Origin of the sequence: Nocardia sp., assembly GCF_025465275.1 — a bacterium.
GTDB lineage: Bacteria > Actinomycetota > Actinomycetes > Mycobacteriales > Mycobacteriaceae > Nocardia.
The window spans coordinates 1-41,626 of sequence record NZ_JAODNK010000069.1 but is presented as its reverse complement, the minus strand read 5'-3'; the positions used below and the strand labels follow the sequence as shown (position 1 = coordinate 41,626).

The 41,626-nt window shown below is 65.1% G+C and carries 43 protein-coding genes; 21 read left to right on the top strand and 22 right to left on the bottom strand.

What is annotated here, in order from left to right:
* Positions 1-144: 144 nt before the first annotated feature.
* The 3 genes from JWN03_RS15370 to JWN03_RS15360 form a co-directional block, all read right to left on the bottom strand.
* Complete coding sequence (locus JWN03_RS15370) at positions 145-405, bottom strand: hypothetical protein (protein WP_297614970.1); 261 nt, start codon at positions 403-405, stop codon at positions 145-147.
* Positions 406-545: 140 nt separating this feature from the next.
* Entirely contained in the window at positions 546-773 is a 228-nt protein-coding gene (locus JWN03_RS15365) for a hypothetical protein (protein WP_297614968.1), read from the bottom strand.
* Positions 774-819: 46 nt separating this feature from the next.
* Positions 820-975 carry a hypothetical protein gene (locus JWN03_RS15360; protein WP_297614966.1) on the bottom strand — a complete coding sequence of 52 codons (156 nt, stop codon included), beginning with the start codon at positions 973-975 and terminating at the stop codon, positions 820-822.
* Positions 976-1,119: 144 nt separating this feature from the next.
* Here JWN03_RS15360 and JWN03_RS15355 point away from each other — a divergent pair, with 144 nt between their 5' ends.
* Together JWN03_RS15355 and JWN03_RS15350 are read left to right on the top strand one after the other, a co-directional pair.
* Positions 1,120-1,344, top strand: a complete 225-nt coding sequence (locus JWN03_RS15355; RefSeq protein ID WP_297614964.1) for a hypothetical protein — start codon at positions 1,120-1,122, stop codon at positions 1,342-1,344.
* A 25-nt stretch (positions 1,345-1,369) separates the two neighbouring features.
* Complete coding sequence (locus JWN03_RS15350) at positions 1,370-1,849, top strand: hypothetical protein (protein WP_297614963.1); 480 nt, start codon at positions 1,370-1,372, stop codon at positions 1,847-1,849.
* A gap of 230 nt (positions 1,850-2,079) precedes the next feature.
* Here the strand turns inward: JWN03_RS15350 and JWN03_RS15345 are convergent, their stop codons facing one another.
* A complete protein-coding gene (locus JWN03_RS15345; protein ID WP_297614961.1) occupies positions 2,080-2,289 on the bottom strand; it encodes a TOBE domain-containing protein in 210 nt (69 codons plus the stop codon).
* A 47-nt stretch (positions 2,290-2,336) separates the two neighbouring features.
* On the opposite strand from JWN03_RS15345, the gene JWN03_RS15340 reads away from it, so the two are divergent.
* The 6 genes from JWN03_RS15340 to JWN03_RS15315 all read left to right on the top strand — a co-directional run bounded on the left by JWN03_RS15340 (position 2,337) and on the right by JWN03_RS15315 (position 7,400).
* Positions 2,337-2,576 carry a pyridoxine 5'-phosphate oxidase C-terminal domain-containing protein gene (locus tag JWN03_RS15340; protein WP_297614959.1) on the top strand — a complete coding sequence of 80 codons (240 nt, stop codon included), beginning with the start codon at positions 2,337-2,339 and terminating at the stop codon, positions 2,574-2,576.
* Between the two features lie 125 nt (positions 2,577-2,701).
* The gene (locus tag JWN03_RS15335; protein ID WP_297614957.1) at positions 2,702-3,634 is read left to right on the top strand and encodes a TauD/TfdA dioxygenase family protein; all 933 of its coding nucleotides are present in this window, start codon (positions 2,702-2,704) and stop codon (positions 3,632-3,634) included.
* 109 nt (positions 3,635-3,743) lie between these two features.
* On the top strand, positions 3,744-4,400 hold the full coding sequence (locus JWN03_RS15330) for an ABC transporter permease (protein WP_297614955.1): 657 nt from the start codon (positions 3,744-3,746) through the stop codon (positions 4,398-4,400).
* The gene (locus tag JWN03_RS15325) at positions 4,397-5,689 is read left to right on the top strand and encodes an ATP-binding cassette domain-containing protein (protein ID WP_297614953.1); all 1,293 of its coding nucleotides are present in this window, start codon (positions 4,397-4,399) and stop codon (positions 5,687-5,689) included. Before JWN03_RS15330 ends, JWN03_RS15325 begins: the two co-directional genes overlap by 4 nt.
* Complete coding sequence (locus JWN03_RS15320; RefSeq protein WP_297614951.1) at positions 5,686-6,423, top strand: ABC transporter permease; 738 nt, start codon at positions 5,686-5,688, stop codon at positions 6,421-6,423. The genes JWN03_RS15325 and JWN03_RS15320 overlap by 4 nt, the downstream gene beginning before the upstream one ends.
* Entirely contained in the window at positions 6,420-7,400 is a 981-nt protein-coding gene (locus JWN03_RS15315; RefSeq protein WP_297614949.1) for a glycine betaine ABC transporter substrate-binding protein, read from the top strand. Before JWN03_RS15320 ends, JWN03_RS15315 begins: the two co-directional genes overlap by 4 nt.
* 25 nt (positions 7,401-7,425) lie before the next feature.
* Here JWN03_RS15315 and JWN03_RS15310 read toward each other — a convergent pair whose 3' ends face one another.
* Complete coding sequence (locus JWN03_RS15310; RefSeq protein ID WP_297614948.1) at positions 7,426-8,046, bottom strand: class I SAM-dependent methyltransferase; 621 nt, start codon at positions 8,044-8,046, stop codon at positions 7,426-7,428.
* Positions 8,047-8,186: 140 nt separating this feature from the next.
* On the opposite strand from JWN03_RS15310, the gene JWN03_RS15305 reads away from it, so the two are divergent.
* A complete protein-coding gene (locus tag JWN03_RS15305) occupies positions 8,187-9,785 on the top strand; it encodes an FMN-binding glutamate synthase family protein (protein WP_297614946.1) in 1,599 nt (532 codons plus the stop codon).
* Positions 9,786-9,788: 3 nt separating this feature from the next.
* On the opposite strand, the gene JWN03_RS15300 is transcribed toward JWN03_RS15305, so the two are convergent.
* The 5 genes from JWN03_RS15300 to JWN03_RS15280 form a co-directional block, all read right to left on the bottom strand.
* Positions 9,789-10,418 (bottom strand): NAD-dependent epimerase/dehydratase family protein, encoded by a 630-nt coding sequence (locus JWN03_RS15300; protein WP_297614944.1) that lies wholly within the window; start codon positions 10,416-10,418, stop codon positions 9,789-9,791.
* Positions 10,419-10,606: 188 nt separating this feature from the next.
* On the bottom strand, positions 10,607-11,023 hold the full coding sequence (locus tag JWN03_RS15295; RefSeq protein ID WP_297614942.1) for a peptidase inhibitor family I36 protein: 417 nt from the start codon (positions 11,021-11,023) through the stop codon (positions 10,607-10,609).
* A gap of 112 nt (positions 11,024-11,135) precedes the next feature.
* Complete coding sequence (locus tag JWN03_RS15290; RefSeq protein WP_297614940.1) at positions 11,136-12,350, bottom strand: hypothetical protein; 1,215 nt, start codon at positions 12,348-12,350, stop codon at positions 11,136-11,138.
* 323 nt (positions 12,351-12,673) lie between these two features.
* Positions 12,674-13,483 carry a class I SAM-dependent methyltransferase gene (locus tag JWN03_RS15285; protein WP_297614938.1) on the bottom strand — a complete coding sequence of 270 codons (810 nt, stop codon included), beginning with the start codon at positions 13,481-13,483 and terminating at the stop codon, positions 12,674-12,676.
* A 60-nt stretch (positions 13,484-13,543) separates the two neighbouring features.
* Entirely contained in the window at positions 13,544-14,797 is a 1,254-nt protein-coding gene (locus tag JWN03_RS15280; RefSeq protein ID WP_297614936.1) for a nitric oxide synthase oxygenase, read from the bottom strand.
* A 312-nt stretch (positions 14,798-15,109) separates the two neighbouring features.
* Here JWN03_RS15280 and JWN03_RS15275 point away from each other — a divergent pair, with 312 nt between their 5' ends.
* From JWN03_RS15275 to JWN03_RS15260, 4 genes are read left to right on the top strand one after another with little or no spacing between them, the layout of a single operon-like run.
* The gene (locus JWN03_RS15275) at positions 15,110-15,508 is read left to right on the top strand and encodes a TOBE domain-containing protein (protein WP_297614934.1); all 399 of its coding nucleotides are present in this window, start codon (positions 15,110-15,112) and stop codon (positions 15,506-15,508) included.
* Positions 15,509-15,513: 5 nt separating this feature from the next.
* Positions 15,514-16,299 carry a molybdate ABC transporter substrate-binding protein gene (gene modA / locus JWN03_RS15270; protein ID WP_297614932.1) on the top strand — a complete coding sequence of 262 codons (786 nt, stop codon included), beginning with the start codon at positions 15,514-15,516 and terminating at the stop codon, positions 16,297-16,299.
* Positions 16,300-16,327: 28 nt separating this feature from the next.
* Positions 16,328-17,143, top strand: coding sequence for a molybdate ABC transporter permease subunit (gene modB, locus JWN03_RS15265; protein ID WP_297614930.1), 816 nt, complete (start codon positions 16,328-16,330; stop codon positions 17,141-17,143).
* Positions 17,140-18,189, top strand: coding sequence for an ABC transporter ATP-binding protein (locus JWN03_RS15260; protein WP_297614928.1), 1,050 nt, complete (start codon positions 17,140-17,142; stop codon positions 18,187-18,189). Before modB ends, JWN03_RS15260 begins: the two co-directional genes overlap by 4 nt.
* Here the strand turns inward: JWN03_RS15260 and JWN03_RS15255 are convergent.
* Positions 18,177-18,980: an MmyB family transcriptional regulator gene (locus JWN03_RS15255; protein WP_297614926.1), complete on the bottom strand. Its 804-nt coding sequence runs from the start codon at positions 18,978-18,980 to the stop codon at positions 18,177-18,179. The genes JWN03_RS15260 and JWN03_RS15255 overlap by 13 nt on opposite strands.
* Positions 18,981-19,125: 145 nt before the next feature.
* Positions 19,126-21,750, bottom strand: coding sequence for a LuxR C-terminal-related transcriptional regulator (locus JWN03_RS15250; RefSeq protein ID WP_297614924.1), 2,625 nt, complete (start codon positions 21,748-21,750; stop codon positions 19,126-19,128).
* Positions 21,751-22,155: 405 nt separating this feature from the next.
* Between JWN03_RS15250 and JWN03_RS15245 the strand changes: the two genes are divergently transcribed.
* Complete coding sequence (locus tag JWN03_RS15245) at positions 22,156-23,973, top strand: alkyl/aryl-sulfatase (protein WP_297614922.1); 1,818 nt, start codon at positions 22,156-22,158, stop codon at positions 23,971-23,973.
* Positions 23,974-24,012: 39 nt separating this feature from the next.
* Here JWN03_RS15245 and JWN03_RS15240 read toward each other — a convergent pair whose 3' ends face one another.
* Positions 24,013-24,636, bottom strand: coding sequence for a TetR/AcrR family transcriptional regulator (locus JWN03_RS15240; RefSeq protein ID WP_297614920.1), 624 nt, complete (start codon positions 24,634-24,636; stop codon positions 24,013-24,015).
* 248 nt (positions 24,637-24,884) lie between these two features.
* Here JWN03_RS15240 and JWN03_RS15235 point away from each other — a divergent pair, with 248 nt between their 5' ends.
* From JWN03_RS15235 to JWN03_RS15215, 5 genes are all read left to right on the top strand, one after another.
* Complete coding sequence (locus tag JWN03_RS15235) at positions 24,885-25,889, top strand: DUF5995 family protein (RefSeq protein WP_297614972.1); 1,005 nt, start codon at positions 24,885-24,887, stop codon at positions 25,887-25,889.
* A 47-nt stretch (positions 25,890-25,936) separates the two neighbouring features.
* Positions 25,937-27,463, top strand: coding sequence for a sensor histidine kinase (locus JWN03_RS15230; RefSeq protein WP_297614918.1), 1,527 nt, complete (start codon positions 25,937-25,939; stop codon positions 27,461-27,463).
* 146 nt (positions 27,464-27,609) lie between these two features.
* On the top strand, positions 27,610-29,106 hold the full coding sequence (locus JWN03_RS15225; protein ID WP_297614916.1) for a sensor histidine kinase: 1,497 nt from the start codon (positions 27,610-27,612) through the stop codon (positions 29,104-29,106).
* Between the two features lie 39 nt (positions 29,107-29,145).
* Positions 29,146-29,868 (top strand): response regulator transcription factor, encoded by a 723-nt coding sequence (locus tag JWN03_RS15220; RefSeq protein WP_297614914.1) that lies wholly within the window; start codon positions 29,146-29,148, stop codon positions 29,866-29,868.
* A 108-nt stretch (positions 29,869-29,976) separates the two neighbouring features.
* Positions 29,977-31,494, top strand: coding sequence for an aldehyde dehydrogenase family protein (locus tag JWN03_RS15215; RefSeq protein WP_297614912.1), 1,518 nt, complete (start codon positions 29,977-29,979; stop codon positions 31,492-31,494).
* Between the two features lie 69 nt (positions 31,495-31,563).
* Here JWN03_RS15215 and JWN03_RS15210 read toward each other — a convergent pair whose 3' ends face one another.
* The 7 genes from JWN03_RS15210 to JWN03_RS15180 form a co-directional block, all read right to left on the bottom strand.
* Positions 31,564-32,697 (bottom strand): mandelate racemase/muconate lactonizing enzyme family protein, encoded by a 1,134-nt coding sequence (locus JWN03_RS15210; RefSeq protein ID WP_297614910.1) that lies wholly within the window; start codon positions 32,695-32,697, stop codon positions 31,564-31,566.
* A complete protein-coding gene (locus tag JWN03_RS15205; RefSeq protein WP_297614908.1) occupies positions 32,694-34,073 on the bottom strand; it encodes an aldehyde dehydrogenase family protein in 1,380 nt (459 codons plus the stop codon). Before JWN03_RS15205 ends, JWN03_RS15210 begins: the two co-directional genes overlap by 4 nt.
* Positions 34,070-34,666 (bottom strand): thiamine pyrophosphate-dependent enzyme, encoded by a 597-nt coding sequence (locus JWN03_RS15200; protein ID WP_297614906.1) that lies wholly within the window; start codon positions 34,664-34,666, stop codon positions 34,070-34,072. Before JWN03_RS15200 ends, JWN03_RS15205 begins: the two co-directional genes overlap by 4 nt.
* Before the next feature lie 2 nt (positions 34,667-34,668).
* The gene (locus JWN03_RS15195) at positions 34,669-35,211 is read right to left on the bottom strand and encodes a thiamine pyrophosphate-binding protein (protein ID WP_297614904.1); all 543 of its coding nucleotides are present in this window, start codon (positions 35,209-35,211) and stop codon (positions 34,669-34,671) included.
* A 137-nt stretch (positions 35,212-35,348) separates the two neighbouring features.
* Positions 35,349-36,059: a GntR family transcriptional regulator gene (locus tag JWN03_RS15190; protein ID WP_297614902.1), complete on the bottom strand. Its 711-nt coding sequence runs from the start codon at positions 36,057-36,059 to the stop codon at positions 35,349-35,351.
* A gap of 98 nt (positions 36,060-36,157) precedes the next feature.
* Positions 36,158-37,453, bottom strand: coding sequence for an MFS transporter (locus JWN03_RS15185; protein WP_297614900.1), 1,296 nt, complete (start codon positions 37,451-37,453; stop codon positions 36,158-36,160).
* Between the two features lie 174 nt (positions 37,454-37,627).
* Entirely contained in the window at positions 37,628-38,326 is a 699-nt protein-coding gene (locus JWN03_RS15180; RefSeq protein ID WP_297614898.1) for a class I SAM-dependent DNA methyltransferase, read from the bottom strand.
* A gap of 111 nt (positions 38,327-38,437) precedes the next feature.
* Here JWN03_RS15180 and JWN03_RS15175 point away from each other — a divergent pair, with 111 nt between their 5' ends.
* Both JWN03_RS15175 and JWN03_RS15170 read left to right on the top strand, forming a co-directional pair.
* Positions 38,438-39,016 (top strand): TetR/AcrR family transcriptional regulator, encoded by a 579-nt coding sequence (locus JWN03_RS15175; RefSeq protein WP_297614897.1) that lies wholly within the window; start codon positions 38,438-38,440, stop codon positions 39,014-39,016.
* Positions 39,013-40,218, top strand: a complete 1,206-nt coding sequence (locus JWN03_RS15170) for an NADH:flavin oxidoreductase (RefSeq protein WP_297614895.1) — start codon at positions 39,013-39,015, stop codon at positions 40,216-40,218. The genes JWN03_RS15175 and JWN03_RS15170 overlap by 4 nt, the downstream gene beginning before the upstream one ends.
* On the opposite strand, the gene JWN03_RS15165 is transcribed toward JWN03_RS15170, so the two are convergent.
* Entirely contained in the window at positions 40,212-40,955 is a 744-nt protein-coding gene (locus tag JWN03_RS15165; protein ID WP_297614893.1) for an anti-sigma factor, read from the bottom strand. The genes JWN03_RS15170 and JWN03_RS15165 overlap by 7 nt on opposite strands.
* On the bottom strand, positions 40,948-41,604 hold the full coding sequence (gene sigK / locus JWN03_RS15160) for an ECF RNA polymerase sigma factor SigK (protein ID WP_297614891.1): 657 nt from the start codon (positions 41,602-41,604) through the stop codon (positions 40,948-40,950). The genes JWN03_RS15165 and sigK overlap by 8 nt, the downstream gene beginning before the upstream one ends.
* Positions 41,605-41,626 lie beyond the last annotated feature (22 nt).

The following is a 41,626-nucleotide window of genomic DNA, read 5'->3' as shown; positions in this document are numbered from 1 at the left end:
CTCTTCAATGCGACTGATCCGAGTTGCTGAGGGATCGCCAAAGGCTCATTCGTGGGCGATCCTGTGCCAATTGGCAGTGGCATGGAGTTGCCCAGGAATCGGGCGACAGCCGTATCGGCGATTGCCGCGTGAATTGCGTGGCGGTCAGTTCAGTTCGAGCATGGGGGCCAGGCAGTGGCGTGCGAAGGTGCGCGCTTGTTCGGTGCTGTCGAGTTCGATGACGGTTTGCGGGGTCAGTAGCAAGGACAGGGTGATGCGGATGTGGAGTTCGGCGACGGTCCGCAGATGTTGTTCGGTCTCCTCTGAAAGGGTTGCGTCACTATAGAGTTCGCGTTTCCAGAGGGTGAGGCAGAACTCGCGGAAGGCTTCGAGCAGGACGCCTGCCTCTGTGGTGAGGGCGGGCACGATGGCTTCCGGTTCGGTGTCGAGTCGCGGAGAACCTTCGAGCCCACGAAATCGAGGGAAATCACTGGGTCATCGCCCAGCGCCCGAAGGTCATCGCCGAACGGTTCATCAAGTTTGCCGACGAACTCGAAGGATGAACCTCAGCGGTGGTCGTGATCGTTGTCGTGCTGGTGATCGTCGGGCCCGATCTGGTCGTGATCGTCGTTGAATTCGCTGCAGTACGGATTATTGACATCCGGGTAGGTGCAGAGTCCGGAGTCGGGGTCCGGGGTGGGACTGTCCGGGTCGGCGGCGGCTACTCCGGCGGTGAAGATCGATCCCACAATGCAGGCCGCGAATATTGCTGCGGCCGGGCGTTTGGTCCGCATGAATGCCTCCTCGATTCGATCCAGTTGGCTGGCATATCGGGCATCTCTATCCAACATAGCTGATCATTCGCTGACTGGCGGCCGGGTTGTCGGCGGCTTGTTCCAGGGCTGCGCCTGCTACGTCGAGGTCGGGGATATGGCGGGCGAACCAGGCCGGGTGGTACCACATGCGTTCACCGGCACAGGCCATGATCGCGGGCACCAGTGTCAGCCGGACGATGAACGCGTCGATCGCTACGCCGATGCTCCACCTTCTCGAGCGTTTCCGTACCGACCTTGTTCTCGGCCACCGAGAATTGCACGCTTGTCATCGCGAAAGAGCCTCTCTCGGAGAGGGATACGGACGGTGGAGTACCTGGCGTTCGCCGCCCGGCGGCTGGCCTCCAGCCCGATTGTGATGCTGCTCGCGCACCAGGATCCGATCGGTCGAATGCTTCGCGGATACGCGGAAAAACATCTGACCGAACTCGTCGAGCGTTCGGCACCCGCACCGGCCGAGCCGACCATCGCGGCGCGGGCGTACGAATACCCCTCGCCTGCAGCGCCTCGCGGCGACCGCCGATCGGCATGACCGGAAATGGTTGCTGATCAAGGGCATGGCTTCGATCATCTGCCGATCGCTCATCGGATCCGAGCGGAACCTGGTAGATGCCCCCGAAATCATCGGACCGGTAGAGCACCCCGTCCGTGAATCCGGTGTCGCCGTGGCCATAGGTGACCTGGGTGGTGGAGTACGCGTCATTGCGGAGGGCACAGAACTGCCCGTCGCGGACGCGCCAGATCTGTCCGGTCACATGGGTGGTGACGAGTGGATCACCGGCGCTGTCCAATTCGAGCCCGTCCGGCATGGCGAACGTGTCGATCAGGTCCGAGCGGATCCATTGCTCCGGGTGTTGCGGATCGGCGACCGGTATCCGGTAGAGCACGGGCTTCATCCAGGTTTCGATCGCGTAGACGTACCGTCCGTCGGCCGAAACCTGGATTCCGTTCGGCTTTTCCACAGTGGCTCACTCTGGATCGACCACGCCGTCCGGCGACACCGTCCGATCCCGGTGCCCATGTACTTCGTGGTGTAGACCGAGCCATCGGGTGCCAGCGTCAGGCCGTCGACTCCGGCCAGACCCTCCGCGTAGGTCGACACGGCACCGCTGTCCGGATCAACGAGGAATATCCGCCCGCCATCGCCGGGGTGTCGACGAAGGTCTGATCCGGACCCGCTTCGAAACAGGTTGGGGCCCAAGGAAAACTAACGGCAGGTCCCGGACATGGATCGACCCCAGCCATGCCTTGGCTGGGGTCGTGTGGGTTATTCGATGCCGAGGGTGACTTCGGTGGATTTGATGAGGACCTTGACGGGGGTGCCGTCGGCCAATCCGAGGTCATCAACGGCGTCGCGGGTGATGGAGGAGGTGATCTCGTCACCGCCATTGAGCCGGATCTTCACGACAGCCATTGCCTCGCCGCGAGTGATCGAGGTGACGGTGCCGTCGAGTTGGTTGCGGGTGCTCAGTCGCATGGGGGCGAGTTTACGCAGCGCGGTGTCCAATGTGTGGGATGCGCGAGATGGCTTTGACGCGTCGCCAGAGTGAAGAGTTCGCCGATGCCGCAGAGCTGGACGAGGCGCTCGACCGGGCTCGTGCCGAGTTGGCATCCGATCCGAATAGCGTTCCGCAGGAATGGATCTCGTACGCGGTGCACCCGGATGAGGTCGAGTTCTGGCAGGGCGATCCGCAACGTAGGCATCAGCGGCTGCACTACGAGGTAAGCGCAGGCGGATGGTCTCGAACTCGGCTGTGGCCCTGACGGGCGCAGTATCGCAATCGCTGAGCGGTTGCCTGTTTGGATCTGCGTGACTGTAATGCTCGCCGCGCCGCACGCGGGGTGGTTCGATCCGAACGATCGTCAGGATCGAGCGAAAGGCCCCCGATATGAGCATCGATTACGCAATTGACACCGAGACCGCCGTGCGGGTGGTCAAGCTCGGTGCCCATATCGGCGCACAGATCGACGGGGTCCGGCTGGGTGGTGACCTGGACGCGGAGACCGTGGCCACCCTCCGCGCGGCGCTCAACGAGCACAAGGTGATCTTCTTCCGTGGTCAGCACCACCTGACTGAGGACGGGCAGTACGAGTTCGCGCAGCTGCTCGGCAACCCGACCACCCCGCACCCGACCCTCAGCTCTGCGGGTGCGAAGAGCTTGGCCATCGATTCCCAGCACGGCCGCTCGAATACCTGGCACACCGATGTCACCTTCGTCGATCGGGTGCCGAAAGCATCGATCCTGCGCGCGGTCTCACTGCCCAGCTATGGCGGCTCGACCACCTGGGCCTCGACCGTCGCCGCCTACAACGCGCTACCGGAACCGCTCAAGCGGCTGGCCGAGAATCTGCGCGCGCGGCACACCAATCTGTACGACTACGCGGCCGAGGACCGCCCGGAGGAGAACTTCCGGGCCTACCGCCGCGAGTTCGAGTCCACGTATTTCGAGACCGAGCACCCCGTGGTGCATGTGCACCCGGAGACCGGTGAACGTGCGCTGCTGCTGGGCTGCTTCGTGAAAGAGATCGTCGGCGTCTCCAGAAGCGAGTCGCAGGCGCTGTTCCACCTGTTCCAGGATCGGGTGACGCGGCTGGAGCACACCGCCCGCTGGAACTGGTCGCTGGGCGATGTCGCGATCTGGGACAACCACGCCACCCAGCACTACGCCATCGACGACTACGACGGCGCCGAACACCGCAGGCTGACCCGCATCACGCTGGCCGGTGACATTCCCGTCGGCGTCGACGGCACGCCGAGCACCGTAATCGCAGGTAACGCCGAGTCCTACTCGTCGGTCGATCGACTGCCGGGAGCGGCATAACGCATCCCTTCTGCCGGATGCCCCGCGCGCCTTTCCGGAGCCGAGCGCACCGCAACGAATAGGCTTTTACGGCTCGCGCAGACAAGTACCGACCGGACTTCGGCTGACGATGGGAATCCCCGTGGACTTATGGAGCTATATCCGAGGGCGGGAAGGATTTCTGGCATTCCTCACCTATCAGCATGCGTCCCTGGCATTTCAGACGGTCTTGGTCGGGACTGTGGTCGCGATCCTCGTCGCAGTGGCGGTCTATCGGCTCCCGCTGTTATCCGCGCTCACGCTGACGTCGAGCCGGGTCGCGCTGACGATTCCCTCGCTGGCGCTGCTGGCATTGCTGCTGGTGCCCTTCGGACTGGGTGTGGTCCCGTCGTTCATCATGCTGGCCTTCTTCGCGGCTCTGCCGGTGATCGGTAATGCGATCGTGGGCTTGCGGTCGGTGCCGGCCTCGGTCATCGAATCCGCACAGGGCATCGGCTTTTCGCGCTCGCGCATTCTGCTGACCGTCGAATTGCCTATGGCCTGGCCGGTGATTCTCACCGGCATCAGGGTGTCCACGCAGATGATTGTCGGCGTTGCCGCCATTGTCGCCTATGTCCTCGGACCGGGTCTCGGATCGCTGATTTTCAACGGCCTGTCCCGGCTCGGCGGCGCGAACGCCCTCGAAATGGCGCTCACTGGCACCATTCTCATCGTCTTCATCGCGCTGGTGTTCGACGCGCTCCTCGTCCTGCTCGGCCGCCTCACAATCGCAAAGGGACTGTCATGACCGATGCCGTGACCAGCCGGACCACTCCGGAACGCAATGTGACCGGCGCGTCCATCAAGCTGGACTCGGTGGTCAAACGCTACCGGGGTCAGAACACGCCGGCGGTGGAGAGCCTGGACCTCGAGATCGAGGCAGGCCAGATCGTCGCGTTTGTCGGGCCGTCCGGCTGTGGCAAGACGACGACCCTCAAGATGATCAACCGGTTGATCGAGCCGACCGAAGGCCGAATCTTCATCGACGGTCGCGATGTCACCAGGGAGGATCCCGACAAGCTGCGGCAATCGATCGGCTATGTCATCCAGTCCGGTGGCCTGTTCCCGCACTGGTCGGTCGCGAAGAACATCGGCGCCATCCCGCGGGTGCTCGGCTGGGACAAGAAGCGGATTGCCGAGCGCACCGAATATCTGCTCGATCTGGTCGGTCTCGACCCTGGCACCTTCGCCGACCGGCTGCCGAAGGATATGTCCGGTGGACAGCAGCAGCGAGTCGGCGTGGCCCGCGCGCTCGCGGCCGACCCACCGGTCCTGCTCATGGACGAGCCGTTCGGCGCTGTCGATCCGATCACGCGGGTTCGCCTGCAGGACAGTCTGATTGCGATCCAGCACGAACTCGGCAAGACCGTCGTGATCGTCACGCACGATTTCGAGGAAGCCACCAAACTCGGCGACAAGGTCCTCATCCTGTCCGAAGGCGGTCACGTCGAGCAGTACGCGGCGCCGGAGGAAATTCTCACCGATCCGGCCACGCCGTTCGTGGAGGAGTTTGTCGGATCCGGCGCGAAGCTGGCGTATCTGACCGTGTCCCGGGTGCGGGATGTCGACTGCGACGCCGTGACCACCGCGCGAATCGGCGAGCCGTCGCAGAGCGTGATCGCACGCGCGAAGGCCGCCGGGCACACCTGGATCGTGGTCGTCGACGCGGCCGGGCGGCCGCGGTCGTGGCCGTCGCTCACCGAGGTCGCGAGCAAACCCGAGGTGTCCGACTACCTCGATCGGCGATTGCCGGTGGTCGCACGGTCGTCGACGCTCAATGACGCGCTCGATGCCATGCTTGCCGCCAGCCAGGGCGCCACGCTTGTCACCGACGGCCGCGGTGCGGTGGTCGGATCGCTCAATATCGGCTCGGTGACGGAGGTGATCCAGACCAAACTCGCCGAGGGGCGCGCCGCCGAGGAAGCCCTGTCGTACGCGACGTATGTCGATGGCACCGATCCCGCGCCGACCCCGGTGATCGCCGCCGCGGACGAACCCGGCGCCGACGACGAACTCGAATCGGCGGAGCAGTCATGAATCGCCTGCGCCGCACTCCGATCGACGTGTGGTTCGAGCCGATCATCATCCTGGTAATCGGCATCGGCTACTTCCTCTGGTACCGGTCGACGACGTTCACACCGACGGAGCAGGCCTCGCTCGGGTGGGCGAACCTGCAGCACACCATCTTCGAGCACATCAAGCTGACCGTGGTGGCCACGCTGATCGTGGTTGTCGTCGCGATTCCACTGGGCATCGTGCTGACTCGGCCCGCCTTGACGCGGCTCGAGCCCATTGCCGTCAATATCGCCAATATCGGCCAGGCGGCGCCCGCGGTCGGCTTGCTCGTCCTGTTCACCTTCTGGCTGGGCACCGGATTCCGCACCGCGGTCATCGGTCTCGTCATCTACGCGATCCTGCCGATTCTGCAGAACACGATCGTCGGGCTGCGGCAGGTGGATCAGCGCACAATCGAGGCGTCGCGCGGTATCGGCTTTTCGGCCGCCCGGACGCTGTTCCAGGTCGAGTTGCCGCTGGCGGTGCCGGTGATCCTGAACGGTGTGCGCACGGCGCTGGTCATTCTGGTCGGTACCGCGACGCTGAGTACCTTCATCGGCGCGACGAGTCTCGGCACGCTGATCACCACGGGCGTCACGCTCTTCCTGCCCAGGCTGCTCGTCTCCGGCGCGATCCTGGTCGGATTGCTGGCCTTGATCATCGACTGGCTCGGCAGAATCGTCGAAGTGGCAGCTACCCCAAGGGGTATCGCATGAGGCCGCCGCGGTCTCGGCTGGCCACTGTGGTTTCCGTGCTCGCCGTGACGATGCTCGCGGGATGCGGTCTGGTGAGCTCGTCCGGAACGTTCCATCATGCGCGGCTGCCCGGCGGTGAGCAGCCGCTGGACGGTGCGAAGCTGGTTGTCACCTCGAAGAGCTTTACCGAGGGTGTGCTGCTGGGCAAGATCACCGCGACGTACCTGTCCGCGGCCGGCGCCGACGTCAAGGATCTGACCGGGGCGCCCGGTTCGGCATCGTCTCGGCAGGCTCAACTCAACGGCGACGCCGACATTCTCTGGGAGTACACCGGCACCGGCTGGGTCAATTACCACAATGAGACCGAGACGATCGCGGACCCGAAGGAACTCTGGCAGCGTGTGCACGACATCGAGAAGAAAGACCACAATCTGGAGTGGCTGCCGCCGTCCAATTTCAATGACACCTATGCGTTCGCTGCCTCGACGCCGACCGCCGAACACTTGAAGGTGAAGTCTCTCTCCGATGTGGCTGCGCTTCCGGTCGCCGATCGGACCTTCTGCGTCGATGACGAATTCTTCAGTCGCTCGGACGGTTTCATTCCGATGCTGAAGAAGTACGGGATTCCCTACAACGATCCGAACGGGGTTCCGTCCGGCAATGTCACGCGTATGGACGCCGGCGTCATCTACCCGGCGACGGCCAAGAGCTCCCCGTGCAATTTCGGCATGGTCTACACCACCGACGGCCGGGTCAAGAATCTGAATCTGGCTGTCCTGGACGATGACAAGAAGTTCTTCCTGCCCTACAGCGGTACGGCGGTGGTGCGCGGCGCCGTTATCGACCGCTATCCGGAGCTTCGGACGCTGCTCGGGACGATCTCCGAGCGCCTCACCGATCAGCTGATGCGGGAACTCAACGGTCGTGTCGACATCGATGGACAGGATCCCTCCGATGTCGCCTATGACTGGCTGAAGAGCGAAAAGCTGGTCGAGTAAGCAGGATTCGCGATGGGCCGCACGGTCACAACCGAGTGATCGTGACCAGCCACGCCTGGATGGTGTTCGGCTCGATGAGGATGTCGATGACGGCCTCCGTGAACGAGTCGATGTGCCAGCCATCGGTGAAGGCGGATTCGATATCGGTGCGGCTGAGCCGATATGGGCCCCAGGTGCCCGGTTGGCGGTCGCTGAAACCGAGCAGGAAGTAGCGGCCGCCGGGACGGACGACGGAGGCGACGCTCTCGGCGAATGCGCCGCGAATCTCGGGGTCGAAGGTGTGGAACAACCCGCAGTCGAGCACCGTGTCGAAGGTTTCGCCGAGGTCGGCGAGCATCAGGGCGTCGTAGCAGAGGAAACGTACCTTCAGTCCGCGTTCGCGAGCCTTGCGTTCGGCGGTCTCGATCGCCAGCGGCGACTGATCGATTCCCACCGCGTCGAGGCCGACCCGTGCGGCCATCAGGGCGTGCTCGCCTGTGCCGCAACCGATATCGAGCACCCGCCCGTGCAGCCCGCCCTCCTCGGCGAGGGTGGCGAAGGCGGTTTGCGGTCGGCCGATATCCCACGGCGGCGTGGTCTCGTAGGAGTCGCCGAGGTGGACCGGTCGCCGGAATTCCGGTGGGGGTTCATTGCTGGGAGTGGACATCGTGATCTCCTCCTTCGGACGGTTCAACGTCGGCACCATTCTGCTCCTTGCCGGTCCAGCTCTCGTCGGCGTTGCGGATTCGAAGCGTGTCCACAGCCACTGATGAGCGTGAACCCATGCTGGTGAGGTAAGAACGGCACATGCTGCGGTTCTTCCTGATCGGTTTTCTGGCGACGGCCACCATTGCGGTGGGTGTGGCCGCGTCCATCGGCTCGTGGGCGTGGTGGGTGCTGGTGGTGTTGCTGGCGGCGCTGCTTGTTGTCGGCGTCTACGACGTCATTCAGACGCGGCACTCGATTCTTCGGAACTATCCGGTGCTCGGGCATATGCGGTTTCTGCTGGAGAGCCTGCGGCCGGAACTGCAGCAGTACTTCATCGAACGCAATTTCGACGGCCGGCCCTACGATCGCGATACCCGCACCATGATCTACGAGCGGGCCAAGGGAATTCACGGTGAACTGTCCTTCGGCACCGAACGCGATATCGAGGAGGTCGGCTACGAGTACCTGGTGCATTCGATCGCGCCGGTCCCGGAGCCTGCCGAGCCGCCGCGGGTGCTGATCGGCGGGCCGGACTGCACGCGGCCGTATTCCATATCGCTGCTCAATGTTTCGGCCATGAGCTTCGGTGCGCTGTCGGCCAATGCGCTGCGCGCGCTGAATCGGGGTGCGGCGCTGGGTGATTTCGCGCACGATACCGGTGAGGGCGGATTGACGCCCTATCACCTCGAGGGCGGCGGAGATCTGGTGTGGGAGATCGGATCCGGCTATTTCGGCACCCGAACCAGCGAGGGGCGATTCGATCCGGTGCGCTTCACCGAGCAGGTCGCGCACGAGCAGATCAAGGCGGTGTCGATCAAGCTCAGCCAGGGTGCGAAGCCCGGTATCGGCGGAGTTCTGCCCGCGGCGAAGGTCAGTGCGGAGATCGCGGAGTTCAGAGGCGTTCCGGCACACGAGAAATGCATCAGCCCGTCCGCGCACTCCGCGTTCTCGACACCGCGTGAGCTCATTCGATTCGTTGCTCAGCTGCGGGAGCTCTCGGGCGGTAAGCCGATCGGCTTCAAGCTGTGTGTCGGCTCGCGGATCGAGGTGCTGGCGATCTGCAAGGCCATGATCACCGAGGGCACCGCGCCCGACTTCATTATTGTCGACGGAGCCGAAGGCGGCACCGCCGCAGCACCTTTGGAGTATGAGGACCATGTCGGGCTGCCGCTGACCGACGGGCTGATGATCGTGCACAATGCCCTCGTCGGGACCGGCCTGCGCGACAAGATCAAGATCGGTGCGAGCGGCAAGGTGGCCGTCGGCAACGACATTGTCAAACGACTCATCCAGGGCGCGGATTTCACCAGCGCGGCCCGCGCCATGATGATGGCGATCGGCTGCATTCAAGCCCAGCGCTGCCACACCAATCTGTGCCCGGTCGGCGTCGCCACCCAGGACCCCCGGCGCGCCCGCGCCCTCGACGTCCCCGACAAGAGTGAGCGCGTATTCAAGTATCACCAGGCCACCGTCGCCCAAGCTGTTCAGATCATGGCTTCCATGGGAATTTCCGACCTCAGTGAGCTCACCCCGCAGCTGCTCCGGAAGAAAGTATCTCCCACCGAACAGCGCTCGTTCGCCGAACTCTACGAATGGCTTGTTCCGGAGCAGTTGGTGAAGGAGCCGCCGGCCAACTGGGCCGGCGACTGGGCGGCAGCCGACCCGGATTCCTTCCGCCCGCGAGTCGCGGTGATCTGAACGTCAGCCGATCGACTGCTCTGCAGTCAGCTGTGGCAATTCCCATGCGCCGGAGACGATCTCGCTGATGTCGACCGTCTCCGGCGTGCAGCGCACAGTGCCGAGATTGTAGATTTCCTGCACGCCGGGCTGAATGGTGTCCAGGGCGAGTAGGTGCGCGCGGGCCAGATCGGTGAGGTCGAGGTAGTCGTGCGGGCCGGTGTCGTCGGCGGGGCAGTCACTGTCGAAGTCGAAGTACCGCAGGCTGATCGCACCGAGCCCGCCGACTCGGCAGTAGGCCGCGATCGCACTATCGATCGCCAGCTTGTTGGCCTCGTAGCCCGTGCAGATCGAAGAGAACACCAATTTCGACACTTCTGCCTCGGCCATAGCGTCCAATAGCGCCAGTTCGGCGCGAGTGCTGTTGTCCCACCGCCATTCCGGATGCGCCATGGATTCCGCGCCCGTGACCAGCCCGGCGAAATGGAACACAGCCTCGAAACCGGCTCCGGGAGTGAGGATTTCCGCAGGGGTCTGCCCGCCGTCATTTCGGGACAGATCGGCTATCACGCCGACCTCGTGCCCAGCGTCCAGCAGCATCCGCGCGACAGTCGTACCAACGACTCCCGCGCCCCCGGTGACCAGCAGTTTCATATCAGATCTGCACTCTCATCCCTCGAGGTTCGGCCGAACTCCCACATGCGCCGGATCACTGTATCGAGTAGTCGGGGATTCGCCGAGGTTCCTCAGCAGCAGCCGAGTTGGCGGGCGAGTCGAGCCGGATCTGCCCGGCACGAAGCCCCCAGGCCGGCTGCCTGAGGGCTTCGCGCTACGTCATGAACTCAGTCGCAGACCTTCACCGCATCGGCCTTATTGTCCGCCCAGGACGACAGATTCCCCCGCGAACTGTCCGCGATGGATGCGAGCAACTGCCAGCGTTCGCCCGTCCAGTTGTACACCCCCACAGTCCGTCCGGTCCGGTTCCAATACGACGTCAACCGATCCCCGACCCCGCCATTACCGATATCGTGCAGCACACAATTCGAATCGACCTGCACGATCATGCTGCCCGTCCCGTCGGACCCATCCCAGCCGCAGAACACTCCGCCCGGACAGTCGTACCCCGGTGTCGCGGACGCCGGAGCCGCCGAAATCGTAGTAACGGCAGCCCCTGCCACAACCGTGCCGACCGTCAGCGCGGCCGCCGCGGCAATCGGCCCCAGCCGCCGCGCGATCCTGGCCCGGTAGGTGATTGTCATGGTGATTCCCCTCTTCCCATTCGGTATCAGCCACTTTCACGGCTGGACATCAACCTGCGCGAGCTCACCAACAACCCACTAACGACCCACTAGTCAGCCAGATCAAGGGCAGTCAGGATGTCTTCGGCTGGTCGGGATCGATACCGGGCTGTACCAAGCGGAATGGGGAGTTTGCTCGTTCCATGACCCGCGGCTGGAAATGCCCTTCGATCTCGTGGGTGGCGATGGTGCCGGTGAGGATCAGGGTTCGGTCGCCTTCCCACCGGTAGCGGATTGTGGTGGGTGAGTCGGAAAGTCGCTGGCGGATGAGGAGCGCTTGTTCCTTCAGCTCCAGAGCCCACACGGTGGTGGCGCCGGAGGGGGATTGGGTGACGAAGCTCAGGTAGTCGGGGCGGTCGGTGATCGCGACGTTCGCCCATGGCCTCGGCTCCCGGCCTGTCATGGCCGCGGGAACACCGTCGACGGTGAATGACGTCGCCTCCCATTCACCATCGAGGGCTGAGCGCGGGGAATGGATATCGATGACGGCGATTACGGCGATGACTGCTATCAGTGCCGAATGTGCCACCACCGTCACGAATCCGAGGGAGGACGCACCGGCCCTGACGGATCTGGTTCCCGGCGCCGACCACAGTTGCCTCGGCGGGAGCGGCGTGCTGTTGGTGAGAACGCGCATCACATTCGGCCAGCACGGAGCAGTGATGGCGATTGCTGTGGCCAGCAATGCGCCCGAGAGGATTTTCACCGGTACGTCGTAACAGAGGTTGAGCAGAAATACCTGTGCCATAGCCACAATGGCCAACATGCCGCCGGCGAGCCACGTTCGTTTCCATAGCAGCAATACGCCCGCGGTGATTTCGGCGAGGCCGGTGGCAATCGAATACACATCCGATGCGCCCATGAAGGACCACAAGGTGTCTTTCAGCCCGAGATCGCCCACCAAGGGAAGCTGATGCGCCGGCTGTGTCATGTAGCCCATTTGTATGGGTATCGCTTTCGCCAGACCATAGGCGATCAGCTCGACAACTAGACCTATACGGGCGATCTCGAAGAGGGCCCGCCCCCAACTCCGGTAGTCGGTATTCCTGCGATCGAGGACACTCCACAGGGCCGCCGCCGCTATCCCGAAGACGAGGCATCCGACCAGAGCGCACCAGTCCGACAGGGTACCGCCGCTGTTCGTCGTATCCATAGCCACGCCACGCCGGCGCATCAGGATGCTTCCGACCTGCGCGAGGCCGGACCTGAACGGCTGGAGCAGTCCGTTCAGGGCCACGAAATTGCCGTACACGAATACGACGAGTACGGAACCGCCGATCGTGAACAATGACCGGAATCCTATTGTGCCGAGGCGTGTCCAGGGTTCTTGGATCGGAACATGCTGTCGCTCAGTAGAATTCGAGTCCAGCGTCGAGGATGGCATGTCCAGGACGTTAGCATCGCGCAATACGGTGCGGATATCGCTCGCATTGCTCATTCGCCGTCATCCCTCCGGCGTATCGGCGGTCGGAAAGAATCCTCCTTTTTTTGCGAGGCAGAGGCCGCGAGTCAGTTGACGTCGCCGCCGCCAGCGTCCTGGAGCGGCACACAGGGAGGTTCGTGCTGCCACCGTCTCCGGTTTGGTGCAATCGGGAGGGGTGATGCGATCTGTTATGTAGCGGAATCGGCTGCGCGGCTGACCGCGCGGATCGTCTTGGTCCGAATGGGAAGGTCGAATTCTCCGTCCGCGGTCTCCAGCCTGCTGTGGAGGTAGGTGCGGATCCGATCGAGCAGTTCGGTGCGCTGCTCACGGGGAATGACGACCGTGTGCGAGTGTGTACCTATTGTGGCAGTGAGGGATTCGGCGGTGCGCCGGTGTGTATGCGTGAAATCGGACTGCTCGAAGTCCGTGAACAAAGGATGCGCGGGCAGCTTGCCGTCCTCATCGGGCGGCGGGAGCGATACGTCGGATCGGGAGACCCTTTTCAGCCCGGCGACCCATTCGACCCGGTCGTCCTCGATATTCCAGAATGCGGCGAACACCCCGTCGGCGCGCAGCACCCGGGCGATCTCCGGAAATGCCCGCGCCTGATCGAACCAGTGCAGCGCCTGTCCGGCGACCACCGCGTCAACGGACCCGTCCGGCAGCGGAATCGCCTCTGCCGCACCGGCAAGCGCCGTCACACCGGGAAACCGCCGCACGAGTTCGGCGCGCATCCCGTCATCGGGTTCGACGGCGATCACCTGAGCGCCGAGCGATATCAAGCCCTCGGTGAGTTTGCCGGTACCGGCACCCAGATCCAGTACCACCGGCGACTCTTTTCCGCCCAGCGGCGCCAACGCCCACTCGATACTCGCGGCGGGATAGTCCGGCCGATGCTCCGCATACGCGGCGGCCGCTGCCCCGAACGAGGCTGCCCGCCGCGCGTGAATATCGTCCTGCTCAGTTGTCCGATTGGTCGAATCTCCGATGTTCCACACGGCCACGACGCTACCGCTTGGGCGTCCGCCACGAAATTGCTGTCCGGGGAGGAACGGAGCTCAACGACGGCGTGAGCGAAAGAGGTTGCGCCACAGCGGTGCGGGGGCGGTGGCGGGGGTTTCGGCGGGTGGGCCGGGGCGGGAGGTGCCGCGGCGGATGAATGCGGGGCGGATATGGGGGTCGGGGGGATCGTAGGAGCGGTGGAAGGTGGGGGTGAGGCTGGCCGAGAGTGGGGGATTGATCCAGGTCCAGTCGGTGGGGCAGGAGCGGCCGGCAATGTGTTCGCGGTCGACGTGGTCGAGGAACTGGCGGGCTACGGTGTGGTGATCGACCAGGTGGACGCGGGACTGCCGGTAGCTGTGCAGGATTGCGCGGCTCAGTTCCACCAGCGCCTGGTCGCGCCAGAGGGTGCGCTCGGTGCTGCGGTCCAGGCCCATCTCATCGGCGATTGCCGGGAGCATGTCGTAGCGGTCGCTGTCGCCGAGATTGCGGCCGATCTCCGAGGAGACGTACCAGCCGTTGAACGGCGCAAAGGCGTAGGTGAGGCCGCCGATTTCGAGGTCCATGTTCGAAACTGCGGGTACCGCATGCCATTTGAGGCCGAGGTCGGCGAACCAGGAGAACTCGGGGTGCCGCAGCGGCACTTCGAGGACGAACTCGGGCGGCACATCGAAGCACTGGATGGCGCCGCTGGGCGTGCGAATCAGCAAGGGCAGCACATCGAATCGTCCACCCGGTGCGCGCCAGCCGAGTTCCCGGGCGAGATCGGTCAACTCGACATTGGCCGGATCGCCGACGATGCCGTCACCGACGCGGTATCCCGCGTATCGGATGAACTGCGAGTTCAGGATTCGGAATCCGCGCCCCTCCGCATCGGCGGGCGGGCCGATCGTGATCACCGAGCGGACCGCGCCGCCATTGGTGGCGCGGCGCAGATGCTCCAAGCACGCGGCGGCCAGCTCGGCGGCCGTCTCCGCGTCGCGCGCATCGACGACTTCCAGTGCGCGCCACTGTCTTCGGCCCACGCACCGATCGTGATTGCGCCACGCCAGCTTCGTGCCGATGCTCAGTTCCTCGAGCGTGTGGTGGTACGACCCGGTCCTGCGCAGCTGTCGCACTGCGGCGCCGCCGCGCTGGGCGGGCAGATGCGCAATTTCGGGTAGGGCGAAAAACTGTGTGCACTCCGTCTCGCGGTCCTCGGCAGAGGCGGCGCGAACGTCGAGCACCTGATGAGCTGGTGAGTTGCGGTAGGGGCACCCAGGATCGACCTCGTCGGCAAGCTGAGGGTCCGTAACCGCGGTGGGGATCATCATTTAGTTGTTGCCTCCGTGGGTTGTGCCAGTGGCTGCCCGCATTTGTGTGGCAGTCCTCTTCACATCCCCCCTTCCCGTGGACCAATATCGCACGATCACGCCCGGTGTTTGCTCGAAATCGCCCACAAGAACAGGAATCTGGTTCGAGAACGATCATCAACACCGCCAGCCGGTTGTCGGCAACCTCGAATAGATCAACCGGATCCTCGATCTTCACGGCCGGCGAGCGGGTCGAACAGGCATTCGCACTTCCGGCACTTCCGGTGGAAAAGTAGCCTTGCGTTCCGCGCATACGGCAATATGATGCACATCGTGACGAATTTGCGGATCAGTGAGGCGGCCGCGCTGCTGGGCGTCAGCGATGACACCGTGCGCCGCTGGATCGAGCAGGGGCGACTGGCCGAAGTCCGACTGGACAGCGGCCGCAAGGGCGTGCGCGGTGCGGATCTGGCCGAAATCCTGCGCAGCTCCTCCGACCCGCACGTCCCGGGCCCCGCGGTGGCGGTCTCGGCGCGCAACCGGATGCGCGGCATCGTGACCCGCATTGTGAAGGACACGGTCATGGCGCAGGTCGAGATGCAGGCCGGGCCGTTCCGCCTGGTATCGCTGCTGAGCCGGGAATCGGTCGACGAACTCGGGCTGGAGGTGGGCAGCATCGCTGTCGCCTCGGTCAAATCCACCCATGTCGTGGTCGAGATACCAGAAAGTTGATGAGGATGAAGACAATTCGCACGCTCACGCTGACTGCCGCAGCGCTGACCGTCACGGCGGGGCTGGTCGGGTGCAGCTCCGATGACAATTCGAGCAAGCCCGCCGCCGGCCAGATCTCCGGCACGGTCACGGTCTTCGCGGCCGCGTCGCTGACCGATACCTTCAACCAGCTCGGCCACGATTTCGAAGCAGCGCATCCGGGCGTGAAGGTCGTCTTCAGCTACGGCGGCAGCTCCGCGCTGGCCCAGCAGCTCAACCAGGGTGCGCCCGCGGACGTCTTCGCTTCGGCGGCTCCGGCGAATATGAAGCAGGTCGTGGACACCGGCGAGATCACCGCCCCGCAGGCGACGTTCGTCAGCAACCGGTTGGAAATCGCTGTGCCCAAGGGCAATCCGGGCCATATCAGCGGACTGGCCGACTTCGGCAAGGCCGGATCGCGCACCGCGCTGTGCGCCGAACAGGTGCCTTGTGGCGCCGCCGCCAAGCAGGTCTTCCAGATCGCGGGCATCACGCCGCAGCCCGTCACCCGTGAGCAGGATGTGAAAGCCGCACTCACCAAGGTGACCCTCGATGAGGTGGATGCCGCGCTGGTCTACCGCACCGATGTGCAGGGCGCCGGTGACAAGGTGCAGGGCATCGACTTCCCCGAATCGGCCAAGGCGATCAATACCTACCCGATCGCACCGCTGGCCAAGGCGCCCAATGCCGCTGCGGCCGCGGCCTTCGTCGATTACGTCAAGGGCGATCAGGCGAAGAAGGTCTTCGCCGCCGCCGGATTCGACACCCCGTGACGGTCGTGACCACCGTCGAGGGACTGCGGTGAGCGGAGCCTCGGCACGACGGCGGGCAGTACGGGAACGACGACCGGTCATCCTGGTACTGCCCGCCGTATGCGCGCTGGCCTTCCTCCTCGTGCCGCTCCTCGGCCTCCTGGTCCGCGCGCCCTGGCGGACCATGCCCGAGCGGCTCTTCAGTGCGGAAGTCGGTCAAGCCCTGCGGCTTTCGCTCCTCTGCGCGACCCTGGCGACGGGTATCTGCCTGGTGCTCGGGGTTCCGCTGGCCTGGCTGCTGGCGCGGGCGGAATTGCCTGGACGCGGGCTGATTCGCGCGCTGGTCACGGTGCCACTGGTGCTGCCGCCGGTGGTCGGCGGTGTGGCCTTGCTGCTGGTGCTCGGCCGCCGCGGATTGGTCGGCCAGTACGCCTACGACTGGTTCGGAGTCGCGCTGCCGTTCACCACCGCCGGTGTGGTGGTGGCAGAGGCGTTTGTGGCCATGCCTTTCCTGGTGATCTCCGTGGAAGGTGCACTGCGAGCTGCGGATACGCGCTACGAGGACGCGGCCGCCACGCTCGGCGCTTCCCCCTGGTACACCTTCCGCAGAGTCACGCTGCCCTCGGTCATGCCGGGCGTGGTCGCCGGCACCGTGCTGTGCTGGGCGCGGGCCCTGGGCGAATTCGGCGCGACCATCACCTTCGCGGGCAACTTTCCCGGGAAGACCACGACCATGCCCTTGGCGGTGTACCTCGCGCTCGAAACCGATCCCGATGCGGCGATCGTGCTGAGTCTGGTGCTGCTGGTCGTGTCGGTGGTTGTACTGGTCTCGCTGCGGGAGCGCTGGATTCGAGGTCCGGTATGACACTGCACGCCGAATTGCATTTCGACCGGCCACAATTCCGCCTGGACATCAGCATCACCTCCGCACCCGGCGAGGTGATCGCACTGCTCGGCCCCAATGGCGCCGGCAAGACCACCGCGCTGCGCACCCTGTCCGGGCTCACCCCGCTCACCGGCGGCGAGATCACCCTGGGCGACGCGGTCTGGGATGCGCCACCGGCGGTCTTCGTGCCCGCCGAACGGCGGCAGGTCGGCGTGGTCTTCCAGGATTACCTGCTGTTTCAACATCTTTCGGCCTTGGACAATGTCGCATTCGGGCTGCGGGCCCGCGGTATGCGCCGCGCCGCGGCCCGCGCCCGCGCGGCCACCTGGCTCGACCGTGTCGGCCTGCACGACCACGCGAAGTCGACGCCGCGCTCGCTGTCCGGTGGGCAGGCGCAGCGCGTCGCGCTGGCTCGCGCCCTGGCCACCGAACCGCAACTGCTGCTGCTCGATGAACCCCTTGCCGCCCTGGACGCGAGCACCCGGATGCAGGTGCGCGCGGATCTGGCCCATCATCTGCGGGACTATTCGGGCCATACGGTACTGGTCACCCACGATCCCCTGGACGCCATGGTGCTGGCCGATCGGCTCATCATCCTCGAAGACGGCGCGATCATCCAGGAGGGCACACCCGCCGATATCGCGCGCCGCCCACGATCGGACTATGTCGCGAACCTGGTCGGGCTCAACCTGTTTCGCGGAACCGCCGACGGCGCCGTGGTCGCGATCGACAGCGGCGGCACCCTCACCGGCACCGAACCCGCGGCTGGCCGCGTATTCCTGGCCTTCCCGCCCACCGCAGTCGGTCTGCACCTCGAACAGCCCGCCGGTAGCGCGCGCAACGTCTGGCCGGTGACCGTTACCGGCTTCGAGCAGCACGGCAATACGACCCGCGTCCAACTCGAGGGCGCACCCCCGGTTCTGGCCGACATCACTCCTGCCGCGGTAGCCGACCTCGGACTGCAGCCGGGCATGCAACTGTGGGCCGCCGTCAAAGCCACCGAGATCCACACCTACCCGGCTTGAGACCCCGCCGCCGGCCAACCGGCATCGGCCTGCAGCAGCTGTGGCGGAGTGGTCTGCAGATACCAGATCCAGCCGGGGAAGCGCGTGTGGTCCATGCGGAAGCCCTGGATATCGACCGCATATTTCACGCCGGTGGCCGCATCGTGCAGGTGCACCTCGGTCGGGCCGTCCGAGTAGACGGGGTCGGCGGCCGCCCATGCCTCCCGGAATTCCGCGAAAGTAGCCAAGCCGGAAAGCAATTCAGCGAAATCGCTGTCCGATCGCAAGCTACCCGCGGCGCCGCGTAACCAGCCCACAATGTGTATGAGCATGCCGTTCCAGTCCGCGACAACCTGCCTCGCCACCGGGTTGCCCAGGTACCATCGCAGGAAGTTGCCCTCTTCCTCAATTCCCTTGAACGCCTTCGTAAATGCGTCGTTGCAAGCCAGCACATTGAGACGGATGTCGAAATAGCAGGCGATGCGCGGTTCGGAGAGCGCGAGGTTACGGCGAATATCGTCGGTGATGGTCTCGCGCAACTCGGCAACCGCGGGGATCGAATCGATCCCGACGCCTGCCAGATCCAGGCAGTGCCGTCGCTCGGCATAGGTCAGCATATAGACCCGATCGAGGGATTTGAGCAGGGCGATAATGACCGATCGTCCGGGGTGATCGCGGTGGCCGCGTTCGAGATGCGCCAGATAGCTGGCGCTCACCCCGCTGGCGAAGGCGAGTGACTCCCGGGAGATCCGCCGGGCTTCACGCAGACGCCGCAGGGTGTCGCCGAGCCGGGGCGGAGGGCAATGCAACAAAGTCGTCTCCGAGCTTAGTGGTGGATAGTGGCGGCGTTCCCCCAGCCCGGCCGCGCTCGATGAGCGCACCACAACCTGACCTCAGTATTTCGCGAACACTGGGACCGCACTTCATCCGCAGCGGGTGAAAAGCACGGTTGAATTCTCAGATCAGGCCGGTGCGACGGGCACGCTCGAGAGCATCGACCCGCGTATTCGCTCCCAGCTTCGTATAGATACCGCGCAGATGGGTCTTCACGGTATTGATCGAAACACCGAGATCATTCGCGATGTGCTGCGTCGTGCGGCCCGAGGGCAGCAATCGCAGCACGGTCACCTCGGCGGTGGTCAGCGTGGGATGCTCGGTGCTCCGCGGCGCCTTGGGATGGCGGCGAACGAAATCGGCGAAGACGTCATGACGGCCCAGTTGCCCCGCGAGCGAATCGAGCAGCCGAATGGCTTGGGGCACATCGAGAAACGGCCGCACAAGTTTTTCGCGAGCTGCGATCCGGAGCGCGTTCTCCATCCCTTCGCGCGCTTTGAGCGGCTGCTCGGGATGGGATACCGCGAAGAGCAGCCAGGCGAATATCGCATTTGTCGGGTGAATGGTGTCGGAGTTGTCGATCAGCGGACGTACCAGGGCGCGGGTGGCCGCCGGACTGTTCGCCGCGTGGGTGAGTGCGGCGCGGGCGATCATGATATCGGCGGTATCGCCGAGCGTGCGGCGGGCGCGCTCGACAAGTAGTCGCGCCGTATGCGGTTCGTGCACCCGCAGCAGCGCCCACACCACCGGGGGCACCAATCCGCTGCTCATCATCGGCACGGCCTGCTTGTCGAGCAGCTCGAGCATGCTGTGGCGCAGGGCATCGGCGGCTGCGGATTTGTCCGCCGCCCGCTCGAAGGTCAGCAATTGACCCACGACATGGGCATGCCAGCCCGCGGCCGGAACGGATGAGCCGTCCTGTCGCGAATGCACGGTCAGCGCTGCGTCCACCTGCGCGGGATCGGGCCATTCGCCCTGCAGGTAGGCGGCCAGCGCCGACATGGTGAGCGAGAGTGTCGTATCCGGGTTGTCGGGCACGGCGTGTTCGGCGGCAATGGCCAGCGCCCGATCGGCACGCTCCCGCATGGCGGTGATCCCGCCCGCGAGACCGGCCGCGGTCGCAAGCCGGGTGACTGCCTGCACCGCCAGACGCGCGCGCCCGGAGTGCTCGGCGACCGCGAGCGCCGAATGCAGCAGCTCCGCACCACGCGTGATATCGCCTCGGACGAAGGCCGCCATGGCGAGCTGATTGGTTGCGTAGCAATCGATATCGGCATTGCCGGTGGTCTGCAACGGCTCCCGCATCGCGATACCGCAGACCGCTCTCCCGGCCATTACCGCGGCACCGGCGGCGGTGGCAACGGTCAGCAGTTCGATCCACGAGGCCGGGACGAACGACACTCGCCTCGCCTGCCGCATCCGCGCCACCTCGAGGATCGGAAGTGCGTCGGCCGCATCGCCGTACAGCAGAGCGTTCATCGCGCACAGCAACCAGATGTACGGGTCGTCCGCGAGATCCGGTCGCAGACTGTGCAGCGCCGCAAACAAGCCGCAGCCGCGTCCCTCGAGCACCAGCTCGAGGGCGGCATCGATGAGGAAGCGCTGCAGATGGGTTTCGCCCGGGCCGGCCAGCAGATGCGGCAGGGCCGCGAGCGGCTGATCGGCATGACGCAACCACGCCGCGGTCCGGACATGCAGATCGCGCAGAGTCTCGATGCCCAGACGATTGGCTTCGGTACGCAGATACGAGCGCAGCATCGGGTGATAGCTGAACCAGAGTTCGTCACCGCGCAGTTCATGCGTGAGCGGGAAATTGATGCGATCGAGCTCGTACATGCGATGCGCGGCGCCACCGCCGGCCAGTTCGTCGGCGAGCTGTTCGGTGAAGGAATCCGGAATGCTGGTGTAGGTCAAGAACAATCGCAGCTCCGGCGACAATGTCTCGATGAGTTCGCGCACCAGGAAATCGGAGACGGCCTGCGACGGACGCGCGAGCGCCGTCAGTGCGGCGGCCCGATTCCGGCCGTGGCCCGCGAGATGAATGGCCGAAATGCGAACCAGCGCAGGCCATCCGCGCGTCAGGTTCGCGACGGTGCGCACTTCGTCGACGGTGAGCGAGGGGAGGTGCTGACGGCATACCTGCGCCACCTGCTCGTGTGACATCGCCAGCAGTCCGGCGGGCATTCGGGTGAGCTGTCCGGCGAGCTCGAAATTGTGCCAGCGCACCGGGGGATCGAAGCGGCCCGCCACGATCGCGGTGACAGTGTTCGGTGCGTGCGTCAGGAAGTACTCGAGGCCGGCCAGTGCGACCGGGTCGGTGAGCAGATGAGCATCGTCGATCACCAGAACGACGGGTGTGGGCCGCTCGCTGAGGGCGTCGAGGAGATGGATGGCCTCCGCGAGCGGTGCGGCATTTCCCGGACGAGGCGTCTCGGGGACGGCCAGTCGCGTACGCAAGGTGCTCCACAGCAGCCGCGACTGCCCGCTCACCTGGCTCACTGTCAGCCAGGCCACCTCGACACCACTCGCCCGCCGGCGCATCCAATCGGTAAGGAGGATGGTCTTGCCGCTACCGCCGGCTGCGCAAATCAGCAGCACACGTGTATGCGGGTCCGAGGCGGCCCTGTCTATCCGGTCGAGCAGGACCGGCCGATCGATGGGCTGAAAGGACAGGCGGGGAAGTCCCGCAGTGGGCCTGCCCAACCCCTTCATGGCAGCTAGTGGCACTGATCGTGGTGGAGTGCTCACCGCGCCTCCTTCACCGTTTCGAACTGACTAGTCGGCACTTCAATTGAGAAGTTACCGCATGGAAACATGGCCAGATACCAAGTGCTGAGAGGTAGCGGTAACCGTTCCGGCAAACTTCTGGGCAATGGTCCCGGTTGTGAAATCTGCTTGGTTCTCGCTGGTCACAGTCATTCCCTTGCGGGGACATGCGCTGCCCGAGTCGAATTCACCCGTGTTGGGTGAGGTGCGAACTGGACGATCGACCGAGACTCGGCACGCCAGCGACGGCCGCGGCCGTCCGGAACAGACCGATCAGCAGTGAGGCACGTCATGAACTCCAGAGATCACCCGCGCCGGGTGATGTGGTGGCCCGCAAGTATCGGAAGCATCGGTGGAAATTGCGCCCCAACTGTGCAGGGAGTGAATATGTCTTTGGATTACAGCGATCGGACCGATTTTGATGATGCGGAGCGTGGGTTCATTACCGCGTTGTCGCCCGCGGTGATCAAGGCCGCGGACGGGAAGGTCATCTGGGACGGGGACGCGTACAGCTTCCTGGACGGGGACTGCCCTCCCACTGCGAATCCGAGCCTGTGGCGGCAGGGGCAGTTGTCGAACAAGCAGGGTTTGTTCGAGGTAGCCGAAGGCATCTACCAGGTCCGCAACCTTGATCTGTCGAATATGACGATCATCGAGGGTGATACCGGTGTCATCATCATCGATCCGCTGATCTCCGCCGAAACCGCTGCTGTCGGGTTGGCGTTGTATCACTCCCATCGTGGGGAGCGCCCGGTGACGGGTTTGATCTACACCCATTCCCATGGTGATCACTTCGGTGGCGCCCGTGGTGTCCTGCCGCACGGGCACGCCCCCGTCCCGGTGATCGCCCCGTCCGGGTTCTTGGAGCATGCGGTCAGTGAGAACGTCTTCGCGGGCACCGCGATGACGAGGCGTGCGGCGTTCATGTACGGGGCAAACCTGCCGAAGGGCCCTGACGCGCAGATCGGTTGCGGTCTGGGCATGACGACCTCGACCGGCACGATCACGCTGATTCCGCCGACGGTGGACATCACCCGTACCGGTCAGGAGGAAACCGTCGATGGTGTGCGCATTGTCTTCCAGTTGACTCCGGGTACGGAAGCACCGTCGGAGATGAATTTCTTGTTCCCGGATCGTCGGGCGATGTGTATGGCCGAGAACGTGACCCACAATATGCACAACATCCTCACATTGCGTGGTGCGGTGGTGCGTGATTCGCGGATCTGGGCCCGCTATTTGGATGAGGCGATCGCGATGTTCGCCGACAAGATCGACGTGTCCTTCGCGTCCCATCATTGGCCGGTGTGGGGCCGGGACCGGTTCGTAGACCTGCTGGCCGGGCAGCGGGACATGTACGCGTACCTGCATGATCAGACGTTGCGGATGTTGAACAACGGTTTGACCGGGCCGGAGATCGCTGAGGTGATGGAATTGCCTGCGGCGCTGGGGGATCGGTGGGCCAATCGCGGGTACTACGGGTCGGTCAGCCATAATGTGAAGGCCATCTACCAGCGGTACATGGGCTGGTTCGACGGCAACCCGGCGCATCTGTGGGAGCACCCGCCGGTGGAGCAGGCCAAACGCTATGTGGTCGATTACGGCGGTGTGGAGGCGGTCATCGCGAAGGCGCAGGGGTATATCGAGAGTGGTGATGTGCGTTTCGCGGCAACGCTTCTCAATCACGCGATCTTCGCTGAACCCACCAACTCGGCGGCGAAGGAAGCCCTTGCGGGGGTGTATGACCGGTTGGGCCGGGGTGCGGAGAACGGTCCATGGCGTAATTTCTATCTGACCGGTGCGCTGGAGTTGCGTAAGGGTGTCATTCCCACTTCGATCGATACCTCGAATCCGGAGATGGCGATGGCGTTGACGGTGGAGATGATCATCGATTCGATGGCGGTGCGGGTGAACGGCCCGAAGGCGGCCGCGTCGGGGTTCCTGATGGATTGGAAGATGACCGACGAGGATCAGGTGGTGCGCCTGACATTGTCCAATGGTGCTCTCACACACCGGATCGCGACCGCGGATGCCCCGCATCACGGGGCTGCGAATCTGGCATTGTCGTTGACCAAACCGCAGTTGCTGGGTGTGCTCGCGGGCAAGGGTCTCGACGGTGTCGGTGTGGAGGGTGACCCTTCGGTGCTGGTGACTCTCGCGGGTTTGCTCGATACCCCGGACACCGATTTCGCCATCGTCACCCCCTGACAAAACCGGATCGCGGCGATCGAAAATCGATTGCCGCGATCAGTTCTGCATACGGGTCAGCAGCGGAATGGTGAGGTCGTCGATAATGTCGCGGACGAATCCTTTGTCGACCGTTCCGTTGCGCATGGCGACTCGATAGAACATCATGGCGGGGAAGATGTCTCTGACGTTCTCCCAGCCCTGGGTGCGTGAGATCTCGCCGCGCGCATGGGCATTGGCGAGAATGGTGGCGAAGGCGTCGTGTCGGGGGCGGTCGACGGCCTCATCGACCGCGTGCCGGATGGTCGCGTCCCTGGCCATTGCGGTGGCCATGCCCGCCATGACACCGTCCCGCAGTGGATTTCGCGCCATGAATATCTCGGCGAGTGCGAAGAGGTCGTTGCGCAGAGCGCCGGTATCGGGTGCGGCAACATCCCATTCGAATGCCCGGATGGCATCGATCACCAAGTCGGACTTGGTTTTCCAGCGTCGATAGACCGTGGCTTTACCGGCTCCGATACGGGCGGCGACCGCTTCGATGGTCACCTTGTCGTAGCCGACCTCGGCGAGCAATTCCTGAGCGGCTCTGATGAGGTCGAGATCGCGCTGTGGGTCGCGTTTGCGACCGGCGCGCTGTTCGGCCGCATCGGTCGTCGGCTGGTCCCCTTCTGGTGCGGTGCCCATACTCCTACCCTATTGCGAGACGATACGGCTTCGTATCATTCGGGTGGGCCGTGTTCCCACAGATTCGGGCGCAGTACTTCGTGAACGACACTCCGAACTGCTCTGGATGGCAGCCTGTCGCTGATATCGCGTCGTAGACTGCTCCACCGGCGGAGGGCGCTCTGATCGAGAATTCCTCTGGTAGCGCTCTATTTCCGTGCGGTATATCCGATTTCTGTCATCCTCACCGGGAGAATGCCTTGGCATTAGTGCGTATTTCGTCGGCGCTTGCTGTTTCCGTAGCGTGTGCGATAGGAACGATTATCGGTGTTCCCGCATCGGCAGATCCACCGCAGATCGATGATTCGCTCGGTTCGCGCCTGGTCCTCGGCGCCGCCGGTCTGCCGCCGACGCAGGCATTGCTTCAGATATCGCGGCAGCTCTTCCCTGATCGGGGACCCTACGTACCGTGGACCTACCAGCTGCCACCTGCACCGATTCCACATACGCCGGCGCACGGCGTGTGCCCGAGCGGATCCGATGGCTGCATCGACGACACCATCGCCGATATGGAATCCCGTGCCGTGGTGATGAAGCGCGAATGTGACGACAATGCTCCGCTGCTCCTCAGCTATCTGCACACCACCAAGGGCGAGCGTGAAATCGCGCAAGCGCGAGGCGGGTTCATCCACCCGCTGCATGTGAACGATTGGTCGACCACCTACGCGCACCACTATTTCGATGCCATCGACAACTACTACAAGAACGGTCGGCCGGATCTGGTGCCGGAGTCGTGGAAGCAGAATTTCCGTGCTTCCGATGACCATTCGCTGACCGTGTTCGGCAATGTGGCGGCCGCCTACAATGCGCACATCACTCACGATCTCCCGATCGTGATTGCCGAAATGGGTGTCACCGCACCGGACGGCAGTTCGTACAAGCCGGACCACGAGAAGATCAACGAGCTACTCGCCGAGGCGGAACAGGGCACCGTCGAGGAGCTCGCCGTGCTCTACGGTGACGCGGACTCGGCAATGCGGGCGCCGTACGACGCCGAGCCGCTCACCGCGATCGCCTTCGGCCAGACCATCCAGATCTGGCGCGAATACGCCTGGCGCGGCGCCGAGCAGTTGCTCCTCGCCCCGACGCCCGAGGCGAAACAGGCGATCGAGCAGCAGATCGACAACCTTTCCAACCTTCTCGGCGAGGTCATCCTGCGGCTGTTCGCCCGAACCGATCCCGGGCCGCACAGGTCGCACTGCCCGGCCGCCTGAGCGGCTGTCAGGAAGTCCCGGCAATGCCTGTGCCTATTGTTTGACTCGTGAACGGACGCACGGCTGTGGCGCGGCTGCGGCGCCGATGGACTCTGCAGGCTCGGTTGCTGGTGACGATGCTGGTGATGACCGCTATCGGGCTGATCGTGTTCGGCGTGCTCGGTGTGAGTCTGCTCGGCCGGTCCGAACTGGCCCGCATCGATGCGCAGATCGACGCGGTAGCCATCGATATGTCCTCGTCGAACCGCCCGCCACCGCCGCCGCCGGATGTCTCGGATGAGGCGGATGCCGATCTGCCCTCGCCGTTCCGGGTCTTCTTCTTCGACAAAACGGGAGCTTCGACGGGGTTGATCGGTGACGGTGTCGCACCGCCCGCGCTGCCGGCGATGGATGCCGCATCGGTTCGGGCGCGGGGGAGTGAACCGTTCACCGTGCCGGACGTGGATGGGGCGGTGCAGTGGCGGGTGCGCACCAATGTCCAGGTGTCGAGCCCGTCCGAGCCGGGCGGCGGGACCGTCGCGGTCGCGATGTCGCTGGACACCTATCACGCAACTGGCCGGCAATTGCGCTCGATCGAGCTCGCGGGTGGGATCGGTGTACTCGTGGTGCTCGGAGTTGTCGCGGCCTGGATGGTCCGCGTGGGTCTGATGCCGCTGACGCGAATCGAGCACACCGCCCAGGCGATCGCCGCGGGTGATCTCGATCGCCGTGTGGCACAGACTGATTCGCATACCGAGACGGGACGGCTGGGTACGGCGTTCAATGTGATGCTGGCCCGGTTGTCCTCGACGCTGCGCCGGTTGGAGGAGTCCGAGGAGCGGATGCGATTGTTCGTCGCGGACGCTTCGCATGAGCTGCGGACGCCACTGACCTCGATTCGCGGTTATGCGGAGCTGTACCGCCACGGGGGTGCGACAACACCTGCGGAGCTGGAGCGCATGATGGGCCGCATCGAGAGCGAGGCCGTTCGCATGGGCCTGCTCGTCGACGATCTGCTGCTGCTGGCCCGGCTCGACGAGGAGCGCCCGCTGGTGCTCGCCGATGTGGATCTGTCGGCGGTAGCCGGTGATGTGGTGCAGGATGCCGTCACGCGCCAGCCCGAACGCATTGTCCGGCTGCATCTTCCGGACGGCCCGGTGCGTATCGAAGCGGATGAGTATCGACTGCGTCAGGTGCTGACCAATCTGGTGGGCAATTGCCTCACGCACACCCCGGCTACCGCTGCGATCGATGTCGCGGTCGATCGTACGACCGCGCCGACGAGTGCGGGCGTACTCGCGGAATCCGGTGGCAGCCTTGCCGATTCCGGCGAATTCGCGGTGATCGAAGTGCGGGACAACGGTCCGGGGATTCCGGTGGAGAAGGCGCCCCACATCTTCGACCGCTTCTATCGAGTTGATGAATCACGTTCCCGCGCAGGTGGTTCCGGATTGGGTCTGGCAATCGTGGCTGCCATCGTCACGGCTCACGGCGCTCGGATCCAACTGCTCGATGAGCGCGAGCGCGGGACGGTCTTCCGGGTCCATTTCGCACTCGGCGACGTCGTCTCCGGCCCGTCCGGCAGGCCCGCCTGACGGCTTCCCGCATGGTTCACAGGAAACCCCCAGCTCACTTTAAGTATGGAGAGGGTTGGTACGGGAACGATGGGCTGTATGAGGAACCGAATCCCGCAGGTACGAATTCTCGGCTGCGGGCCGCGTGAACTGCGGCCGAGCCGGAAGTGAAGCTGCGGGAGTCGCTAGGGCTGCGGGTGTCATCGGTCCCGCTGCGAATCGGCCTGGTGGTCGCGATGGTGGGGCTGGCCGCGCTGGTCCTCATGGTGTCCGGTGTGGCATTGACGTCGGCGCTGTCACGATCGCTGACGTCGCGCACCGATGAGCAGTTGTACGACGCCGCGCGCAGCTGGGCACTGCCACGGGCGATGAAACAGATTCAGACCGATGACGGTCACACCGTGTGGGTGCCGGCCGACGCCCAGCGGCCGCCGAATACAGGGCGGTTGGAGGGTGAGCAGCCGCGCCGGTACTTCGAACTGCGCAAAGGTCCTGACGGACAGGTCTATTCGCAGGTGGCCGGCGGGGACAGTTCCACGCCGGATCTGGACGGTTACACCGGAAGCACCCCGGCCACGGTCGGTTCGACAGCCGGTTCGACAACCAGATGGCGGGTCCTGACCGTCACCAACAAGAACGGCTCGACCACGATCGGGGTATCGCTGGCGGACAACCTGCAAACGGTGTCCGGCTTGATCTACTTCGAACTCGCTACCGGCGCAACGGCTTTGCTGCTGCTCGGTATCGGTGGCTATCTGGTGGTCCGCCGCAGCCTGCGGCCGCTGCGGCAGGTGGAAGAGACGGCCGCCGCCATTGCCGGAGGTGACCTGCATCGGCGCGTGCCCGTGCGGGGCGTCGATACCGAGGTCGATCATCTGGCGCGGTCGCTCAACGAGATGCTGGCCCAGATTCAGCACGGGGTGGCGGCGACCGAGGCGTCGGAGGAGGCCGCGCGGCGTTCGGAAGCCAAGATGCGCCGCTTCATTGCCGATGCCAGCCACGAATTGCGGACCCCGCTCACCACGATTCGTGGTTTCGCGGAGCTGTATCGGCAGGGCGCCAGCACCGATGCGGCGGGTGTGCTCACCAGAATCGAGAACGAGGCGTCCCGGATGGGTCTGCTGGTCGAGGATCTGCTCATGCTGGCGCGGGTCGACGCGAATCGCCCCCTGGCGCGAAAACCGGTGGATCTCTTGCTGATTGCAGGCGATACGGTGCACAACGCGCAAGCCATCGCGGCCCGGCAGAAGCCCGCTCCCGAGGGGCCGGACCGTTCGATCCGCCTGGAGGTGCTGCCGGGTGAGGGCACGTTGCAGGTGATCGGCGATGAGACCCGATTGCGTCAGGTGCTGACGAATCTGGTCGGCAATGCGCTGACCCACACTCCGGTGCAGGCGCCGATCACGGTGCGGCTCACTCCTTTTCCCGATGAGGTCCGGGTCGACGTCGTCGACGGCGGACCGGGGCTCTCGCCGGAGTCGGCGGCCCGGGTGTTCGAACGCTTCTATCGCACCGATGCCTCGCGGACCCGCGCCAGCGGCGGTACCGGACTCGGCTTGTCCATTGTGCAGGCGCTCGTTGTCGCGCACGGCGGGCAGGTGACACTCGATACCGTGCCGGGCGAGGGCGCCACCTTCACGGTGTGCCTGCCGCGCACCCTGTGACCAGGCAAGGTTGCCGCACGTTATGCCCGGATTGTGCCTATGGTGGGTTTCGTGACCGACCGATCCGCACGGGGCGAGGCCTCCGTCCTCGTAGTCGACGATGAGCCCTTCATCCTGGACCTGCTCGGTTCCGCCCTGCGCTTGAGCGGATTCGAGGTGCATTCCGCCGATAGCGGCCGCGGCGCCCTGGCCTCCGCCGCGACACATCGGCCGGACATCATCGTGCTCGACGTGATGCTGCCAGATATCGACGGATTCACCGTGGCGCAGCGACTACGTGATCGCGGCAGCGATATCCCGGTGCTGTTCCTGACCGCCCGTGATGCCGTGGCCGACCGCCTGGCCGGGCTCGCCGCCGGTGGTGACGACTACGTGACCAAACCGTTCAGCCTCGAAGAGGTGGTGCTCCGGCTGCAGGCGATCCTGCGTCGCAGCCGCGTCTCCGACGCCGAGGCCTCGGGCCATCTGCGCGTCGCCGACCTGGAACTCGATTCCGAAGCCCACGTCGTCCGGCGTGCCGGTGAATCGATCTGGCTGTCGGCCACCGAGTTCAACCTCCTGCGCTACCTCATGCTGAATGTCGGCAAGGTCGTCAGCAAACGCCAAATCCTCGATCGCGTCTGGGAAGCCGAGGAAGGACGCGGCGAACGAGTAGTCGAAACCTTCGTCAGCCAACTACGCCGCAAGATCGATGCCCAGGGCCCGCCCCTGATCCACACCGTCCGAGGGGTGGGCTACTCACTCCGCCTGTCGACCGCGTAAGCGGTCCTGCTCATTCCGCCGCCATAGGATCGCGGACGTGCTTCGCTTGATGGGCCGACTTCGTTCGACGCCATCCGCCACGAATCAAGCGGAACCAGAGGTAGTTCAATGTCCACAGCCACTCCGAATGCCACCGCTGTACCGGATACCGAGGCGATCGCTCAGCTGCAGAAGTCCTACGACGCGCACCGGACCGCGTATCTCGCACACCCGTTCCCGGATGCGCGCGAGCGCAGGGCGCATCTGTACGCCCTGGCCGACGCCCTGTTCGCCCATCGCCGCCAAATCCAGGAGGCGCTGGCCACTGATTTCGGTGCGCACCCGGCGGCGACGTCCGACGTCATCGAGATCGCCGGTGTCGCGAACCGGGCGATCGCCAATGCCAAGCACCTCAGGGGCTGGATGCGGGCCGAGAAGCGTCCGATCGATCGGCTGGCGTTCGGCACCAGCAGTGCCTCGGTCGCTTGGCAGCCCAAGGGTGTCACCGGAATCATTGTGCCGTGGAACTTCCCGTTCGATCTGTCGCTGGGTCCGCTCGCCGATATGCTCGCCGCGGGCAACCGGGTGATCATCAAGATGTCGGAGTTCACGCCGGCCTGCGGTGCGCTGGTGGCGAAGATGGTCGCCGAGACCTTCGACCCCGATCACGTCACGGTGGTCAACGGCGGCATCGAGTTGGGTCAGGCCTTCTCCGAAATTCCTTGGGATCACCTGCTTTTCACCGGCAATCCCGAAGTCGGCCGCCTGGTCGCACAGGCCGCCGGTGCGAACCTGACGCCTGTCACCCTCGAATTGGGTGGCAAGAACCCGACCATTTTTGCCGACGATATCTTCGGAGACGAGCAGGCGCTCGCGGATCACCTGCGCCGCGTGCTCGGCATCAAACTCGTCAAGAGCGGTCAGATGTGCATTTCGGTCGACCATGTTCTGGTGCCGCGCAATCGAATCGACGATTTTGTGCGGATCGCGAAGGCGACGTTCGACGGTGAGCTGAGCGATTACTCCGGCAGCGACAATGCCACCGGGATCATCAGTGAGCGCCACTTCGAACGGCAAGTGGCACTGGTGGAGGAGGCGCGCACGTCCGGTGCCGAGGTGATCCAGCTCGATGCGAAGGGCGGCACCGATACCGGCACGCGCCGCCTGCCGGTCTCGCTCGTCATCGATCCCGATCCGAAACTGCGGATGATGCAGGAGGAGATCTTCGGCCCGGTGCTGCCCGTCATCCCCTACGACTCCCTCGACGACGCGGTGGCGCAGATCCAGCGCGGCGAACGACCGCTGGGCCTGTACGTCTTCACCAACGACGATGCCCTCGCCCGGAAACTCGAGCAGGACACGGCATCCGGCGGATTCTGTGTGAATATCTGCGCCATGCAGGGCGGATTGCACACCCTCGGATTCGGTGGCAGCGGCAATAGCGGCTATGGCCGCCACCACGGCCACGACGGCTTCCGCGAATTCTCCAATCCGCGCGGCAAGGTTGTCCTCGGCCGCGGCGCCGGCGGCATAGAAGCCTTCATCCCGCCGTTCGGCCCCGCCAAGCAGAAGCAGATCGAGCAGATGTTCCTGCTGCGCCGCACACAATTGCGCATAGGGAAACTGCTGCGTCCCGGACGCCGCTAACCCGAAACCGGCTGCCCGGCTGCGGAATCAACCGCTGTGCCGGGCACCGATGAGGCACATGCCGAGACGTCAGCTCATGAGTTCGTATTTGCGCACTACCGCCTCATCGAATTCGATACCCAGGCCGGGGCGTTCGGGAAGGAAGATGTGGTTGCCGCCGTACCTGAGCCGGGTTTCCGGGGTGAGTAGAGTTTCGAAGTTGTAGATGCCCTTCTCCAAGGCGAAGTACTCGACGACCAGGGTGTTGGAGACCGCGCCGCACAGATGGGCGTGCAGGTTGTGGTGCCAGTGCGGGGCCATCTGGAGGCCGAAGGTGTCGGCGGTATGGGCGATGCGCAGCCATTCGGTGACGCCGCCGGCCACGGCCGCATCGCATTGCAGGATGGGAATGCCGGATTCGATGAGAGGGCGGAATTCCCAGCGGGTTTGATGGATTTCACCGGTGGCGATGGGGGTGCGCACGGTGCGCGACAATTCGGCATGGCCGGCGTTTGCCTCCGGGGACAGCGGCTCCTCGAACCACCACAGCGGGGTGTCGCCCGCGGCGCGCTCGAAAGCCGCTATGGCAGTGCGGGCTTCATGGACCGACCGATAGGCGTTATTGGCATCCAGGGCCAGGCGTCCGGTATCTCCGATGGCTGCGATCGCGGCCGCGACCCGGCGGGAGTCCTCGGCCACCGACAGCCCGCCCACCTTGATCTTGTGATCGGTGAACCCTTGGGAGACATTGAATTCGATCTCCCGCACCACCGCATCGGTCCACTCGCCGTCGTCCGGACGGTAGTACCCGCCGGAGGCGTAGGCAGGCAGTGCGGTGGTCGATCCGCCGAGCAGATTCACCAGCGGCAGTCCGGCCTGTTTGGCGCGCAGATCCCACAGCGCGATATCGATCGCCGAAAGCGCGCGCAGGACGGTGCCGCGGCGGCCTTCGAGCAGGGTTTCCTGATAGGCCCGGTCCCACAGTCCCACTACATCATTGGCGTCGTCGCCGATGTACACCCGCGCCAGCAGATCATCGACCGCGGACTTGGCGAGCAGCCCCGACCCGGTCCCGGCATAGGTGTACCCGACTCCGGTCGCGCCATCGGTGGTCGTGACCTCGACCAGCAGATAGTGCCGGAAATTCAAGTCGCGATTGGACATTCGGGTCGGCTTGTCGACGGGGACGCCTACCGCGCGGGTACGAATAGTGGCGATGGTCATCGATTGCTCCTGGAGATCGTGGCGGTGCGGACCGCTTGGATATTGGCGAATTCGGCGAGCCCGTACTGCCCGAGCTCGCGGCCGTAGCCGCTGGCCTTGACGCCGCCGACGGGCAGGCGGGGATCGGATTCGGAGATTCGGTTGACGAAGACCGAGCCGGCGTCGATGCCATCGGCCAGATAGTCGATGACGCCGTGGTCGCTGCCCCAGATCGAGCAGCTCAGTCCGTAAACGGAGGTCCCGGCGGCGGCCAATGCCTCCGCCGGTGAGTCGACGGGCAGGATCGCACCCAGCGGCCCGAAGGTCTCCTCGCGGAAGGCGACAGCCGAGGTATCGGGCACCTGAACCAGGGTGGGCGGGAACCAGGCCCCGGGCCGTTCATCGGGCTTGCCGCCGAACAACACCTGTGCCCCGCCGGCGATGGTCGCCTCGAACTGCCGGCGCAGCTCATCGCGCAGATCGACGCGCGCCATCGGCCCGATCTCGGTACTCGCCGACCTCGGGTCGTCGTACACCAGCTCGTCGAGCCCGCTCACCATGGCTTCGACGAATTCCGGGAAGACACGTCGCTCCACAATGATTCGCTTGGCGGCAATACAGCTCTGCCCGGCATTGAGGTAGCGCGAGCGCACCGCGGCGGCCGCGGCGGCGGGCACATCGGCATCCCGCAGCACGATGAGCGGATCGGAACCGCCCAGCTCGAGCACCGACTTTTTCACCGCGCGCCCGGCTCGCGCCGCGACCAGCGCACCGATGCGATTACTGCCGGTGAATGCGACACCCGCTATTGCCGGATCGTCGATGAGCGGCGCAACCCGGTGTGTCGGCAGCACGACGCAGCTCAGGATTCCGGCCCCGAACACCTCGTCGAACATGGACTGCACCGCCCGCGCACAGCCGGTGACATTGTCGGCGTGTTTGAGCACAATGGCATTGCCGACCGCGACAGCGGGCAGCATGGCCCGGATCACCTGCCAGAACGGGTAATTCCACGGCATGATCGCCAGAATGACGCCCAGCGGCCGCAATCGGACCGTACCGGCATCGGGCAATACGTCGACCTTTTGCGGGGCAAGCATTTCCGGCATGTGGTCCGCGTAGTACTCACAGGTCATAACGCATTTGTCGATCTCGGCGCGGGACTGCGTGATCGGCTTGCCCATTTCGGTGGTGATCAGCAGCGCGAGTTCCGCACGCCGCGTGCGCATCAGCTCGGCGAGGGCGCGAAAACCCATGACACGCTGGGTGACCGGGATATCGGCGTGATTGCGGACCGCTATCTGCGCCCGGCGCAGCAGCTGGCCCACCTCGCGATCGCTGCTGAACCGGTAGGTGGCGAGCGTCTTTCCGTTCCGGGGGTCGGCGGTGGTGATCACAACAGCACCTCCGCCGGGGCGGTGATACGAGCGCGGAGCCAGTCCTGGAACCGGCGGCCGATGATCACTGGATCCTCCAGCAGCTTGGGCACATTCGTCGCATTGCCGACTTCGATATGGGTGTGCACCAGCACTGGACCAGGTAGCTCCAGCGCGGTGATGAGCGCGGCCCGCAGTTCGAGGGGATCGGCGGCGCGGTGCACGGTCCACCCGGTGGCCTCCGCGACCAGTCCGAGGTCGATGGTGTCGGCATAGGTCGGCAGGTTCGCCGTCGCGCCGTAGACGGCATTGTCCAGCAGCACCGTCACGAGCTTGTCCGGGCGCAGAAATCCGCCGGTGGGAAGCACATTGGGGTTCATGAGCAGCGACCCGTCACCCTCGATGGCGACCACTTTCGGCACCGGGGTCTCCGCAATGCCCAGGGCGATTCCGGTGGCGGCGGAGATGGCCAGCCCCATGGAATCGAGCAGATACAGATGATTCGGCCGGTCGGCCACCGCGGCGAGTTCCCGGCTGGAGGCCGCGCAGGTGACGACCACCGGCACCTCGGCCGTACAGTCGGCGATCACCCGGAGCGCTTCGATACGCAGCACGGTCAGGCCGCCTTTCCGTCGGTATTCCAGAAGTGGGTCAGCACGACGACCGGCCGGAAGGTCATGCGCGCGTGCACACCCGCCTCGGTCACAACCGCCTCCCAGTCGGATGCCGAACTGCGCCGGTCGATTTCGAAGACCGGCAGCCCCAGCTGGCGCAGCAGTCCGGGCGCGTACTGGCTGAAGGTATGGATCATCGAGTTGTATTCGCCGAGCCCGCCGCGGGTATTGGCCACGATCAACAGCGGCAGATGATAGGCGATATTGAACGTGGTGAGCGCGGTCAGCGCATTGCCGAATCCGTTGTCCTGCATGACGATCGCGCCGAGCTTCCCGGTCAGCGGCAGCGCGCCGAGTACTCCGGCGGCTTCCTCCTCCCGGGAGAGCGGGAAGACGGTCCGCGAGCGGCCGTCCGCACCGCCGCTGGATTCCACGAGGGCGGAGATGACGGGCGCGACGCTCACGGACGGGACGTATCCGACCAGATCGACCTCCGCCGACCAGATGCCCCGGGCGATCGACGCCGCATACGAAGTTGGGTCCACAGCATGTCCTTTCACCGGACCTGACTGCCGAGTGATGGTTCACTAGACCACTGCAACATACTAATGATGATGAGTAGCATGCAACTGTTTCCCAGCAACGATTCAAAAAGGTGACACGGGAGTGGCCTAGGGGTGAGCTATTCGCCTTCGAGCGCGGAAACCGCCACCCAGCGCCGCCATTCGGCGACCAGGCCGCGCTCATTGCCGGTGCTGTGCGCGACCAGCAGATCGCCGGAGCGCACCAGATGCCGACGCATGGCACGCTCGGCCGCCACCCCGTCGCGGGCGAGGAGGGCGTCGAGGATCTCCTTGTGATCGTGCAGTGCCACCTCGACCGGCTGATACTGCGGCACGCTGTGCCGCCCGTCCAGGCTCAGCGTCTGGCGCAGTTCGCGAACGGCCTTGACCAGCCGCTGATTTCCGCTGGCCTGCAGAATCAGATCGTGCAGTCGCTCATCGGCGGCGAAGTACTCGGCGCCACCGTCGGCCAGCTGCTCCATGATTCGGTACTCGGCGAGCATGGCCGTGTCGTCACGACTGGTCATCACCGCAGCGGCACTGCGGCAGGCGGGCGGCTCCAGCAGTATGCGCATGCTGCACAGGTCGACTATGCCGCGCCCGTCCTGGCCCACCACGCGCGCGCCGCGATTGCGCTCGATCCGTACCAGGCCCAGATCGGCCAGCTTCAACAGCGCCTCGCGGACGGGAGTGCGTGAGGCGCCGAACATTTCGCCGAGCTCGCGGGAGGAATAGAGCACGCCGCGTTCCAGCCGTCCCTGCCGGATCGCATCGCGAATATCTTCGGCGATTCGCTCGGACTTGCTGTCTGCTGGCACATCCTGCGACACGAGACCTCTTCAGGGGGAACCGGGGCGAACAACGGCGATTCGCCCGCGGCAGGTTGCCACGGGCGATTGCCCAGCCTAATCGTTGACGGCGCGAACGCCTACGTGCCCACGCCGGAGGCGGGTTCGGGCCCGGCCACCACCACCGGTGCCCGCCGCACCCGGGCGGCGAGCCCGGCCAGTACCGCGAAAGCGGCGATATTGGCGAAGATCATGACGCCCATCGACAGTGAGGTGTCACCGTGTGAGGCGTCCTGAATCCAGCCGAAGGCGTACGGGCTGACAAATCCGGCCGCATTGCCGAGCGAATTGATCAGGGCAATGCCGCTGGCCGCACCGACTCCCGCGAGGTAGCCGGTCGGCACCGACCAGAACAGTGGTTTCGCGGTCTGAGCCGCCATGGTGGCCACCGTGATGGCGGCGAAAGCGATTGCTGCCGTCTGGAGTTCGACTGCCGTCAGCAGGAAGGCGGCCACCGATACGGCGAGGGCGATCAGTACCGGCCGGGACGACCCCTCGCCCCGGACCCTGCGGCCGGTGACGTACATACAGATCGCGGCCAGCAGGAACGGTACGGCCGAGAGCCAGCCCACCTGAAAGCTACTGAGCCCGTGTCCGGCCTGCTTGATCACCGACGGCATCCAGTAGGTGAGCGGATACGCCCCGCACAAGAGCAGGAAGTAGGCCGCGCACAAGGCGATCACCCGCTTGTCCCGCAGTGCGGCGCGGTGCCCGGCGGGCGCGGCGGTGGCGCGTTCCGCGTCCTCGGCCTCCAGAATCCTGGCGAGCGCGGCCTTTTCGCCGTCGCTCAGCCAGCGCGCCACAGCGGGCGTTTCGGTGAGCGCGAAGAAGAACACCACACCCAGCACGATCGCGGGCACACCGCCGACCACGAAGACCCAGCGCCACCCCGACAGGCCGAGCGTGCCGTCGAAGGTATCCAGAATCCAGCCGTTGAGCGGACCGCCGATCACGCTCGCCACCGGAATGGCCACCATCACCGTCGAAATCACCCGGGTGCGTTCGGAATTGGGGTACCACCGGCTGAGATAGACGATGATGCCGGGAAAGAACCCGGCCTCCGCCACCCCGAGCAGGAACCGCAGTACGCACACCGTCGCGAGGTTCGGTGCGAAGGCGGTCGCCGCGGCGATCAGCCCCCAGGTCACCAGGATTCGGCTCAGCCACATCCGCGCCCCGACCTTGGTCATGACGATATTGCTGGGCACCTCGGCCATGATGTACCCGACGAAGAAGATGCCTGCGACGAATCCGTACTGGGTGGCGCTGAGCCCGAAGGCCTTGTCCATTCCGAACTTGGCGAACCCGATATTGATGCGATCGATATAGCTGACGATGTAGCCGACCATCAGCAGTGGGACCAGTCGTACCGTCACCTTCCGCAGGGCACTGGCCCGCAGTAGTAAATCCTCGGACCGAGGACCGACATTGTCCATTTTTCCTCCACATGGACCCAGACGGCACACCACCCATTGTTGTGGCATGCCCTATAGCGTGAGTAGCATGCTACTCACGCTGTGACGGGGACCACAAGGGGGAAATTCATCGGCTCAGCGGGGGAGTGTCCACACCAGGGCCATGGTGAACGGATGCCCGCGCAGCTCCGCCCATTTGGGTTTCGCCGCAAGCCAGGCATCGTCCACCAGCGCCTCGGCGGCCTGGGTGAGTTGCCAGCCCGCAGCTACGCCTGCCGTGACGTGCTCGCTGAACAGGTGCAGGTGGGTGCTGATGGCCAGCGGCTCACCGGATTCGGCGGTGTAGTGGGTGGGCATGCCGGTCACCATCATGAACTGCGGGTGATAGCTGACCAGGACGAAGGTGGCGCCGGGTACGGCCAGCCGGCGTGCCTCGGCATAGAACGGTGTCAGGTCGGGCAGGTGCTCGTCGATCAGCGAGGAGATGACGAGAGCGTATGCACCGCTTGCCAATCCACTGTCACGGACATCGCCCTGGGTGAGTGTCGTGTGCGCTCCGCGGGTACGGGCGCGCGCCAGCATGCCGGCGCTCAGATCCACTCCGTCGATATGCGTGACACCCCGCGAACGCAACCAGGCTCCGGTGCGTCCGGTGCCGCACCCGAGGTCGGCGGTGCGGCGCACCTCGCTCCAGCCCAGTCGCACCCGATCCAGCAGTGCGAGATCCATTTCGTCCATGACGGTCTGCTCGTAGGTGGCGGCCCACCCGTCGTATCCGGTGGGGACATCGACGGTGCGGTAATTACGGCGATCGAAGTCGGCGAAGCTCGGCATGCGGGGGAGTATCGCGTGCGAACGAGGGTCCCGGCCAGCCATTTTCCCGATGCTGGTCCCGTATTTCAATCAATGATTGAAATACTGATTGAGACGTGATTCACTGCTGACATGGTCGAGAAGGTCGGTGCGGGAACCCGGGAGCGATTGCTCGCCGCCGCCGAGCGAATGCTGTTGGTCGAGCCGTACGACGAGGTATCGGTACGCGGTATCTGCGCGGCGGCCGGGGCGAATCCGGCTGCGGTGCACTATCACTTCGGGTCGAAGGAAGCCTTGGTCGGCGCGCTCATCGAGGATCGGCTGGGTCCGCTGTGGGTCAGCGGATTGGCGGACGCGACCGCGGGCCGGGATTCGGTGCCCGCGGTGGTCGACGCGATTCTGGGGCCGTTCGTCGAGCTGGTCGCGGATCCCTTGGGCCGCATGCACGTTCGGCTTCTTGCGCGCTTCGTTCTCAGCAGGCAGTTGACGTCCTGGCAGGGACCGTGGTTCCGGATGGACACCTGGGCCGCGCTGCTGCCGGAGCTGAGTGCCAGCGAGAGCCGCCGCCGGTGGTCCCTGGCCTTCGACCTGATCATTATGCGTTTCGGCAGCCCCGAGATCGACGAGCACGGAATATCCGAGCGGGCCCTGGCGACACTGCGGGATTTTGTGGTGGCCGGGCTGACCGCGCCGGTAGGAGAACGAGCATGAACGAGATATTCGCACCGGCCACACTGGGGCCGGTCACCTTGCGCAACAGGGTGATCAAGGCCGCGACCTTCGAAGGCCGCACGCCCGATGCCCTGGTGACCGATGAGCTGATCGACTTCCACCGGGAGGTCGCCGCCGGCGGCGTGGGCATGTCCACGGTGGCCTACTGCGCCGTGGCCCCGGGTGGTCGCACCGATCGGCATCAGATCTGGATGCGCCCGGAAGCCGTTGCGGGACTGCGGAAGCTGACCGATGCGGTACACGCCGAGGGTGCCGCGGTCAGCGCGCAGATCGGTCATGCCGGGCCGGTGGCCAATGCGGCGTCCAATCGGGTGCCGGCGCTCGCGCCCAGCGCCCTGTTCAGCCCGCTGAGCATGAGTGCCATGAAAGTTCCCGATGAGCACGAGATCAAGGAACTGGTGGGCGCGCACGCGAACGCCGCACGGCTGGCGGTGGAGGCCGGATTCGACGCGGTGGAAATCCACTTCGGGCACAACTATCTGGTGAGCTCGTTCCTGAGCCCGCTGCTCAACCGGCGCAAGGACCGATACGGCGGTTCGACCGCCAACCGTGCCCGTATGGCCCGGGAAATCGCCTGTGCGGTAAGGGAAGCCGTCGGCGGCAAGATCGCGGTGACCGCCAAGCTCAATATGGAGGACGGCCGCCGCGGCGGGCTCACCGTCCCGGAATCGCTCCAGGTGGCCGCCTGGCTGGAGGCCGACGGCGCGCTGGACGCACTGGAATTGACCGCAGGCAGCTCACTGCTCAATCCCATGCTGCTGTTCCATGGCGATGTGCCCCGGCGCTCCTTCGCGAATGCCCTTCCGGGCCCGGCCCGCTGGGGCTTCAAGGTGGCCGGTCGTGCCTTTCTGAAGGAGTACCCGTACCGAGAGGCGTTTCTGCTGGAGCGGGCTCGCCAGTTCCGCCGGGAATTGTCCATGCCGCTGATCCTGCTGGGCGGCATTACGAATATGGACACCATGCGCACCGCCATGGCGGAGGGCTTCGACTTCGTCGCCATGGGCCGTGCCCTGCTGCGCGAACCGAACCTGTTGCACCGCATCCGATCCGATGAGAGCACCCGATCGGTGTGCGTGCACTGCAATGAGTGCATGCCCACCATCTATACCGGAACTCGCTGTATCTACCGCCCGGACCGGACCCGCGAGCCGATCGAGCTCACGCTCGACCGCCGCTACTGAACTGTCACCGCGACAAGGGGAGTGGTGGTCGGCTGGTCGGAGCCACCCGCCGGTTCGACCGAGAGCGCGATGCCCTGAGCATGATCGAGCCGCAGGAGCATGGGAGCGCGATCGGTCGGCAGACTGGCGACAATGCCGGCCGACTTCGGTTGCTCGCCCGGCGGCAGCAGCCAGAGCTGATAGGTATGATCAGCCGGAGCCGCTGGAACTGCCGCGAAAGATACTGTGGCGGCATCCAATTCGCGTGAGGCATTGACGGTGACGGTACCGCCGCCGGTGAGTGCTTCGGTCGCGGCGCGGGTATCGGAGTGGGTGAGCACCTGCGAGGCGGTGATCGCGCCGGAATCGGTGGAGCCGCTGCGATGCACGGCAATGGTCGTGCCGAGCGCGATCGCGACGATCACCGCGGCGGCGGCCGCGATCCAGCGCAGTGTCACGGCCCGGCGTGCCCGCAAGGGCGTGACCTGCGTTGCACCGGAACCGGATTCGGCGATCTGCCGTTCGAGCGCGCGTTGCAGGGCCGCCTCGAGTTCGGGCGGTGCGGGCCGGGCATCGACGACCGTCATGGATGCCATGGCCTCACGGATATCCCGGACCGTGGTCCGGAATTCGGCCGCGACCTCGTCGTCGGCGCGACTGAGCCGCTCCTCGACCTCCTTGCGCTCGGTGTCCGCGAGCGCGTCGAGGGCGTAGGGAATTGCCAGCTCGAGCAGGTCGGCGTGCTGGTTCTCAGACATCGGTCACCGCTCCCGTCAAACAGTTCTGCAGCCGTTTGAGGCCGTCGCGAATTCGCGTCTTGACGGTCGACAGGGGGATGCCGAGATGCTCGGCGACCTGGGGGTAGGTGCGCCCGCCGTAGTAGGCGAGCGCGAGCGTCTCGCGCTGGGTGTTGGTCAGGGTGCCGAGGCAATCGACCACGGCGCGCTCATCCGAGCGCTGACCGACCGCCTCCGCGACGACATCGTGGTCGCGGCCGAGCTCCCGATGGCCGTACGCGATATCGCGTGTGTAGGAGCGGGTTTCGACCCGCACACGATCGACGGCGCGCCGATGGGTGAGCATCATCAACCATCCGATCGGGCTCGCCAGCCGCTCGTCGTATTGCGCCGCGGCATTCCAGACGTAGAGGTAGACCTCCTGGGTGATCTCCTCCGCCGCGTTCTCCCGGCGCAGGACGCGTAGCGCCAAGCCGAAAACACGGTCGTGGGTCGATCGATAGAACTGGGTGAAGGCGTCACGGTCGCCCGCTGCGATACCGGCGAGCAGTTCGGCCAGCCGTGATGCGACGTCCGGCCCGGCCGCGGGTCTGGTTACCGGACAGGCCGGTCCCGACTCGCGCTCGGCATCGTCGGTATGCACCGACTCGAAGCGCTGGTGGTCCGCCATTCGTGCGAGCCTAGTGTGATCG

What these genes read in the sequence shown, in the direction of transcription:
- JWN03_RS15345 (WP_297614961.1), bottom strand. Translation starts at nt 2,289, where the DNA reads ATGCGACTGAGCACCCGCAACCAACTCGACGGCACCGTCACCTCGATC.
- JWN03_RS15300 (WP_297614944.1), bottom strand. Translation starts at nt 10,418, where the DNA reads ATGAAACTGCTGGTCACCGGGGGCGCGGGAGTCGTTGGTACGACTGTC.
- JWN03_RS15260 (WP_297614928.1), top strand. Translation starts at nt 17,140, where the DNA reads ATGACACTGCACGCCGAATTGCATTTCGACCGGCCACAATTCCGCCTG.
- JWN03_RS15325 (WP_297614953.1), top strand. Translation starts at nt 4,397, where the DNA reads ATGACCGATGCCGTGACCAGCCGGACCACTCCGGAACGCAATGTGACC.
- modA (WP_297614932.1), top strand. Translation starts at nt 15,514, where the DNA reads ATGAAGACAATTCGCACGCTCACGCTGACTGCCGCAGCGCTGACCGTC.
- JWN03_RS15295 (WP_297614942.1), bottom strand. Translation starts at nt 11,023, where the DNA reads ATGACAATCACCTACCGGGCCAGGATCGCGCGGCGGCTGGGGCCGATT.
- JWN03_RS15175 (WP_297614897.1), top strand. Translation starts at nt 38,438, where the DNA reads ATGGTCGAGAAGGTCGGTGCGGGAACCCGGGAGCGATTGCTCGCCGCC.
- JWN03_RS15180 (WP_297614898.1), bottom strand. Translation starts at nt 38,326, where the DNA reads ATGCCGAGCTTCGCCGACTTCGATCGCCGTAATTACCGCACCGTCGAT.
- JWN03_RS15350 (WP_297614963.1), top strand. Translation starts at nt 1,370, where the DNA reads ATGGCTTCGATCATCTGCCGATCGCTCATCGGATCCGAGCGGAACCTG.
- JWN03_RS15240 (WP_297614920.1), bottom strand. Translation starts at nt 24,636, where the DNA reads ATGGGCACCGCACCAGAAGGGGACCAGCCGACGACCGATGCGGCCGAA.
- JWN03_RS15210 (WP_297614910.1), bottom strand. Translation starts at nt 32,697, where the DNA reads ATGACCATCGCCACTATTCGTACCCGCGCGGTAGGCGTCCCCGTCGAC.
- JWN03_RS15330 (WP_297614955.1), top strand. Translation starts at nt 3,744, where the DNA reads ATGGGAATCCCCGTGGACTTATGGAGCTATATCCGAGGGCGGGAAGGA.
- JWN03_RS15215 (WP_297614912.1), top strand. Translation starts at nt 29,977, where the DNA reads ATGTCCACAGCCACTCCGAATGCCACCGCTGTACCGGATACCGAGGCG.
- JWN03_RS15315 (WP_297614949.1), top strand. Translation starts at nt 6,420, where the DNA reads ATGAGGCCGCCGCGGTCTCGGCTGGCCACTGTGGTTTCCGTGCTCGCC.
- JWN03_RS15320 (WP_297614951.1), top strand. Translation starts at nt 5,686, where the DNA reads ATGAATCGCCTGCGCCGCACTCCGATCGACGTGTGGTTCGAGCCGATC.
- JWN03_RS15335 (WP_297614957.1), top strand. Translation starts at nt 2,702, where the DNA reads ATGAGCATCGATTACGCAATTGACACCGAGACCGCCGTGCGGGTGGTC.
- JWN03_RS15340 (WP_297614959.1), top strand. Translation starts at nt 2,337, where the DNA reads ATGGCTTTGACGCGTCGCCAGAGTGAAGAGTTCGCCGATGCCGCAGAG.
- JWN03_RS15310 (WP_297614948.1), bottom strand. Translation starts at nt 8,046, where the DNA reads ATGTCCACTCCCAGCAATGAACCCCCACCGGAATTCCGGCGACCGGTC.
- JWN03_RS15365 (WP_297614968.1), bottom strand. Translation starts at nt 773, where the DNA reads ATGCGGACCAAACGCCCGGCCGCAGCAATATTCGCGGCCTGCATTGTG.
- sigK (WP_297614891.1), bottom strand. Translation starts at nt 41,604, where the DNA reads ATGGCGGACCACCAGCGCTTCGAGTCGGTGCATACCGACGATGCCGAG.
- JWN03_RS15165 (WP_297614893.1), bottom strand. Translation starts at nt 40,955, where the DNA reads ATGTCTGAGAACCAGCACGCCGACCTGCTCGAGCTGGCAATTCCCTAC.
- JWN03_RS15245 (WP_297614922.1), top strand. Translation starts at nt 22,156, where the DNA reads ATGTCTTTGGATTACAGCGATCGGACCGATTTTGATGATGCGGAGCGT.
- JWN03_RS15280 (WP_297614936.1), bottom strand. Translation starts at nt 14,797, where the DNA reads ATGATGATCCCCACCGCGGTTACGGACCCTCAGCTTGCCGACGAGGTC.
- JWN03_RS15220 (WP_297614914.1), top strand. Translation starts at nt 29,146, where the DNA reads ATGGTGGGTTTCGTGACCGACCGATCCGCACGGGGCGAGGCCTCCGTC.
- JWN03_RS15170 (WP_297614895.1), top strand. Translation starts at nt 39,013, where the DNA reads ATGAACGAGATATTCGCACCGGCCACACTGGGGCCGGTCACCTTGCGC.
- JWN03_RS15305 (WP_297614946.1), top strand. Translation starts at nt 8,187, where the DNA reads ATGCTGCGGTTCTTCCTGATCGGTTTTCTGGCGACGGCCACCATTGCG.